General features: G+C 54.5%; 43 protein-coding genes, 1 tRNA gene and 2 pseudogenes. 25 read left to right on the top strand and 21 right to left on the bottom strand.

The annotated features are described in order from the left end of the window. Positions 1-502 precede the first annotated feature (502 nt). From D8U71_RS07245 to D8U71_RS28795, 3 genes and pseudogenes are all read right to left on the bottom strand, one after another. Positions 503-1,030: an SH3 domain-containing protein gene (locus D8U71_RS07245; RefSeq protein ID WP_130887497.1), complete on the bottom strand. Its 528-nt coding sequence runs from the start codon at positions 1,028-1,030 to the stop codon at positions 503-505. Between the two features lie 533 nt (positions 1,031-1,563). Further along, positions 1,564-1,773 (bottom strand): hypothetical protein, encoded by a 210-nt coding sequence (locus D8U71_RS28585; RefSeq protein ID WP_125926595.1) that lies wholly within the window; start codon positions 1,771-1,773, stop codon positions 1,564-1,566. Positions 1,774-1,822: 49 nt separating this feature from the next. After that, positions 1,823-2,386: pseudogene (locus tag D8U71_RS28795) on the bottom strand (NAD-dependent dehydratase); the annotation flags it as partial. Positions 2,387-2,678: 292 nt separating this feature from the next. On the opposite strand from D8U71_RS28795, the gene D8U71_RS07225 reads away from it, so the two are divergent. From D8U71_RS07225 to D8U71_RS07205, 5 genes are all read left to right on the top strand, one after another. Next, positions 2,679-3,200 carry an isochorismatase family protein gene (locus D8U71_RS07225; protein ID WP_130887496.1) on the top strand — a complete coding sequence of 174 codons (522 nt, stop codon included), beginning with the start codon at positions 2,679-2,681 and terminating at the stop codon, positions 3,198-3,200. A 235-nt stretch (positions 3,201-3,435) separates the two neighbouring features. Beyond that, entirely contained in the window at positions 3,436-3,624 is a 189-nt protein-coding gene (locus tag D8U71_RS07220; protein WP_125926596.1) for a hypothetical protein, read from the top strand. Positions 3,625-3,862: 238 nt separating this feature from the next. Continuing rightward, entirely contained in the window at positions 3,863-5,143 is a 1,281-nt protein-coding gene (locus tag D8U71_RS07215) for a hypothetical protein (RefSeq protein ID WP_130887495.1), read from the top strand. A gap of 210 nt (positions 5,144-5,353) precedes the next feature. After that, positions 5,354-5,941: a hypothetical protein gene (locus D8U71_RS07210; RefSeq protein WP_130887494.1), complete on the top strand. Its 588-nt coding sequence runs from the start codon at positions 5,354-5,356 to the stop codon at positions 5,939-5,941. A 67-nt stretch (positions 5,942-6,008) separates the two neighbouring features. After that, complete coding sequence (locus D8U71_RS07205) at positions 6,009-6,200, top strand: MbcA/ParS/Xre antitoxin family protein (protein WP_130887493.1); 192 nt, start codon at positions 6,009-6,011, stop codon at positions 6,198-6,200. A gap of 598 nt (positions 6,201-6,798) precedes the next feature. On the opposite strand, the gene D8U71_RS07195 is transcribed toward D8U71_RS07205, so the two are convergent. Together D8U71_RS07195 and D8U71_RS28580 are read right to left on the bottom strand one after the other, a co-directional pair. After that, on the bottom strand, positions 6,799-7,695 hold the full coding sequence (locus D8U71_RS07195; protein WP_130887492.1) for a bacteriophage abortive infection AbiH family protein: 897 nt from the start codon (positions 7,693-7,695) through the stop codon (positions 6,799-6,801). Beyond that, positions 7,692-8,189: a hypothetical protein gene (locus tag D8U71_RS28580; protein ID WP_241664211.1), complete on the bottom strand. Its 498-nt coding sequence runs from the start codon at positions 8,187-8,189 to the stop codon at positions 7,692-7,694. The genes D8U71_RS07195 and D8U71_RS28580 overlap by 4 nt, the downstream gene beginning before the upstream one ends. 893 nt (positions 8,190-9,082) lie before the next feature. On the opposite strand from D8U71_RS28580, the gene D8U71_RS28750 reads away from it, so the two are divergent. Next, a complete protein-coding gene (locus D8U71_RS28750) occupies positions 9,083-9,274 on the top strand; it encodes an MbcA/ParS/Xre antitoxin family protein (protein WP_130887491.1) in 192 nt (63 codons plus the stop codon). 156 nt (positions 9,275-9,430) lie between these two features. Here the strand turns inward: D8U71_RS28750 and D8U71_RS07180 are convergent, their stop codons facing one another. From D8U71_RS07180 to D8U71_RS07120, 13 genes and pseudogenes are all read right to left on the bottom strand, one after another. After that, complete coding sequence (locus D8U71_RS07180) at positions 9,431-9,892, bottom strand: hypothetical protein (RefSeq protein ID WP_130887490.1); 462 nt, start codon at positions 9,890-9,892, stop codon at positions 9,431-9,433. A 335-nt stretch (positions 9,893-10,227) separates the two neighbouring features. Next, positions 10,228-10,836: a hypothetical protein gene (locus D8U71_RS07175; protein WP_130887489.1), complete on the bottom strand. Its 609-nt coding sequence runs from the start codon at positions 10,834-10,836 to the stop codon at positions 10,228-10,230. Between the two features lie 119 nt (positions 10,837-10,955). Next, positions 10,956-12,641, bottom strand: a complete 1,686-nt coding sequence (locus D8U71_RS07170; RefSeq protein WP_130887488.1) for a hypothetical protein — start codon at positions 12,639-12,641, stop codon at positions 10,956-10,958. After that, positions 12,638-13,540 carry a hypothetical protein gene (locus D8U71_RS07165; protein WP_130887487.1) on the bottom strand — a complete coding sequence of 301 codons (903 nt, stop codon included), beginning with the start codon at positions 13,538-13,540 and terminating at the stop codon, positions 12,638-12,640. Before D8U71_RS07165 ends, D8U71_RS07170 begins: the two co-directional genes overlap by 4 nt. A 488-nt stretch (positions 13,541-14,028) precedes the next feature. Then, complete coding sequence (locus tag D8U71_RS07160; RefSeq protein ID WP_177434884.1) at positions 14,029-15,096, bottom strand: endonuclease/exonuclease/phosphatase family protein; 1,068 nt, start codon at positions 15,094-15,096, stop codon at positions 14,029-14,031. 29 nt (positions 15,097-15,125) lie between these two features. Beyond that, entirely contained in the window at positions 15,126-15,689 is a 564-nt protein-coding gene (locus D8U71_RS07155) for a hypothetical protein (protein ID WP_130887485.1), read from the bottom strand. Beyond that, a complete protein-coding gene (locus tag D8U71_RS07150) occupies positions 15,686-16,720 on the bottom strand; it encodes a hypothetical protein (protein ID WP_130887484.1) in 1,035 nt (344 codons plus the stop codon). The genes D8U71_RS07155 and D8U71_RS07150 overlap by 4 nt, the downstream gene beginning before the upstream one ends. 141 nt (positions 16,721-16,861) lie before the next feature. Further along, complete coding sequence (locus D8U71_RS07145; protein WP_130887483.1) at positions 16,862-17,647, bottom strand: hypothetical protein; 786 nt, start codon at positions 17,645-17,647, stop codon at positions 16,862-16,864. A 7-nt stretch (positions 17,648-17,654) separates the two neighbouring features. Then, the gene (locus D8U71_RS07140; protein ID WP_130887482.1) at positions 17,655-19,817 is read right to left on the bottom strand and encodes a hypothetical protein; all 2,163 of its coding nucleotides are present in this window, start codon (positions 19,815-19,817) and stop codon (positions 17,655-17,657) included. Then, positions 19,810-20,955, bottom strand: a complete 1,146-nt coding sequence (locus D8U71_RS07135) for a tyrosine-type recombinase/integrase (protein WP_130887481.1) — start codon at positions 20,953-20,955, stop codon at positions 19,810-19,812. Before D8U71_RS07135 ends, D8U71_RS07140 begins: the two co-directional genes overlap by 8 nt. A 129-nt stretch (positions 20,956-21,084) precedes the next feature. Beyond that, positions 21,085-21,453 (bottom strand): annotated as a pseudogene (locus D8U71_RS07130) (endonuclease); the annotation flags it as partial. Between the two features lie 4 nt (positions 21,454-21,457). After that, on the bottom strand, positions 21,458-21,727 hold the full coding sequence (locus D8U71_RS07125) for a DUF1654 domain-containing protein (protein WP_016774035.1): 270 nt from the start codon (positions 21,725-21,727) through the stop codon (positions 21,458-21,460). A 197-nt stretch (positions 21,728-21,924) separates the two neighbouring features. Beyond that, entirely contained in the window at positions 21,925-23,013 is a 1,089-nt protein-coding gene (locus tag D8U71_RS07120) for an asparaginase (RefSeq protein WP_041478548.1), read from the bottom strand. 336 nt (positions 23,014-23,349) lie between these two features. Between D8U71_RS07120 and D8U71_RS07115 the strand changes: the two genes are divergently transcribed. From D8U71_RS07115 to D8U71_RS07080, 8 genes are all read left to right on the top strand, one after another. Continuing rightward, entirely contained in the window at positions 23,350-23,799 is a 450-nt protein-coding gene (locus tag D8U71_RS07115) for a hypothetical protein (RefSeq protein WP_016774037.1), read from the top strand. Positions 23,800-23,997: 198 nt separating this feature from the next. Further along, positions 23,998-24,954 (top strand): sugar ABC transporter substrate-binding protein, encoded by a 957-nt coding sequence (locus D8U71_RS07110; protein ID WP_125926680.1) that lies wholly within the window; start codon positions 23,998-24,000, stop codon positions 24,952-24,954. 55 nt (positions 24,955-25,009) lie between these two features. Beyond that, positions 25,010-26,563 (top strand): sugar ABC transporter ATP-binding protein, encoded by a 1,554-nt coding sequence (locus D8U71_RS07105; protein ID WP_110598884.1) that lies wholly within the window; start codon positions 25,010-25,012, stop codon positions 26,561-26,563. Next, the gene (locus D8U71_RS07100; protein ID WP_016774040.1) at positions 26,560-27,537 is read left to right on the top strand and encodes an ABC transporter permease; all 978 of its coding nucleotides are present in this window, start codon (positions 26,560-26,562) and stop codon (positions 27,535-27,537) included. The genes D8U71_RS07105 and D8U71_RS07100 overlap by 4 nt, the downstream gene beginning before the upstream one ends. A gap of 3 nt (positions 27,538-27,540) precedes the next feature. Continuing rightward, entirely contained in the window at positions 27,541-28,560 is a 1,020-nt protein-coding gene (locus tag D8U71_RS07095) for a LacI family DNA-binding transcriptional regulator (RefSeq protein WP_110598886.1), read from the top strand. A 24-nt stretch (positions 28,561-28,584) separates the two neighbouring features. Next, a complete protein-coding gene (rbsK, locus tag D8U71_RS07090) occupies positions 28,585-29,502 on the top strand; it encodes a ribokinase (protein ID WP_125926679.1) in 918 nt (305 codons plus the stop codon). Further along, positions 29,499-29,903 carry a D-ribose pyranase gene (gene rbsD, locus D8U71_RS07085; RefSeq protein WP_071171733.1) on the top strand — a complete coding sequence of 135 codons (405 nt, stop codon included), beginning with the start codon at positions 29,499-29,501 and terminating at the stop codon, positions 29,901-29,903. The genes rbsK and rbsD overlap by 4 nt, the downstream gene beginning before the upstream one ends. Positions 29,904-29,934: 31 nt before the next feature. Further along, entirely contained in the window at positions 29,935-30,963 is a 1,029-nt protein-coding gene (locus tag D8U71_RS07080; RefSeq protein ID WP_016774044.1) for a nucleoside hydrolase, read from the top strand. Positions 30,964-30,997: 34 nt separating this feature from the next. Here D8U71_RS07080 and D8U71_RS07075 read toward each other — a convergent pair whose 3' ends face one another. Next, entirely contained in the window at positions 30,998-31,198 is a 201-nt protein-coding gene (locus D8U71_RS07075) for a hypothetical protein (RefSeq protein ID WP_016774045.1), read from the bottom strand. 131 nt (positions 31,199-31,329) lie between these two features. On the opposite strand from D8U71_RS07075, the gene D8U71_RS07070 reads away from it, so the two are divergent. Together D8U71_RS07070 and D8U71_RS07065 are read left to right on the top strand one after the other, a co-directional pair. Continuing rightward, a complete protein-coding gene (locus D8U71_RS07070; protein ID WP_016774046.1) occupies positions 31,330-31,632 on the top strand; it encodes a hypothetical protein in 303 nt (100 codons plus the stop codon). A 166-nt stretch (positions 31,633-31,798) separates the two neighbouring features. After that, entirely contained in the window at positions 31,799-32,116 is a 318-nt protein-coding gene (locus D8U71_RS07065) for an I78 family peptidase inhibitor (RefSeq protein WP_016774047.1), read from the top strand. Between the two features lie 65 nt (positions 32,117-32,181). On the opposite strand, the gene D8U71_RS07060 is transcribed toward D8U71_RS07065, so the two are convergent. Then, positions 32,182-32,394 (bottom strand): cold-shock protein, encoded by a 213-nt coding sequence (locus D8U71_RS07060; protein WP_003179963.1) that lies wholly within the window; start codon positions 32,392-32,394, stop codon positions 32,182-32,184. A 290-nt stretch (positions 32,395-32,684) separates the two neighbouring features. After that, positions 32,685-32,987 carry a hypothetical protein gene (locus tag D8U71_RS07055; RefSeq protein ID WP_016774048.1) on the bottom strand — a complete coding sequence of 101 codons (303 nt, stop codon included), beginning with the start codon at positions 32,985-32,987 and terminating at the stop codon, positions 32,685-32,687. Positions 32,988-33,357: 370 nt separating this feature from the next. Here D8U71_RS07055 and thrS point away from each other — a divergent pair, with 370 nt between their 5' ends. From thrS to D8U71_RS07010, 9 genes are all read left to right on the top strand, one after another. Further along, entirely contained in the window at positions 33,358-35,280 is a 1,923-nt protein-coding gene (gene thrS / locus D8U71_RS07050; protein WP_024012407.1) for a threonine--tRNA ligase, read from the top strand. Continuing rightward, positions 35,280-35,831, top strand: coding sequence for a translation initiation factor IF-3 (gene infC / locus D8U71_RS07045; RefSeq protein WP_169432615.1), 552 nt, complete (start codon positions 35,280-35,282; stop codon positions 35,829-35,831). Before thrS ends, infC begins: the two co-directional genes overlap by 1 nt. 60 nt (positions 35,832-35,891) lie before the next feature. After that, positions 35,892-36,086 (top strand): 50S ribosomal protein L35, encoded by a 195-nt coding sequence (gene rpmI / locus D8U71_RS07040; RefSeq protein WP_002553160.1) that lies wholly within the window; start codon positions 35,892-35,894, stop codon positions 36,084-36,086. A 27-nt stretch (positions 36,087-36,113) separates the two neighbouring features. After that, positions 36,114-36,470 carry a 50S ribosomal protein L20 gene (gene rplT / locus D8U71_RS07035; protein ID WP_002553161.1) on the top strand — a complete coding sequence of 119 codons (357 nt, stop codon included), beginning with the start codon at positions 36,114-36,116 and terminating at the stop codon, positions 36,468-36,470. A gap of 109 nt (positions 36,471-36,579) precedes the next feature. After that, positions 36,580-37,596 carry a phenylalanine--tRNA ligase subunit alpha gene (pheS, locus tag D8U71_RS07030; protein WP_003226365.1) on the top strand — a complete coding sequence of 339 codons (1,017 nt, stop codon included), beginning with the start codon at positions 36,580-36,582 and terminating at the stop codon, positions 37,594-37,596. 26 nt (positions 37,597-37,622) lie between these two features. Then, positions 37,623-40,001 (top strand): phenylalanine--tRNA ligase subunit beta, encoded by a 2,379-nt coding sequence (pheT, locus tag D8U71_RS07025; protein WP_125926676.1) that lies wholly within the window; start codon positions 37,623-37,625, stop codon positions 39,999-40,001. A 3-nt stretch (positions 40,002-40,004) separates the two neighbouring features. Then, positions 40,005-40,307, top strand: coding sequence for an integration host factor subunit alpha (ihfA, locus tag D8U71_RS07020; protein WP_002553164.1), 303 nt, complete (start codon positions 40,005-40,007; stop codon positions 40,305-40,307). Further along, the gene (locus D8U71_RS07015; RefSeq protein WP_003179985.1) at positions 40,288-40,644 is read left to right on the top strand and encodes a MerR family transcriptional regulator; all 357 of its coding nucleotides are present in this window, start codon (positions 40,288-40,290) and stop codon (positions 40,642-40,644) included. Before ihfA ends, D8U71_RS07015 begins: the two co-directional genes overlap by 20 nt. Positions 40,645-40,733: 89 nt before the next feature. Then, a tRNA-Pro gene (locus D8U71_RS07010) sits at positions 40,734-40,810 on the top strand. Positions 40,811-41,319 lie beyond the last annotated feature (509 nt).

Here is a 41,319-nt window from a genome sequence, read left to right as displayed (position 1 = left end):
CCAAAGCCCACCCACGCCTGAGTGCTTCAGAAACCGTCTGTCTGACGCACACCCATCATGTCGAAATAAATGAAACGTCCTTCATCACGACGCCTTCCTACAAATAGGCCTGCCACGGCATTGCAGGCTGCTCATGTGACTCCTCCTGTTGCCCGTACACTGTGCGGGCTTTTTTAACCCCTCCGCACGAGTCGCTCATCCTTACGGACTTGTAGGAAAGAAGGTGGTGCGCAGATGAGGCCTGCAACTGATCCGAAACAAAAGACGAAAAGGTGCACCCATCCCGATATCAGGAAGGGGTATTACCTAGGGTTGTTAAGCGATGTTTATGTCTGTGTTATGTGCGGAGAACAGCGACCAGCAGAGCAATGGGATGACTTTGAGCTCCGCTCCAAACCGCCTCGTGGATTGTCTCCAAAATAGTTGGAGTGACGCTCAGCAAGACAGCACTGGCCAATTTCGACATCACACCACACGTTGGATGGAGCAAAGATTTCGGCATTCAACCGCCGTAACGCTTTTTCCCTCCTGATGTGATGCAGTATCTGCCACCTCGTGGGCCTATACAGACGTTGCCAGACGAGCAGGGACAGGATGAACTGAATTCACGGCTAGGTTTATACGCAGGTTGTGGTGCGGGCGATACGGGTCTTGGCTGGGCTTTGGCGAAGCAGTTCGATCCGCTGCAAAGGTTTTTGGATGATAGCCATCGCGCAGGCTGGCCGTCGATGCTTATCCGAACCCAATCATTTGCTTTTTCGTAGATCTGAACCTTTGCTCCAAGCTGCAGCTTGGATATTACCTTTCCACTAGGTTGATCCCTGACGTTGAGTTTGTCCGCGCTCACGTATAGCTCGATTGGCGGGGGCGGTGTAGGGGATGCAATAGCTGTAGTTGAGGCGAGTGAGGTCGGCGTGGTGACGGCACTCGGCTGGGCTTGGGTTGAAGGGTTTTCCTTTTTGCCTATCGCCCAAAGCACGACGAACAAAATAAGAAGCGGGAAAAACCATGACTCGGATTTCTTGCGCATATCCTTTGCTCACATTCGGAACTTACGCTCTGGTGCCTGCTTGGCCAACTCAGCTTGCAGGCTACTGAGAGCTTAGCCACACTTCCAGCCTTTGCAGGCGACCTAGCTCGTATGGTCTCTGTTTTCCTGAGCTCAAAACCGCGATGAGTTGCTGTCGGTCAGGGTGGGTAGGGAACCACTTGGAGACTTCAATGTTGCAAAACTCAGTATCGCTGAGAGCCCATCTGACGATCATGTCCGCTGGGGCTCGGTAGTGATCGCCATGAACAATTTTCTACCGTCTACAGACCAGCCACGCTTTGCGAGCTCTTCGGTTACGTCGATGATTCCGGCGCCGTCAAAAAAAGTCGGCGGTATCTGGGTGGTGAATACCGGCTAGAGACACCTTAGGCACTCCTGCCTCTGGGTCGAAGTGGGATAGAAAATGCCACCCACCAGTAGTGCTTTCAGGGTAAGGGAAGTTGATGGCTGCTTATGCAGTTATGTAATGCTCAAACGGAACGCATTTGAGATCAAGATCGAAAAGCTCTGACTCATGGGAGCTGTTTAAGCCGGGCTAAACCCTGCTTAATGTGCCCCGCATTCTCGCCAATCGTCCATAACGCACCTCGAACGTTACCCCCAACCTCAACGCTCCCCTGGGCTTCGACATGAAGCGTTAACTCCATCAATGCGGCCTCTAGGGCGAGCTGATTCTGATACATCCTTTCCAGCACGTCGGACAACGAGTATTCCCCTGCCATTTTCCTTCTCCTCTCCTTGGATTCTTCTGAGAAAATCTGCTGGAACTACCTAGGGTATCAAGTGCATCTCGCGTAGTTTGTCGAACACGTCGAAAAAAGCTTGAGTACTCGACTGGTCGGAAGCGAAACCCATTGCACGGTTTTTGGACATGTCCGTGACCACTTCGATTGGTCGGCCGAGATCAGCATCGGTGTGCCATGGAGACACCAGGCGACCTATATCTGCTTCCTTCAAGCCGTGTTCCACGACTAATACGTCCTGATCGCCTGCTGTCTGCTTCTCAGGGATGAAAGTGAAGCGGCATAATCACCAGCAGGCAAGTCGAAATATATGGAAATTCGGCCCCGCATCCATTTCCAGCGAAACATTTCGCCATTAGAGACGTTCAATGCCTAGTTGGCTGCAGCCGGCGTGGTAGCCGTCTACAGATTTTGTTTTGCCAACTGCTGGGTACGCGTCATAACGGTGAGGCTGTCCCACTACACGCCTGATCCGGGAAACACAAAACGGCGATGGCTGTTTGCAAATGGGGGCATAGACGGCGAGGGCGGTTGCCTTGTTCGTCATGCTGCCCACGGCAACTCCAGTGACGGTATACGAGCAATGAACGCTCGGGGAGAGTACAACCCATCGCAATACCCACCTGTCAGGCAAATCGTTCTGATCGAAGAGTCAGCCAGACGTATCTATCCCAAGATCCAGCTTGTCAGTTCGTTACGATATTGCTAGTTTCGATCAATGACTACCTATCTGCTCACCTCGACTACAACCACCACGACCGCTGAAAGCGGAGCGTGCGAGGTTTCGTGAGCCAATAGCAGACGAACTTCAAAGGCCCGCCAGTGATGGACAGGGCCTTTTTTTACGCCTTGTGTCGCTGGCTCAAACGCAAGGAGATGCACCCATGAACGTCCTACTGATACTCGATATCCAGGTCGGGCTAGTCCACGGCCCAGACAAGCCATGGCGCTGCAAAGAGTTGCTGGAGACAGTGAATAGTCTGATGGAAAAAGCCCGCAGCGCTGGTGCCCCGATTTTTCTAGCACGCCACGTCGGGCCCGTTGGCACACCAATAGAACCAGGTAGCCCCTTAACTTCGCTTGTGCCAGAACTGAAGCTTTCTGGGGCAGAAGTGGTATTTGAAAAACGGCGACCCAACGCCTTCGAAATGACTGAACTGGCGGGGAGTTTGCGCTCTCACGGGGCTAGCGGTGTGGTAATCACTGGAATGAAAACTCAATACTGCGTCGACAGCACATGCCGAGCTGCTCGTGATCTTGGCTTCGACGTTGTACTTATCGGCGACGGCCATACCTGTTCAGACACGGCAGTTATGAAGGCTGAGGACATCGTTGCTCACCACAATGCAACTCCTGATGGGCCGTTCTGCCATGTAGTTCGTGCTGACGAGTGGAGCTTCCATTAAGCCCGGAAATATTGGAGCGGAGTGGGGCGCCGTAAGCACTGGCACCATATGTCACTTCGTACAGTCATAACAGGTTGTCGATAGAACGCTACTGTAAGGCGGTAACTGTCGCCACCAATGGAGACGAAGGGCCGGCACTGCTCCACACTGCATCTCGGAAGCGGCGCATGTGTCGGCTGGCGTGACACGAAGAAGTGGGCTATCTATTTCTGACTCACACTGGCAGGAGGCCGACATGAGGTTTCAGAGCGATATCGATGCGCTAGCGGCGATCGAGGAAGACGCAAAGGCGATGCTAAAACGGATAGGGCTGCCCGACGATGCACACAAGCTTGAGGTGGTCATTGTCCTCCGACAGATCGTCGACCTAGCCACCTACATGGACTCGGCTGATCGATTCATTGAGGCGCCGATCAATGCTTGATGAGGTGTAGCGGCAAGCCCAGACGTTAGCACGATTCGTTTACGGCTGTTCCGTCTGTAGGTTCATATGTAAGAAGGCATTCTCGGGCACAACGCCGGGCTAATCGGAGCACCACCATTTCCTTTAAGATCGACGCTTCATTTCACATCGTTTATCCGTCGGAAGTAGGTAACCAGCTGTGTAGTCGCGACGGGTTAGCTACGATCATTTATTTGTCAGTCGGTAGAAAGTGACCAGGATGGAAGGCACCGTTGATACGTTGGACGAGGTCGTTACGAGAGAGTCCCTGTTCGAGCAGGCTTGGACGATGCCAATGACCAAAATTAGCTTGCGCTACGGAGTCTCCTCCAGCTATCTCACGAAGGTCTACATCAGCCTGAATATTCCTAGGCCGCCTGTTGGCTACTGGGCGCAAGTCGCGGTAGGAAAAGCTAAGGCTCGCCCAGTCTTACCTGACGCTCAACCTGGCGAACCGACGGTATGGAACCGAAATGAAGCACCGATTCTGGTTCAGCGATCATCAGCGATAAAACGAAAGAGAATGAGCCGGACGCCCCCGCTCAATTCTGATGCGCACCCTCGAAGGCACCCACTTTTACTGAGCATTGAAGATCACTTCAAAAAGGTGCGGGAAAGCGAGAACGGCTACGATAGGCCTACCAAACGCGCGATGGCGGATATAATTGTGAGCCGCAGTGGACTCGCTCATGCAGTCAACTTCGCAAACCAGTTGTTCCTAGCGTTTATGAAAAAAGGTCTCACCGTTACCTTTACCGATCCTGCCGAGCGCATGAACCGCGAACCAGTTGATCATAGGAACAACCCCTCATCGAGATATGTCTATCCCTCGCTTTGGCAGCCTCAACGTCCAACTGTGGTTCATGTTGGAAGCGTCGTTTTTGGTTTGTCCATTTACGAAATCAGCGAATACGTTGAAGTCAAAAGCGTAGACAAAAGATTAGTCCGGCTGGGTTCACGTCCAGAGAGAAAACGCGTTGCCCCGTATCGAAACGAATGGGTAATGCGTGCCGACATGCCCAGCGGTCGACTGTGCCTTCAGGTTTACTCTCCTTACTACCGGGCGGAGTGGGTTCAGCGCTGGAAGGAAGACAAGCCTGGCGATCTGATCAATAAAATCCCAAGCATCGTGAAGCTTCTAATCGCAGAAGCTCCAGGGCTTGCCGAGAAAGTGAAGCTCCAACGGGAGAAAGCCGAGCTCGAATGGCAAAAGCACCAGCTGCAATTAGCTGAATGGAAAAGAAAGGAAGAGGAAAAACGGCACCTCAAGGCCATTCAGGACAGCCGTGAGCAACTCGAATCCGTAATTCAGACGTGGGCAAAGATGAACAGTGTTCGCGCATTCTTCGCCGATATCGAAAAATCAGCGCAGTGCCTCGATGGTGTGGCGAGAGAGGCTGTCATGGAGCGGCTGGCCAATGCGAAGGAATTGATCGGCGACCTTGATGCGTTAAAACACTTCGCTGACTGGAAACCACCACTGCTTCAGGGCGGTGAGTAGCCGTCGTCAGCCTTGCTGATATAGGTTCACGCAAGAAGAAATCGTGCGACTGCTATCAGCCACGCTGGAACTGTCAAAGGGCGGCGCAGCCACAGCCATCAGGAAAATCCAAGCCACCGGGACGGTTGAGGTGTTCGGGGCAAAACACTCAAAGTACACGATGCCGTCCGTGCTCTGGGCCTGCGCCATCTGGAGCTGATAGGTGAGCCGGTGATCACCACTGCACTGGTAGCGTTGAAGGATCTGCTGATCGAGAGCATGGAGAAGAACCTTGATACGTCACGGTTTGCGCTTCTCACTCGGATATTCATCAGGCTCAACGACGTGATGACCCTGATTGGATTGGCAGGGGAGGAGCTGTTCTACGAGATGGGGCTGTCGGTCGACATCACTTCAACCTTGAAGCAGGTGCTTGATGAAGGTGGTCTGAATCCCCACCAGGCTTTCTGGGCGCTTGATGGGCTTGTGTTTTCGTTGATGCGAGAAGGTCGCTTCGACGAAGTGGCTGAGTCTCTGCTCACAATGGAGCAGCTCCTGACCGAACATGGATTTCGGTTCCGTGAGCAGGTCGCTTGGGCGATGAGAAAAATTCTGTTCGCTGCCGACCAAGGCCGCGAGGACGAGGTGAGGCAGGCGGTGGAGTACGCCACGCCAAAAATTCCGTACGCTGACAACCAGCGGGTTTTTGACTACAACCACTCGATCGCTCTTTGGAAGTTGAAGCGGCACAAACAAGCTGAAGCGCTATGCAAGAAAGTGATTGATGAGTACTTCGAGATTCTCGGGCTGGCTGCATGACCTTCCATGATTACAGAACAGACTAGGCTTGCACGGTGATGGCGAGCTCGATAGTGCAGGGTGGCGTATGCAAAATTCAGATGCGGTGTGGCAAAAAGCTGAGCAGGTTTTTGGCGACAGGGCCAAAGCCTCAGCATGGCTGTCGACGCCTAGTCAGTTATTCGGTGGCGAGGCACCTATCGACTTCGTGAAAGATCAGGAAGGCTTGGAATGGGTGATCGAGGTGCTGACTCAGATCGAGCATGGGTTCGCTTGTTGAAAGCTATATTCACTGCAGGTGGGGAAGGGCTGATCACTCGCTAGTTTGAGTGCTACTTAGCTCAGGTCGGGTGCTTAGCACTGGCCTCTATTAGGACGCACAGTAGTTCTCCAAGGCCGTCAGTTAGGCTTCAGTTTGGGGGATCTCTATGAAGGTGTTCGTGAGCTCCGTAGTCGGAGGGTTTGAGCAGTACCGGGCTGCAGCTAGGAAGGCGATCACACTGCTGGGGCACACGCCAGAATGTGCGTGGGATTCGGTGCGCGTCCTTGGATACCACCACCAAGACAAACTCTGTCGATCACGACCCATGTAAGCCTTTTTTTTGATGTGTAAACCGTGTTAGTTAACAGGTCAAAAATTTAGTTTACAAGCCGAGGTCGAGGGCGACTAGATGGAGAAGGAAGACCAACCGAATGCTAATTTTTCTTCGTCAGTACTGTGCATGCCAGAGGTTGAGACTGTATCAATTATCAATGCAGCTCGGGGGCAGGCGCCTGGGCAGGTCATACTCCGAGCCGAACTGATGCGCCTGATGCCAGGCGCAAGTCGGGCAGGGCTTGGCTATCAATAAATGTCCGCGAGCGTTAATGCAGGCTGGCTACAGTTGCGACCATAGCTTGAAGTCTATGGATTCGCTGGGCACACCGAAATCGATGAGACACGCTGCTTTGCTCGTGTTCTCATTGAGCGACCTGACCGCCACCGTCCAACGCGGGCTAGCCTGCAAGGCTTCAACGAGCGCCAGGAAATACGCCTCATCCACCTTTGAAAGGGAATGGCCGAGGACGACGACCTGAGTGATCGATTTCAGTCCTTCGAAGTAAGGCTTTTGCTGCTCGATGATCTTGGCGCTCGGTTTGAAAGTCCTCTCGAAATAGTCATCCAGAATACCCATCGCCTCCGCAAACCGGGTATCAGTGTTCTCATCCACCCCGTCTTGGAGCGACGAGCGATCAGCGACTGCCCGTGCGTGACCAAGCACCAGATCAGAGCTTTCGTCTTCGCCCTCACCATGGATGTGCAGAATGTTCTCTGGAGCAATGTCGTACAGCTTCGTCAGCGTTCTGGTGTAGTTGAATGTCAGGTAGGCCGCATCCTTGTCCAGGGACGTTAGCAGCTGGGGAACCTGGTCGCGGTCAGGCATCGGGATGGATCGGATCCAGTCCGCGAAGTGTTGCTGCAACCCAGCAGACAAACCGGTCGCCACCTTCTCCACTTCGTACTGAAAGTCGTGATGGCCGGCGTCGCTCCAATCCTCAGCCGAATAGGGAACGAGGAAGCCCTCCAGTTCGGTGACAATGTTCTCGGTGTCCAGATCGGCAAGCGAAAGCTCAAGCTCTGCCCAGTCCTCGTCGATGGCAATGTAGTTTTCGACCCAGTCGTACACCTCCCGATCCACCTGTTCCAAGTAGTCCTTGAATCGCCAGTACTGGGTGGGAAGGCCATGGTAAAGATCAAAGCCGTTGCCAATGATGTATAGGGTCTGACTGGTCATGAGAATTCCCGATGCATGCGCACGCTGGCTCCGAGAGCGCCGTCTGTGCCGTGAGAGATCATTGATCGATTTTGGAAACCTGGGCCTTCAGAACTAGGTTCGAGGTCAATCTGCGCTTGGTGAGGGTTTTGAAGCGTCCCTCTCTGGGCGATTTCTCGGGTGCCGGTACTGGAGTGCTTCCACATGCCCAAGACGACGATCTCATCGTCCTTCTCAATGCCTTTAATCCAAGCCGGATCTTTGGCCCAAATGCTGACCTCAAGGCCGATGCCATTTTCAGAGTCGTCGGTGTCGGCCCGGAATGTGTTCATTTGCAGATTGATGACGTTCTTGGATTTTTCACCCCTGATTTCAGTCCTGACGCTGCTCACGGCGCCCTGAATCGCGATGGGGTGTTGAACGGCGTTGTGCGACACCGCGTAATACGCCTCTGCGTGACGCTCTGTCTCGAAGTAGAATTGATTCCAGGCAACCTTCACGTTGCCTTCAAACACCAGCTCTAGGTGCTGTTCGATGTCTTGGTCATTGTGATCTCCTCATCCACTCCGAAGCGACAGTTCGCGGCGTGAGCGCCCTTAGGCTAGAGACGAAAATAGCCTTGGACGAAAACCGGCTTGTCATACATTTCTTTGGTGTAGGGAGGATTGTGAGCTACTGGAGTGCCGCATTGGCACTGTAGAGGTTCGGCGCCAGTTCCCTTTGCGTACGTGCCAGCCTCCCAGCGAACGCCATCCTGGTCGAAGGCGTGATCCATTTTGATGCCCATACAAACCCCCAAACGTTAAAGATTAATCACTAAACGCCTTTCATCTCGGGATGACGCCACGGTCGTCTTGATGTTGGATCCGTAGCAGGCATTGCAAGTTTGTACCGACCTCGCGCACCCTTGTGTTCGTATGTCTGGCGATGCGCCATCAGTCTACCTGTTGGTCGAGGCCGTGCAAGCATCAGGTTGGAGTGCCGGACTGTCAGGCTATCGAGGCTGAGCGCATATCCCGGGTCGTCGAGCCTCTCAGCGACGCCGTAGTGACTTGGCAATGTGTCTCAATGCCATGCTTGCAGCAGAGGCGTCGAGTTCGGAACGTTTCTGAAGGGCGTGGACTATGAAGGGGTTGCTGTGGGTATGGCGCTGGGAATGCTTGATAATCCCTTTTAATAGCCACAAATGGTGTTCATGATATTTGGGTGGGTATGCTCGCCTTTGGTCGGCTTTTCCACAGCGATGAGTCACGTGCTCCACGTCCGAAGCATTTGAAGTGCTTTCTGGTGTTGTTGAGAGCTTAGTGAACTAGGATCGAGCGGAGCCTGCTCGGATGACTACCAGCATCGACAGCAGCCAAAACACTGTGCCTTATGGTGATCTGCCCGGTGTTAAGAGGAGAGCGTCATGGAATTCGCAGAGCCGCTTCGCCATCATGCGGAACGAGTATTAGGGTGCAAAGTGAAGGCTGCGGTGTGGATGATGCATCCGAGAGCTGCATTTGAAGGCCTCAGTGCGCTGGAGTACGCCCAGAGCGACATAACGTATAAGCATGACATAGAAGAGCTAGAGCGAATCGAGCATGGGTTCACATGCTGATTTAATCGCCAGATGAATGAATGTGCTACAGCGTTGTAGCATCTGCATTTGGCTGTCGGTGCAATCATCAATCAGGCCAAGCTAACTTAGACGGTTACGGTAGAGTCCGAGTTCAGCGATGCGAACTCGGACTGTGTTTTGCACGAGATGGCTGATTTACTTGAGCTTGCTGCGCAGCCAACTCATAACATCGATCAAGATTTTCAGCCTGCGGTAGAAGTTGTCCGTGTCGACTAGGAAACCCAGTTGCTTGCGAAGCTGCGCTATCTCGCTCATCACAGCTCTGTGCATATCTGTACCAGCCTGGCCTGCGGCAACCATCTCCTGCTCAACCTCGCACAGCCGGTTATGCCAGGCAATATCGACTGCGTGACGCTTGAAATAGCGGCGGTTGAATACCGAATGCTTGCCGAGCAAAAACAGGTAGGCCCCAAAGCCTGCCAGAAAGACCTGCAGCGTGGTGATCTCAAGCCCCTGAGTGTTCAGAAACTGGGCGATTTGTGGCGTTTGCCAGCAGCCAACCGCGAACAACAGCGGCCATAGGGCAATCGCGAACAGCGCTTCATTCGTGTGTGGATAGTGGTTCAGTTGAATAGGGATGAAACGTAGGCGGGTCATGGCAACTCCTGTAGGTGGGCTGTTCTGGCCTGAGGGGCCAGAACTCACTCAAGCTTCCGGTTTTGCCTGGGCTCGCTGCAACTCAAGTGGATGCATTTGGTGTCCATTAGTGCATTTGGTACCCACCTGCAAGAAAGGCGGCGCACTCAACACGTTGTTAGAGCGACATTTCCCTCTTTGTGAGGCAGCCCTCAGTGCCAGTGTCGTAGGTTGCTCAAGAGTGCCTCGATCAGGGGGGCTTTGGAACAATTTACTCGTTGATTGGCGTGCTCGATGAGCGCAGACGGCCTCGGCAGAGCAGAAGCCGAGCGTTGGAGATTGCTGCCTAAATAGAGTCATTTGAAGTGCTGTGGATACATTATTTTGTTCAGTAAGTTATCCACTGCGATGTAGAAAAAATCCTCATAAGATACTCGTCCCCCGTTTTTCAAGCCAAAGCTGTGTTCACTTAGTATCTTCTGAAAACACCGAGTCAGGTTTATCAAGTCCTCTATACTTACAGGGTAATCTTCGTCAAGCTTCTCTCTGTTCAGGAAATATTTTTTATCGGAATGTGCCAGGAATTTATCTCGACGCACGGTGATCCGTTCTATGGTCGCTTGGTTCTCAGCAATGAACTCTCTTTGTTTTTTTATTTGCTCCTTAGGAATGCTCCCGTTTTTCCATTTAATGGTCAGGCGGTTGCTTTCGCTAAAGTCAATAAATTTGATGATGTTCCGGTCTGACCGTTTTCCGTCTAGTAGCTTGGCCATAATCAGGAGAGTGTCGACCTCTAGTGACTGTATTACATAAGCAAATATGCCGGCCTTGTCGATGAATACTTCATTGTTCTCTTGGTACTTTTTGTTCAGAGAGTGATAAAGCGCTAATTTCGGAACCAAGTCATCAAATACAATTTGCTGAAATCCGTTCAGCAGGCTTTCGTACATCTCTTGCACATCCATGGATTTGCCTTAATTTTCTAGTGGTTATGCTGAGGGGCGCGGCGCGTCCACCTCGCGATCAAGGTATAAGTCGGGCCTGTCCCCCGATGGGGTGAACTGTTGGGATAGGTCGAGCAATATTATGGCGACTTCTGCACTCCGGCGAGTTTCGCCAGGTACCAAGTTGGAACTGGATGGCGGTGCAACCTTGCCGATATCGCAATTAATACTTCCCAGGGAGTTCCGTGCCAAGCGAAATCTTCGGGGGAAGCGGCTTGCTTAGGTACCTTCAGGGATACCTCCATTTCTTCAGCAGGTGACTGCTGGAAGCCAGAAAGGCTTCGTGATATCCCAACACTATTCACGTAGGTGTCGGAACATATCAGTGTCTCCAGCGCCTTTTGTGGGAACCAGCGCTCCTTGGTCACGCCTTTTAGTCGAGGAACAATCTCTTCAGACAGCTGGTTGAGGCACTCCTGATCATCCAGAACGGCGGCCATGGTTCCTAGCATCGGCACCAACGTCGTGGTTTGGAAGAATCGTGCCCTGTCAGTGTCCTTTCCGTAGTAAAGCGCCATTGCGTCTTCTAGGTCATCAGTGTCTACAGGCATGATCCTTTTCTGCCGAAGAGCCGTGTCGAAGCGATCTATGCATTCCTGAAGCATAAAGCGTACGCTGGTGGTATCACCGGTTGCCAGGATCGCCCCCATAGCAAGCGAGAGATCGATGGCCTGTCCGTCATAGACCGGCAGGAAGCAGCCGTTATGTTCGTTAATGAGAGACACTAGGCAACTGTGTATGGCTACGACTCTTGTCCGATCGACTTTCAGTGCAAGAAACAGAAGGAGCATGGTGCCTAGCCGGCCAAGTTCATCGCAAATCAATTCCATGTAAAGCACGTGATCTGGGCGATACCGGAGGACATTCCGACGGTTGAGTAGTGAAGGCATCACTCGCTCGTAGTACCGCAGTAGTGCATCGGCGTGGAGTTGGGCAAGGGTTTCGAACCTCTTGGTGAACTGAGCCTCATTCTGCAGCCCCAACTTGACCGATTCACCCCATAGTCGCAGTAAGAGATATTCACCTGCGAGAACTCCTGGCTTTTGGTTGCCTTCACTCTCGGCCCATACCAACAGCACTGCCCATCCTATTGCTGCTGCAGCCGCGCGTTTATAAAAGCGGTTCCGACGAGAATTGCCGGATACGTCTTGGTCATCTTCCTTGGCGCTCAAGCAATCATCGACGAACCGCACGAATCTGGAGAATGACGAGAGCGTGTCTTCTAGGCCTGCCAGTGCTGCTCGGAGGTCAGATTTACCTTTTTCAAGCAGCAGCGCATCGTCAAATAGGTACTTCTCAATGAGCGGGCTCAGCTGATCCATACCCCAAAAATCCAGCGAGCACAGGGGGGCCATCTCGGTTACCTGGGTCGACAGGGCGGCATAATCCGACTGGGCGTCCTGTTTCAGAATACCGTTGGAGACAAGGACGATCCGTTTCTTGAAACCGCGCAACACTTCGGGCAATCGGTTCCGGAGGTACTCGGTCGACGCCTGGAGGATGGATGGAAGGATCGCTTGCTGACTGCCGTAGAAGTCACTTCGGCCTACGTTCCCGAACTTGATCACAAAAAGAAAGACTTCGGTGCCACCCTCTTCATTTTCCTTAGTGGACATCACGTCAACCCCACCCTGGTTCACACCAACTTGGGCGCGGCTCAGCACCGAGTGGCCCATCGCTTGAAGAAGATCCGGGAGGAGGGCGTCTAACTCGTCGCGTTCGCGAAGCCCTGAGAGGTAATGGGACAGGACAAGTTGGATACTCATTGGCAAGCCTCGTTCCACAGATTCGCCACCATGTGTCCATAAAGGAGGGGATCGGCGATCCAGGTCTGGGGTAGTTCCACACTCATCTCGTGAGTGAACATGGGGATCATGGTCTCTACCGCTTGCTGATCGTTCAGGTATTCCACGGCAACCTGGTTGGAGTATTTGAAATGCTCCGAGAGCATGAACATGTCGGCCAGGAAGGACTCGCCTTGCGCACGTCCGGTGATCGCTCGACTTTCGCTCCGGCGAAGGTAGCGGAAGCTTCGGCGCATTTCCGATGACATTTGGAGCTCAATCAGGTGTGGCAAGGCTTCCAGCGCATCAAGTTCACTGGCAAGCCTCTCCGCTAGTTGCTGAGCAACCTGCGAGTCAGAAAACGGTGACGACTCTGCATGCAGGAGGCGTTTACAGGTTGCCGGATGCTCCGTAGCTAGGAAATTGGTCACTTTGGCTGTGGTGTTCGCAATCAGCTGGCTCGGAGGTAGGTCTTCGCTCATGCTCAGCGCCCATCCGAGTGAGACCGCTACAGGAACATCCAGCGCACACAACCTACGGGCTACGGTGGTGGTGCATTCTTCGGCGGTCTCGGATAGCGCAAATTTCAGCAACTCAGGGTGTTGCAGGTAACGGATGCTGATCTCATGGGCCAATGCCTTGCCGAGCTTGAAATGACCCTTTTTACCAATCCATTCACAGGCTGCTAATAAGAACAGGTCTTTGGCCACGATCCGCTGAAGGACGCCCTTTGTTTCTTGGTGTAGTGACTCTGCGTCCACGCCCGAACTTTCCGCTTCCCGCCAGAGGGTGTAGAAATCTTCCAATATGGCCGGGCCGTCCTGCTTGGCGTCGCCATTGTGAAGGCGCAGGTAAAAGTCGTTGAACCTCATCATGTCCATTAAAATTGGCTCCGGGGCGTCGCGGGGTGGCTATTGGCAGGCTGTTGGTTGGCTACGTAGGTGAGCGGGGTGCTGCCAGGGAGGGCAGGTAAAAGTGCGCTACTAAGATAGTATTAGAATGGTGAGTATGTCTGCTATTTGAGGATGGCGTGGCGGATGTTATGAGTCTGATGGTAGTTAGAGTGCGGTGCTTGGCGCCATCATCAATCAGACAAAGCTAATTAGACGCTTGGCCCTCGGCTCTAGGATCTGGCCGGCCTGAAGCTTGCGATCGCGGGCCGACAGTTGTCTGCCGACCGCTCTCCAAAGATATCGTTGTCGGTCTTCATTCGTCCTTGGAGGAGCGGTGGCCAGGGGCAGCAAACCAGCGTGACACGAAGCTCCTTTGTCCTGATCAACCTCCCGCTCGGCCTTAAAAATTAAGCTGCCTCAAGGACGCTGGTATTTACCAAAGCTCTTTGATCGCGGCCGTCCGCACCGCCGGTGCATCAAGTTTTCTTGCAGTTACCCGCCAAGCGAAAATGCTGATTAACCGCATCCGCTTCACTATCGAAAGACACGCGGTTTTTTTCTGAAACCGCATCATAGGACGGGCAATCCGGGCGGTGGTAAACCAAGGTTTTTCGGTTTCCAATAATGGCGACATTGACTGACCGTTTGTTTTGCCCTGCTTGAGCTGACGTGGTTTTGGTCTGTACTTGGTTGGCAGTTATTGACGTCGAGCCTGTGCCACTTTTGCTGAGGTCGGCACTCAGAAAAATCGGTGCATGATCAGATACGCTGCGTCGACCTTGAACATGGCTCAAGCTCAAATGTTTGGGATAGTCAAACACCTGCACCGAATTGACCTTCATTGTAGAGTCCTTGCTGACAAAAATGTTGTCATAGAGATTGGCGAATTTTCCGTCCGTGGTGGAAAGGGTGGTTGCACCATTCAGTACAAGTGGTCTTGCGCTTGAGTCCAATTTGTCCCAGGCAGGGGAGGTAGGCGGGGTGTTGAAATCTCCCATCAGCATGATCTGGCTGTTGCCTGGGTGGGTATCTTTCAGCCACGACCAGTAATTAGAGAGCGCCACTATCTCTGAGGCACGGTCAGCCTGGCTTTTGCCATAGAGAATGTGGACAGTGGCAACAACGAAATACGAATTGTCAGTGAGCGATTTAAACCGAGCAGAGTAAGGCTCTCGTTCAAATGTATCCTTGCGATCGAGGTAGGTTACAGCACCGTCCTCATACGCGATGGCCTCATCCTTCCACACGAAGCCGTACATTTCTTTGTAGGTAGATCGGCCTACAGCGTGCGAAGCCATGAAGCTCCACTGCTTGCCGGTTTGTTTGGTCAGTTCCTTGGCCAATGCGGCAAGCGCCTCTTCACTCATCAATTCCTGTACGGCAAGAAAATCGACTTTCTTTGCAACCTTCGCTATTGCGACAAAATCCTTCGTGTCCCGGATGCTGAGATGTTCGAGGTTCCAGGTACCTATGTTCGTGGCCGCGAGGGCGTTGGTGCAGCAAAGTAAAAGACAAACAGCGATGTGGGGGAAAAACTTAAGCATGGGAACTCTATGGCAAAATTTGGTAGTCATCAGTTTTTGATGGCCTTCATCATCTGGCGAAGCTGCTTGCTTAGTTCACCATTGCGAAACTGGAGCTCGGCGTTCTCAGCTTTCAGATATTCGATGGTGCTTACGAGGCTTCTATGGCTATCGACCATCTGATTATCAATGGCCGCAGTGAGCGCCTCAGAAAGACGAAGATTGGTTAGGCGTTCGATTTCAGCTACTTGCGAGCGAAGCTCGTTCTGTATGACCGCCTTCGTGCGCTTTATTCTCGGGCGGTATTGGGTGGCTGAAAGGCTTTTCCACAGTTCTTCAAGTTCGGCATTCTTTTGGAGGATCAACTCATTGAGTTCAGGCTGACGGCGTTTGTTCAGCAAGCTGTCATGGACACCACTGTCTCTGGCAATGTTGCGAGCTACGATTCTTCTTTCTTTGATACTGAGTTTTTCGCCCGCCTCCATGGACGCCTTGATGCGATCAAAAGCCTTACATACGTGCAAGTAAAGGTTCCGCTTTGTGGTGGAAGTCACCCATGCAGGTTCTTCAAGGGCTTCAGGAACATTGGAATACTGACCAAGGCTGAATTTCATGTCGTTACCTTCTCTTCCAGTCGGCGCTCGATTTTCCGAACGACTTCTCCACTCATATTCCCGAGAGCCTTGAGAGGATGATTTTCTGCAATGAATTGGTGTGAGATCGCTGTGCGCTCAAGCTCCCGCTTCTGCAGGTTATTGTTCATACTGTGAGGGCATCCGGCGCAGACTTCCGGCGTGCTGCGTTGATCTACGTGCGGCGTACCAGTCTTAGGGTCATGGCACTTCGCGATATGCTGCTCATTAGCGCGCAGCGCGCAATAGCCCCATTCGAATGCGGTAAACCGCTCAAATTCATTAGCCAAGGCACTGAGGCGCTCATCGAATTCATCTCCTGTGAGCACGGAAATTTCTGCCATTTCTTTATCAATGCGTTTGGCCGCTGGCCCATAGAAGCGATCGTCCAATTTGCCATGTGCAATCCGGCCCATCACCTCTTTGGCGTAGTCGCGCTCCATGCTGATACGAACAGACTCGCTCAGTTTCTCGCGGGTATAGCGCCTCGTATGGAAAGAGCCATATGAATGGCGGAAATGCTCCCGGATCTTTTCCATGACATTCCCATCAAATCTGCGCAGTGCAAACTCTGCAAAGGTATGACGGGCTTGGTGAGGCGAGACCTCACTATGAATCTTGCCAGCATCGGGGTACTTTTCTGCGACATGAGTCTTATAGAAAGACTTGAACCAACCCCTCAATGCGAATAGACCGTAGCCTGCGTCTGCCAACCATTGCTCATCGCTGAATTTGCCAGTGCCACGGGCGACAAGAAAAGCTTCTGACCTGTAAGCTCTATGGAGTAACGGCAGGTTGAACTTCTCCGTATCCACCGCCGACAGGTTTTTCATGAGTGTCGCTGCTTCTGCGGCAAGTCCGTGTAACGATCTTGGGTGCGCGAGCCCTGATTCTGTTTTGTAGTTTTCGGATGTAAACCACCAAGAACCGTCCGGTTCTTGCTCGTAATCTGCAAGTCGCATTCCGTTGATTTCCGAAATGCGAAATCCACTCAATAATGTGATGACGGTCAAGGCTGCCTTAGTAAGCTCACAACAAAAATCACTGAGCGCGCCTTGGTTTTTCCATGGCAAAGATGCGTGGTGCCCTATGGTTGCTGCATCGATTGCGTTACCAAGCTTTATCGCAGACGGCGCCCAGTCTCGTTCAAAACGTCACAATACGTATCCCGGCGTCTGTATCCTTCTGTAAAGGGCGAGGCGATCCTTTTCACCAAACCAGCTTGTGATTTTCGTCTTTTCGCTACGCCATTGAGTAAAAAATATAGATGCGACTTTTGCTTCATCTGATTCTATCTGGGTGATCGCTTCAGCGAGCATCAACGAAGCACAAGTCATAGGGATTGAGCCGTAGCTCCCGCCTTTACTCCATACCGCGTATTCTAATTCCAGATGTTTAAGCAAGGGCTCCATTGTGCTTTTTTTGAAAGCTCCGGTCATTCGGTGCACGACACCGTCTACGAGCTTTCTGGAATGGAGCATGGTATAAGTTTGTTCTAGGATCTTACAGAACATTGTAATTGTGGAAGGGCCAAGAATGAGGTCGCCGTCCTCATTATTCTCCTTTTTTACCATGAAAGCGCGGAGCATTGTTTGTATCTCAAGCCTGGACAGAGATTGAAGTGCTCGGTCTGGAAAATTTGTCTCCCAGTACTCACAAAAGTCGCGTAGGTAAGCAATTTCTTGGCGTGCACTTGAAAGGCTACTTACAATGATGCGTCCTCTGTCGTCTGCATAGCCCCGAGATATATCCCCTTTTATGAAATACATTTGTGCATACAGCCTTTTTTGCAGGGAGCATTTCCAAGCAAAATTTACTATGTAAAAAAGGCCCGTAGTGGGATCCTGAATCTGGAAAGAATCATCGCCAAGTTTATTCGCGATGGTTGGCGACTCAGGCGACATGGTAAACAGCGCAGATGGGCTTGGATTGATTTGCATGGCCTGTTTACCTTACGACAGGAGCGGGGAAGGTGTAATTCTCAAGTATGTCCTTGCCCTGAATAATAGTTTTCTGGTCAAACTTTTCAAGTGCGTCCTCTATGTACGCTGCTTGCATTGCAATTGAGAAGGCTTTTAATTCATCTTCGACGGAAAAGTGCTTTAGCTGGTTAATGCATTCGTTGCGGTAGCTCATAAGGAGCGCGGCTGTAATGCCGTTGGTGATGATGAATTTTTTACTTTCTTTCTCAAGCTGTCCAAATGGAGAAATAGTGAAGCCTGCTCTTTGAGCAGATAATAACAGCTCGTCAAACTCTTCCAGTTCGCTAGTGTCGGATTTTGCCTGCGACCAACCGAGCATCAGCTTTAGATCTGCCACACTAATCATTACTTCATCACGAATAGCTGCTTGCACCTTGCGCGCGTCCTCTACCATGAGGTGGCCAACGTTAGATGCAAACAACGCTCTTTTTTTCAAGCGATACTTTGTCTCGCTCGCGTGCATATATACAACTTCTTTTACGCTTGGAGAGTGCGCGGTCGCATCGGCTCCAACAACCTCTTGTGAGTATTTTTCAAACGCTTCATTACCTGGATTGCCGCCGTCAGTGTCTATGATGGCGCGCGATTGGGCAATGGCGGTAACGCTAATCGTTTGACGTTTTACTGGAGTAGGGTTTTGGCCCGTGATACCAATTTCCGCATTTTCACGTCTACGCTTTTTATTGTTCCAAATCGGGCGATTATTCATGGCAACACGGCGGATTATGTCTGCGATGGTTTCTATCTTACGATCCGCATCATATAGAGTCTGGTATTGGAGTGTATTTTGAAAGGCGGCCATTACCAATGGCCGATACAACACGCTGTCTACACTCTGAAGGTTACCAGTGACGGGTAAGTTGAACAGCAGATCACCAGTCTCAGGAAAGCGTTTGTAGAAGCTATTTTTCAGATCCTCAAAATCAGCATATGCGCGATATTGCAGAGACTTTGAGTAATGCATCGGTACCTCGCGAATTGGTTGCTCGCTTCGGTTTTTAGTGTAAATGGGGGAAGCAACGCTTGGGGTTATTCTTAGATCCCCTTGTCGCATACCCAAAATTCCGGATAATTGAACCCTGTCAGTAGCCAGCAGCCAAGCAAACGCCACCTCTTCGCTAGGTGTGTGCTTTAAGAGGTATAGGTAATCAATATTATGAAAGTAAAGTTTGTGATCGCTATCTTCCGGGTAAATATCCAATGCCCCCGAGTCACGAAGGCCTGCGCGAATTAGGCGGTTTGCCTCATCAATCGTCAAAGGCGAGGAGCTTTCGATCTGGGCGTAAGCAAAGTCAGCACTGTTGTGGAGGAGTCGCTCCTTCAATCGCAGGTTTTCGCTTTTGAGTATGGCCCCTGCGAGTGCTTTGTAAACAGTACTACGATCTGTCTTGCTGGTGCTATATCTAAGCTGTTCGTAATCTCCTTTACACTTTTCAAGCAGGTTAGCGACTTGTTGCTTCACACCTTCATCGCGGAGTAACTCTAAGCGCTGCTCATTCATTTCCTTGAGAAATTGACAGCAAAAACGTATCGTCGATCTCACAATCTTCAGTTCGTCTTTTTCGGGCTGATTAGTGATTTGCCCTAAACTCGGAGTTGCCTGGCCAGACCGATTGGCAACGGATGGGATGAGCGCCAAAGCTTCTCGAACAGCTGCAGCCGCGTCGGCTAGTGCGGGCTTCCCATATGCTTCGTTGAGAAAGCCGTCGAATGCCGTCCGATATACTGACATATAAACGCATACGGTATTGAGCTTAGACTTCTTTTCAGTGCGTAGATAGCGCGTGAAGTCTTCCATTACCGCCGCTGGTAATAATTGCGCGTGCGGATATTCTGTGATTGCCCAGTCTGCAAGAGCGTTGAACCGTAAAATCCTTGTATAGGCATCAATTAGCGAATTGTTTTTACATTCTGCACTGTTGAAATATCGTAATAGAGCGCGAAAGATTGGGCATTTATGAAATTGCACTGGTATTTCGACGCGGCGCTGCTCGACTTTGCTACCCTTATTGACTTGCATCGAAACAATGGCGAAAGTATCTGATGGGCTGAAATTGTGGATAGAGGTTGGTGCAAGCGTGGACAAGCTCGCAGGGGCGTCCGCAACAGCATCAGTAGTATCAGTCATCATGATCATCGTTCAAAGCACGCCTAATTTTTTCACGACGGTGAAGTTTTCCGTCGAAAATCACATATTCTTTAGTGGTGGCTTCATCTTCATGCCCCATTTGCTCGGGAACATATTGCCACGGGTCGTATCCGTGTTTGTAACAGAAATCAACTAGGTTGGTGGCATAGGTGTGTCTTAATGCATGGAAGGTTAAATTGAGAAAGCTGGACTTTGTCACGAAGTGTAAGTGCGGATTTTTCTCATGAAGTTTGGCTATTATTTGAGCAATATTGATTGCGACTGCGGCGCGTGCTGCCTTGAATGTATTAGTTGCATGCCCCTCGAACATGGCTGTTCCACGACGGGTGCATATCAACGGCCCGTCCGAAATAGACTTCCGCCTTCCTTCCAAAAAGTTTTTTATTTTTTTGAAAGCTTTGGGCGGGATGTCGACTTGTCGGAGCTTCTCGCCCTTTCCAGTAATCGGTACTGTTATTGTTTGGTCATTGGCCTTTTCGGCCTGAGCTATACGTTTTCTTAAATCACTCGTTTGTAGATTTCTGGAATCGGTCACCTCGGCAGAGCGTAGGCCGCAGTAGTAACCAAGATGCAGGACTAACTCGTCTCGTTCTTTTTCAAATGCGGATTGGGACTTGATGCCGCCCAGTAGCGTCTCGAAGATGTCTCTCTCGACGTACCTGTTGTACAAATCAAATTTGACTCGCTTTTTCCCCTCACCCTGTTTCTTTTGCTCATCCGAAATGTAGTGGTAGGTGAAGGATACGGGAGTATCAAGCATGCCAATCTGCCAGGCATGAGCGTAGAACAATTTGAGCGTAGAGATGTGGCGATTGATCGACTTGCTGGAACACGACCTAGCCATTTTTAGATGACCGTACAGATAGCCCGACATGTCTGCGTCTGTGAGCAGCCTCCAGTCCTGAGCGTGTCCTTGCAGTGCTTCGAAGAAGCTTCGAAGATCATGGGCGCAGGAGCGAACGGAATTTGGCTGCTGGCCTTCTTGGGCGAGGTGTATCAGGAAGAGAGTGGGCGCTGGAACGATGCTCTGTTCTGCGAGTTGGCCGTCTTCGAGGATGGCGTAGGTGCTGAGGGGGCCGCCTGACCAGTTGATCTCCTTCACATATTTAACTTTCACCGCTTAGCGTCCCGATCTCGTGAAGCACCATTCGCTTCATAAAGCCAAGCTAATCAGTAGGTTATCTTGCTGTCAATGTGCCAGGGGAAAGGATGTCAACGTTTCTTATAAACGGGACTCTCTCGGATAAACCTCGCCAATGCTCGGCACCAGATTGTGCAAGTCAGCTTCGGCCTTTTGATAAACAGGATCGTAACGCGTGCAATTCTTGCGTCCGCCTTGCTGCCAGCACTGCCGCTGATGGCCGATCTGCCAGGCCGGCACGATGTGCTCCCATTCGATTCTCGATGCACGCTTGGCGTTCTTGCGAGGCACATAGCCGCAAGCCTTCAGGTCGACCTTGTTGCCGGTGTACTTGCAGCCGCAGTAAAACTCCGTGGACTGCGGTGCATAAAGTTTCCACGCGGCTTTCTTGGCTTCGGAAAATGTACGTGGGGCGCCAGCCTGGGCGCCCATGGCGAAAAACAACAACAGCAAAGCAACACAGCGGACACTCATTGAGTCAATCTTCCTTCGGCACAACCCAAAAAATCTGCACGCCACCGTCATCGCGATAAGCGAGGGTAACGTTGTCGTTCTCGTCGATTTCCTCGAGCAAGCGCTCCCAGTCATCCATCGGCTCATCCGGCAGACGGAAAATCAGTGCGGCTTTGGCTTTTTGTGCGGTGGGGGAATTGATGATTTTCTGAACGCGCATACCCATGCGTTCGTAAGCGTCAGGAGCAGCAGGAGAGGTGGCCACGAGGTTATCCTTATTAAGCTGTACGTGCATACAGTATTTAACTGTAAGCGATTTCGCAACTGCTTAAAATTCAAGAAAATCCTCTGACAGCGGGTTTCCGGTTTTGGTGTAGGGCTTGTCGAGATTTTTGTGGGAAAAGTATTGGAAGGGTGTAAGCGGGGCACCACCTGCCAAGCTGGCAGGTGATGCGCAATTGCCCGATCGAGACGTGATCAGGCGATGTTCAATTAGTATTCCCAGAACATCCGTTGCAGCTCTTTACTGTCGTTGGTCTTGGTCAGCGCGACCATCGCCAGGATGCGGGCTTTTTGCGGGTTCAGATCGTGAGCGACAACCCAGTCGTATTTGTCGTCAGGCTGTTCGGCGTTACGCAGGACAAAGCCGCCAGCGTTGACGTGGGACGAGCGAATGATCTGCACGCCATCCTTGCGCAGGGCTTGCAGGGATGGAACCACGCGAGAGGATACCGAACCGTTGCCAGTGCCGGCGTGGATGATGGCTTTGGCGCCGGCTTGCGCCAATGCCTTGTAGGCGGTATCGCTGACGTTGCCGTAGGAATAGGCAATTTCTACGTCAGGCAGGCTCTTGATGTTTTTGATGTCGAATTCCGAATCCATGGTGTGCCGCTTGGCCGGCAGGCGGAACCAGTAGGATTTGCCTTCGACCACCATGCCCAGTGGACCCCAGGCGCTCTTGAATGCTTCGGTCTTGATGTTGATCATTTTGCTGACGTCGCGACCGGACTGGATCTCGTCGTTCATGGTCACCAGCACACCTTTGCCGCGCGCTTCTTTGCTGCTCGCCACGGCGACGGCGTTGTACAGGTTGAGCATGCCGTCTGCCGACATGGCAGTGCCCGGACGCATCGAACCGACGACGATGATCGGCTTGTCGGTTTTCTCGACCAGGTTCAGGAAGTAAGCGGTTTCTTCGAGGGTGTCGGTGCCGTGGGTGATAACGATGCCGTCCACGTCCTTGCTGTCAGCCAGTTCGGAAACGCGACGACCCAATTGCAGCAGGTTGTCGTTGGTGATGCTTTCCGAAGCGATCTGCATGACTTGTTCGCCACGCACGTTAGCCAGTTTGCTCAACTCGGGAATGCCAGCAATCAGTTGTTCGATACCGACTTTTGCTGCCTGATAAGTGGCGCTGTTGGCAGCACTGGCGCCGGCGCCAGCGATGGTGCCGCCTGTGGCAAGGACGACGACGTTGGCCAGTTTCGTCTGGGTTTCGGCTTCTTTTGCCTGAAGGGCAGTAGGTAAGAGCAGGAGGAGGGCCAATGCGCCCGGAATCAAGGTATTGAAAGCAGATTTCATTATTTTTCTCTCTAGTCGTGAGACGGTGCTGATGCAGGTTCATCTAGATGCGCCCCAAGCCGATCTGAATGCTTGAGGTGCAAGGACGGGAGCAGGATTCATACCATGCGTAATGTGCTGGCGGAAAATGTTTAACCCAATGATTTAAATCAATATTTGTCGGTGGCTGGAGCATCGTTGAGGACCCACCCATCCGGGATTCCGAACGACAGCGGGATTCTTGTTCGGCTCGCCGATAGGCAATCTCTGAAAAGCCAGGCGGGTGACAAATCCCTGCTAAAGAAATGTGCTCCCAGGCCGATGCGTCCTCAAGGAAACCAAATCTTAGGAGTTCACATGTCACTGACGGTCGGTTTTGCCAATCCCGCTGCAGTCACCATCGGCGGTAAAACTGCAGCCACGATCAACACCCTGAACGACGCGACCAATGAGGCTTCGGCGCAGGCGCTGGGTACCGAGAAGACTGAGAAGAATCAGGTCAGAACCGGTGGTGGTCCTGTGCAGGAAAACAGTGAAACCGAGGCTGACAGCAATCTCAGCATCACCGTCAAGACACTGCTCAAGCGGATGAAGGAATTGCAAAAGCAACTTCAGGAGCAGCAGCAGCAACTGGCTGCGGCTCAGGCCGCAAGCTATCCGACTCCCGAAGCGAAATCCCAGGCAGTGATGTCGATTCAGGGCCAGATCGCGCAAACCAGCGCCGCACTGGCGGAAGTGGCGGGTGCGTTGGTCAAGGAGATGTCGAAAAGCGCTCCCAGCGGCGGCTTGGTCAATACGACTGCCTGAAGCGCCAAATTGCCAATTCGGCGATTCGACCTACAACAAAAGACGATTTCTGATTGTTGACAAATGTCGGCGGGATTCTCATAGTTCGGTCTACGCAAACGTTTGCGCGGCTTGGAAGGGCATTTTCTCCCGGAGCCGTGACGTAGCTTACGTCAGCGCAAACGTTGCTCACAATAATCATAAGATCGGAGTGAACCCATGAAGCTGCCATTCGCCGCACGTCTTCTTGCTGTCGCTATGCTGGCTGCCACAGCCGCCGCACTACCTGTCTCCTCGGCGTTCGCCGAATCTGCAGTAAAACCCAAAGTCGCGCTGGTCATGAAATCCTTGGCAAACGAATTCTTCCTGACCATGGAAGACGGCGCCAAAGCCTACCAGAAAGAACACTCCGCCGATTTCGATCTGATCTCCAACGGTATCAAAGACGAAACCGACACCGCTGGCCAGACTCGCATCGTCGAACAGATGATCCTGGCCAAGGTGAATGCACTGGTGATCGCGCCTTCTGACTCCAAAGCCATGGTGCCGGTTATCAAGAAGGCCGTAGACGCCGGTATCACGGTGATCAACATCGACAACCAGCTCGATCCCGCCGTAGTCAAAAGTAAAAACATCAACGTGCCTTTCGTAGGCCCGGACAACCGCAAAGGTGCACGTCTGGTTGGCGAATACCTGGCCAAGCAACTGAAGGCGGGCGACGAGGTCGGCATCATCGAAGGCGTGTCCACTACCACCAACGCACAGGCGCGCACGGCCGGTTTCAAGGACGCGATGGAAGCCGCGCAGATCAAAGTGGTCTCGCTGCAATCCGGTGATTGGGAAATCGACAAGGGCAACAAGGTTGCCGCTTCGATCCTCAGTGAATACCCGGATGTCAAAGCACTGCTGGCCGGTAACGACAGCATGGCGGTCGGCGCCGTTTCCGCAGTCCGTGCCGCTGGTAAGGCTGGGCAGGTGAAAGTCGTCGGTTACGACAACATCAATGCGATCAAGCCAATGCTCAAGGACGGCCGCGTGCTGGCCACTGCTGACCAGTTTGCAGCCAAGCAGGCCGTGTTCGGCATCGAAACCGCACTGAAGATCATCAAAGGCGAGAAAGTCGACAGCGGTGCCAACGGCGTGATCGAAACACCGGTCGAACTGGTCACCCAGTAAGTCATCTGGCGACACAACGGCGCTCGTCCGTCCGGGCGAGCGCATGGAGATTTCTATGTCAGTTTCCGCCCCGAACGCTGTCCTCTCGGTCAGCGGTATCGGCAAGACCTATGCGCAACCGGTGCTCACCGGCATCGATCTGACGCTGATGCGCGGTGAAGTACTGGCGCTGACCGGCGAAAACGGTGCCGGCAAAAGTACCCTGTCGAAGATCATTGGTGGTCTGGTCACGCCAACCACCGGCCAGATGCAATTCCACGGCAAGGACTATCGTCCGGGCAGCCGTACCCAGGCTGAAGAGCTTGGCGTGCGCATGGTCATGCAAGAACTCAATCTGTTGCCGACGCTGTCGGTGGCGGAAAACCTGTTTCTGGATAATCTGCCGAGCAGCGCTGGCTGGATCAGCCGCAAGCAGTTGCGCAAGGCGGCGATCGAAGCCATGGCGCAAGTCGGCCTCGATGCGATCGATCCGGACACGCTGGTCGGCGAACTCGGTATCGGCCATCAGCAGATGGTCGAAATCGCGCGCAACCTGATTGGCGATTGCCACGTGCTGATCCTCGATGAGCCGACCGCGATGCTCACGGCGCGCGAAGTCGAAATGCTCTTCGAGCAGATCACCCGATTGCAGGCTCGCGGCGTTTCCATCATCTATATCTCTCATCGTCTCGAAGAACTGGCGCGGGTGGCGCAGCGTATTGCTGTGCTGCGTGACGGCAATCTGGTCTGCGTCGAGCCGATGGCCAACTACAACAGCGAGCAACTGGTCACCTTGATGGTCGGTCGCGAACTGGGCGAACACATCGACATGGGGCCGCGCAAGATCGGCGCTCCGGCGTTGACGGTCAAAGGGCTGACGCGTTCGGACAAAGTCCGCGACGTCTCCTTCGAAGTGCGTGCCGGGGAGATCTTCGGTATTTCCGGATTGATCGGGGCAGGGCGCACGGAATTGCTGCGGCTGATATTCGGTGCCGATGCTGCCGACAGCGGCACCATCGCGCTCGGCTCCCCGGCCAAGGTCGTGAGTGTCCGCTCGCCAGTCGATGCCGTACGCAATGGCATCGCGTTGATCACCGAGGATCGCAAGGGCGAAGGGCTGCTGCTCAGTCAGTCGATCAGCGCCAACATCGCCTTGGGCAACATGCCGGAAATCTCCAGTGGTGGTTTCGTCAACAACGGCGACGAAATCTCCCTGGCGCAGCGTCAGATCGAAGTCATGCGTATCCGCAGCTCGAGCCCGACGCAGCTGGTCTCGGAACTGTCCGGCGGCAATCAGCAGAAGGTCGTGATCGGCCGCTGGCTGGAGCGCGACTGTTCCGTGCTGCTGTTCGACGAGCCCACTCGTGGGATCGATGTCGGTGCCAAGTTCGATATTTACGGTTTGCTCGGAGAGTTGACCCGCCAGGGCAAGGCGTTGGTCGTGGTGTCCAGTGACTTGCGTGAGTTGATGCTGATCTGCGACCGGATCGGCGTGCTCTCGGCGGGACGTCTGATCGACACCTTCGAGCGCGACAGCTGGACCCAGGATGATTTGCTTGCCGCCGCTTTCGCCGGCTACCAGAAACGTGATGCGTTGCTCAATGAAGCAGCGCCTAGGGATCTCCCATGAAAACTGCATCTTCTGCCAGTAAACGTAGTGGCAATTTCTTTGGCCTGGGTACTTATCTGGGCCTGGCCGGTGCCTTGCTGGCGATGATTGCGCTGTTCTCGGTCCTGAGCAGCCATTTTCTCTCGTACAACACTTTCAGCACCCTGGCCAACCAGATTCCCGACCTGATGGTGCTGGCGGTAGGCATGACCTTTGTGCTGATCATCGGCGGCATCGATTTGTCCGTCGGCTCGGTCCTCGCGCTGGCCGCGTCGACGGTCAGCGTTGCGATTCTCGGCTGGGGCTGGAGCGTTTTGCCAGCGGCGCTGCTCGGCATGGCGGTGGCGGCTCTGGCCGGCACCATCACTGGCTCGATCACCGTGGCCTGGCGGATTCCGTCGTTCATCGTCTCCCTCGGCGTGCTGGAAATGGCCCGCGGTGTGGCGTATCAGATGACCGGGTCGCGGACTGCGTACATCGGCGATGCGTTCGCCTGGCTGTCGAATCCGATCGCGTTCGGTATTTCACCCTCGTTCATCATCGCTTTGCTGGTGATCTTCATCGCGCAGGCAGTTTTGACCCGCACTGTTTTCGGCCGCTACCTGATCGGCATCGGCACCAACGAAGAAGCCGTGCGGCTGGCCGGGATCAATCCCAAGCCCTACAAGATTCTGGTGTTCAGCCTGATGGGGCTGCTGGCGGGCATTGCCGCTCTGTTTCAGATTTCGCGTCTGGAGGCGGCTGACCCGAACGCAGGTTCGGGCCTGGAACTGCAAGTGATCGCGGCGGTGGTTATCGGCGGTACCAGCCTGATGGGCGGGCGCGGTTCGGTGATCAGCACTTTCTTTGGTGTGTTGATCATTTCCGTTCTGGCAGCCGGTCTCGCGCAGATTGGTGCGACGGAGCCGACCAAGCGCATCATCACCGGCGCGGTAATCGTTATCGCTGTGGTGCTCGACACCTATCGCAGTCAACGCGCCAGTCGCCGGGGCTGAACCATGGCAACGATCAAGGATGTAGCGGCGCTCGCGGGCATTTCCTACACGACCGTGTCGCACGTGGTGAACAACACCCGCCCGGTCAGTCAGGAAGTGCGGCGCAAAGTCGAGGCGGCGATCAAGAGCCTCGACTACGTTCCCAGTGCCGTGGCGCGCTCGCTGAAAGCCAAGACCACCGCGACCATCGGTTTGCTGGTACCTAATAGTCTCAACCCGTACTTCGCTGAATTGGCGCGCGGAATCGAGGATTACTGCGAGCGCAACGGCTATTGCGTGATCCTCTGTAACTCCGACGACAACCCGGACAAGCAGCGCAGTTATTTGCGTGTGTTGCTGGAAAAGCGCATCGACGGTTTGATCGTCGCCTCCGCTGGCGGTGACAGTGGTCTGGCGCAAGGACTGGCGGGCGTGAAGACGCCGATGGTCATCGTCGACCGGGGCCTGGAAGGTGTAAATGCCGATCTGGTGCGCATCGACCACGAATACGGCGCTTATCTGGCAACCCGTCACCTGCTCGAGTTGGGGCATCGCGACATCGCTACGATCGGCGGTCCGGCCAGTACCAGCGTGGCGCAAATGCGTCAGGCCGGTTACTGCCGAGCGCTGCAAGAGGCGGGAATCGAGGTGCGCGAAGAGCGCATGCTGGAAAGCGACTTCACCAGCACCGGCGGTTACAACGCCGCTGCCCGGCTGCTTGAAAGCCATCCGCCCAGTGCGATTTTTGCCGGCAACGACATGATTGGTATCGGTGTGCTGCGCGCAGCGGCCGAACGTAACGTGCGAGTGCCGGCCGAGCTGTCGGTGATCGGCTTCGATGACATTCAGATGAGTCGTTATGTCTATCCGGCGCTGACCACGGTCGGCCAGTCGATCCTGCAACTGGGCGAGATGGCCGCCGAAGTGCTGTTGCGCAGAATTGCTGCGCCGGAATCGGGCACCGATCAACGCATAGTGACCCCGAGTATTGTCCTGCGCGAATCGACCGCGCCGCTGTCCGGCGTGTTCACCGAATATCGCTGAAACCGAATTGATGAGTAGTGATGTATGCCAGCAAATGTAGTGGTAATAGGCAGCCTGAACATGGACCTGGTCACCCGGGCGCCACGGCTGCCGCGCGGCGGTGAAACGCTGATCGGTCATTCCTTTGCCACTGTGTCGGGCGGCAAGGGCGCCAATCAGGCGGTTGCCGCTGCTCGTCTGGGCGCGCAGGTGGCGATGATCGGTTGCGTCGGAAATGACGACTACGGTGTGCGATTGCGCGATGCCTTGCTCGCCGAGCACATCGACTGCCAGGCTGTCAGCGTCGTAGAGGATTCCAGTGGCGTGGCGCTGATTGTGGTGGATGACGACAGCCAGAACGCCATCGTGATTGTCGCCGGAGCCAACGGCGCAATGACGGAAGCGGTAATTGACCGTTTTGATGCGGTTTTGCAAGCCGCCGATGTGGTGATCTGTCAGCTCGAGATTCCCGATGCGACGGTCGGGCATGCGCTCAAGCGTGCACGTGAACTGGGCAAGACCGTCATCCTCAATCCGGCGCCGGCGAGCCGTCCTTTGCCGGCAGACTGGTTCGCGGCGATCGACTATCTGATTCCTAACGAGAGCGAAGCCGCCGCGTTGAGCGGGCTCGCTGTCGACTCGTTGCAGTCGGCAGAAACGGCTGCCACTCAATTGATTGCCATGGGCGCCGGTAAAGTCATTGTCACGTTGGGCGCGCAGGGTTCGTTGTTCGCCAATGGCAAGGGCTTCGAACACTTCCCCGCGCCGACCGTGAAGGCGGTCGATACCACGGCCGCAGGCGACACCTTTGTCGGCGGTTTCGCCGCAGCGCTGGCCGATGGCAAATCCGAGGACGAGGCGATCCGCTACGGTCAGATCGCCGCTGCACTGTCGGTTACCCGCGCCGGTGCACAACCGTCGATTCCAACCATGTCCGAAGTACAGGCGTTCAGACCCGCATGAAAAAGACTCCATTACTCAACGTCGCGCTGTCGCGACTGATCGCTTCGCTTGGCCACGGTGACATGGTCGTGATCGGCGACGCCGGTTTGCCCGTGCCGCCGGGTGTCGAGCTGATTGATCTGGCGCTGACCCATGGCATCCCTGATTTCGTCAGCACGCTGAAAGTCGTACTCAGCGAGATGCAGGTGGAAAGCCATGTGTTGGCCAGAGAGATCTTCGATAAGCAGCCCTCGGCGCTGGCCGATCTGGACGCGATGAACGAAGAGGGCGCGCTGGGCCGTAGGGATCTGCTCACTCACGAGCAGTTCAAGGTACTGAGCCGACAAGCCAGGGCGATCATTCGTACAGGAGAATGTCAGCCGTACTGCAACATCGTTCTGGTCGCCGGAGTTACATTCTGATTTCCGATTTCACCTGCACAAGGAATGCGCTATGCAACGCTATGCTGAAAAACTCCATCAACTGCTTCGGGGTCTGCTGCTTTTGTCCGTGATAACTGCGACCGGCGCTCAGGCGGCGGAAAAGATCGACCTGATCATCGACACCGATCCGGGCGCTGACGACGTGGTCGCCTTGCTCTTTGCCCTCGCTTCGCCGGATGAGTTGAATATCCGAGCCTTGACCACCGTCGCTGGCAACGTGCGCCTGGACAAGACTTCGCGTAACGCGCGGCTGGCTCGCGAATGGGCAGGGCGCGAAGACGTGCCGGTTTACGCTGGCGCACCGAAGCCACTGATGCGCACGCCGATCTACGCCGAGAACATTCATGGCAAGGAAGGCTTGTCGGGCGTCACGGTTCACGAACCGAAGAAAGGCCTGGCGAAAGGTAATGCGGTCAATTATCTGATCGACACTCTTAAATCGGCCAAACCGCACAGCATCACCATCGCCATGCTCGGCCCGCAGACCAACCTGGCTCTGGCGTTGATCCAGGAACCGGAGATCGTTCAGGGCATCAAGGAAGTGGTGATCATGGGCGGGGCGCATTTCAACGGTGGCAACATCACCCCTGTGGCTGAATTCAACCTGTTCGCCGATCCGCAGGCTGCCGAGGTGGTGCTCAAGAGCGGGGTGAAACTCACCTATCTGCCGCTGGACGTGACCCACAAGATCTTGACCAGTGACGCGCGCCTGAAGCAGATCGCCGCGCTGAACAACAATGCGAGCAAGATCGTCGGCGACATTCTCAACGAATACATCAAGGGCGATATGGAGCACTACGGCATTCCCGGCGGCCCGGTGCATGACGCCACCGTTGTGGCGTATCTGCTCAAGCCCGAGTTGTTTACCGGTCGGGCGGTCAACGTCGTCGTGGATAGCCGTGAAGGACCGACATTCGGCCAGACCATCGTTGACTGGTATGACGGCCTGAAAGCGCCGAAGAATGCATTCTGGGTCGAAAATGGCGACGCCCAGGGATTCTTTGATCTGCTGACCGAGCGCCTGAAACGCCTGAAATAAGTCGTCGACCCGCAGGCAGTTTGCCTGCGGGTTTTCACTGCGGCTGTTCGGCCTGGCCGATCGGATAGCGTTCAAATACCTGATTGATAAAATGCTGCGCCGCTTCTATCCCCAACTCCTTGACCAGTAAATCGATGCCGATCAGCGCCAGTTCTTCCGTCGTGCCGGGGCTGTAAGAGCTGTGTCCTTCGGCCCATTTGGCGTTGATGGCGGCGTCGATGCTTACACTGGTCATGAGGAGGCTCGAAAGGTCGGGGTGTCTGTTTTTCGAGTTAACCATTTTGCGCGGCGTTTGGCACTGCGACTTAGGCATGAGCGGAGCGCTATGCGACACTTGGTCTTTTCCGGCTTACCAAGGACCCTGTTGTGCAGATCGATCTGAATAGCCCTGACGGCCTCACACTCGATGCCGTGCGCCAATTGCTCGCCTCAGCCAGTGACGACGTACACAACCAATTGCGCGTGACCAAAGACGGCATCGCCTATCTGTCCACCGTGACCGGTGGGCAGGATATCGACGGTCTGCTGTTTCGCCTGGAAACCTGGGCAAAGGGCTCCGGCTATGTGGGCAACGTCGCAGCCAGCGATGAAGTCTGGGTGATGCAGATTTTCAACGCGCTCAAGGACAACTGGCCGAATCCGCCGTATGACTACATCGACGTTTATTGAGGTCGTTAATATTCAGTCACGATTGTTTGCTGAGTCGCCGCGCGCAGCTCAGGCAAACTCGGCATTTTTCCGCTCGTGGGGCAGGGCATGGCTTGAGCCTTGAAACCAAACGCCGCATTGGCGGTCGCACGATCTCTGCTTAAACATTTGAAAACAAGGAGGCTTCATGCCTTTGAAGTTCGCGACACTGGGTGCACTGATGGCCGCTGCGCTGTTGGCTGGTTGCAGCACAACCTCCAGCGAGTCGGCAAAGGAACCCGTGGCTGCTGAATCGGGGAACAGCCGCTGCGAAGCATCGGCAGCGCAATTCGCCATCGGCAAGAAGGCATCCCCTGAATTGCTGGATCAGGCACGTGCCAAGGCTGGGGCGCAAAATGCGCGCTTCCTCAAGCCAAACGACATGATCACCCTGGAATACCGCTCCGATCGCCTGAACCTGAACACCGACAACAACCTGGTAGTTACTCGCGTCAACTGCGGCTGAGTCCTTTTGTGTCAGGCATAAAAAACCCCGTCACCAGGACGGGGTTTTTTTAGTGCGCCGAGAAATTACTCTGGGCGAACCTGTGCAGCTTGCATACCCTTTTGGCCTTTCTCAGCCACGAAAGAGACGGTCTGGCCTTCTTTCAGGCTTTTGAAACCGTCGGATTCGATAGCTTTGAAGTGTACGAACAGGTCGTCACCGCCACCTTGAGGAGTGATGAAGCCGAAGCCTTTTTCATCGTTGAACCATTTAACGGTGCCGGTTTGGCGATTAGACATGGTGTATCTCCAAGAAACATATATTTTCAGTAGTACTGTGCTGCTCAGGCCAACTGGGCACACCCGGGTATCATAGTCGAAATGTTCGCTTTGGGAGCCCCCCGGACGTGCTGTTTGCCAATCAGTCGTGTTTTCTTTACCACCCGTTTCTGCTGAAAGCCCCGGTTTGGAAGGCTTTCAGCGAAACGTAAAGACGATAAAAAAACCTGTAAAACCTGCATAAATCGTCTGAAAAGGCTCATTTCCAGCACTTTTTTCCGCCTTTCAGCCGATATTAATACCCGGTTTTCTTATTTTTTCGGGGCGGTATTTGCCTTGCATTTGGCGATCTGGCCAAGGGCTTTCTGTTGCAATTCAGGAGTCGCCTTGTTGTCCATCAGCGCCTGAATGTCGCTGGCCGGATAGGACTTGATGGCGTCAGCTCCGCAAGCGCAGTGGGATTTCGCCGCAGCAGCACCGATTTGCTGGGTCGCAGCCTGAGTGCACTGGGCCATGTACTTTTCGCGCTCGCCTTTCGGCCAGTCGGCATGGGCGCTCAGTGGCAGCAGCAGGACGACGGGGGCGACGACGGCGAATAAGCTTTTCAGACGCATGCGAGGATGCTCCTTGTGGGTCAATGTCTTGTTATCTGAGGGCGCAAGGGCCGATCAAGTTCAGCACTCTGGCATAAAATCGGACATTTCGCCTTCTGCCAAATCAGGGCGTGAGCGACCGCTCATCTGTGCTAGCATGCCGGGCTCAAGCGTTCTCAGGCTTCGGATGACCTTCAGTCCCGAAGCGGTCGGCGTGCGAATTTTTCCGATTTGAATCCCAGTCACTCTGGTTCGGTTTTCCGGTTGGCCGCAAGGCTCCTGCCGCTGTAAGGCAGGCGTTCGTCATTGAATGGCCTGGATCGGATCTTGTACTGGCTCATCCCAACCCACGTGACCTTTGGTAGGGGTCACCACTAGGAGAGGAGGCGCCATGCCAACTATTACTCTTCCCGACGGCAGTCAACGTTCATTCGATCACCCGGTTTCCGTAGCCGAGGTCGCCGCATCCATTGGTGCAGGTCTGGCCAAGGCCACGCTCGCCGGCAAGGTCAATGGCCAACTGGTCGACGCCAGCGACATCATCAGCAGCGACGCGACCCTGCAAATCATTACGCCAAAGGATGAAGAGGGGCTGGAGATCATTCGCCACTCTTGCGCGCACCTGGTTGGCCACGCGGTCAAACAGCTGTACCCGACCGCGAAGATGGTAATCGGCCCGGTCATCGACGAAGGCTTCTATTACGACATCGCCTACGAGCGTCCTTTCACGCCGGAAGACATGGCGGCCATCGAACAGCGCATGCAGCAGCTGATCGAGAAGGATTACGACGTCATCAAGAAAGTCACTCCGCGCGCCGAAGTGATCGAAGTGTTCAAGGCCCGTGGCGAAGACTACAAGCTGCGCCTGGTCGAAGACATGCCGAACGAGCAGGCCATGGGTCTGTACTATCACGAAGAATACGTTGACATGTGCCGCGGTCCGCACGTGCCGAACACGCGTTTCCTGAAATCCTTCAAGCTGACCAAACTGTCGGGCGCCTACTGGCGTGGCGACGCCAAGAACGAGCAATTGCAGCGCGTCTACGGCACCGCCTGGGCCGACAAGAAGCAACTGGCGGCATACATCCAGCGCATCGAAGAAGCCGAGAAGCGCGATCACCGCAAGATCGGCAAGCGCCTGGGCCTGTTCCACACTCAGGAAGAGTCGCCGGGCATGGTGTTCTGGCACCCGAACGGCTGGACTCTGTACCAGGTGCTCGAGCAGTACATGCGCAAGATCCAGCGCGACAACGGCTACCTTGAGATCAAGACTCCTCAAGTCGTCGACCGCAGCCTGTGGGAGAAATCCGGGCACTGGGCCAACTACGCCGACAACATGTTCACCACTCAGTCGGAAAACCGCGACTACGCCATCAAGCCGATGAACTGCCCGTGCCACGTGCAGGTGTTCAATCAGGGCCTGAAAAGCTACCGCGAGTTGCCGATGCGTCTGGCCGAGTTCGGTGCCTGTCACCGTAACGAGCCATCGGGTGCGTTGCACGGCATCATGCGTGTGAGAGCGTTCACCCAGGACGACGCGCACATTTTCTGCACCGAAGAGCAGATGCAGGCCGAGTCCGCTGCGTTCATCAAGCTGACCATGGACGTCTATCGCGATTTCGGCTTTACCGAAGTCGAGATGAAGCTGTCCACTCGTCCGGAAAAACGTGTCGGCTCCGATGAGCTGTGGGATCGCGCTGAAGCAGCATTGGCTGCGGCCCTTGATTCTGCTGGCCTGCCGTACGATCTGCAGCCGGGCGAGGGTGCTTTCTACGGGCCGAAGATCGAGTTTTCGCTGAAAGATTGTCTCGGTCGCGTCTGGCAGTGTGGTACCTTGCAGCTCGATTTTAACCTGCCTGTCCGTTTGGGCGCTGAATACGTCTCCGAAGACAACAGCCGCAAACACCCAGTGATGTTGCACCGCGCGATCCTCGGTTCGTTCGAGCGTTTCGTCGGGATTCTGATCGAGCACTACGAAGGTGCCTTCCCTGCGTGGCTCGCGCCAACCCAGGCGGTGATCATGAATATCACTGATAAACAGGCAGATTTTGTTGCAGAGGTTGAAAAAACTCTCAACGAAAGCGGATTTCGTGCCAAGTCCGACTTGAGAAATGAAAAGATCGGCTTTAAAATCCGCGAGCATACTTTGCTCAAGGTTCCCTATCTTTTGGTTATCGGAGATAAGGAAGTCGAGATGCAGACTGTCGCTGTGCGTACTCGTGAAGGTGCTGACCTGGGCTCGATGCCCGTCGCCCAGTTCGCTGAGTTTCTCGCGCAAGCGGTTTCCCGGCGTGGTCGCCCAGATTCGGAGTAATTATTATTAAGCGTGAAATGAGACAAGATAAACGAGCTGCACCGAAAGCCCCGATCAACGAGAATATCTCGGCACGCGAGGTTCGGTTAATTGGCGCTGATGGCGAGCAGATTGGCATCGTCTCGATTGATGAAGCGCTTCGTATCGCTGAAGAAGCAAAGCTTGATCTGGTGGAAATCTCCGCAGATGCAGTCCCGCCTGTTTGCCGGGTGATGGACTACGGCAAATCGATCTTCGAGAAGAAGAAGCAGATTGCCGCGGCGAAGAAAAACCAGAAGCAGATTCAGGTTAAAGAAATCAAGTTTCGTCCAGGGACGGAGGAAGGGGATTACCAGGTAAAACTGCGCAACCTGGTACGTTTCCTGAGTGACGGGGACAGGGCCAAGGTATCCTTGCGATTCCGCGGCCGTGAGATGGCCCACCAGGAGCTGGGGATGGAACTCCTCAAGCGGGTTGAACAAGACCTGCTCGAGTACGGTTCGGTCGAACAGCATCCTAAGATGGAAGGACGCCAGCTGATCATGGTCATCGCCCCGAAAAAGAAGAAGTAATCAACAGGGCACGGCAGGCCTTCTGATTATGTTTATCAACTGAATGCGGAGTATCCGAACATGCCAAAAATGAAAACCAAAAGTGGTGCTGCCAAGCGGTTTCTGAAAACTGCTAACGGCATCAAGCACAAGCACGCTTTCAAGAGCCACATCCTGACTAAAATGTCGACCAAGCGTAAGCGTCAACTGCGCGGTAGCAGCTTGCTGCATCCGTCTGACGTGGCAAAAGTCGAGCGCATGCTGCGCCTTCGTTAATTTAGTCAAGAATAGAGGAAGTAACTCATGGCTCGTGTAAAGCGTGGCGTCATTGCCCGTAAGCGTCACAAAAAAATTCTGAAACTTGCTAAAGGCTACTACGGCGCACGCTCCCGCGTATTCCGTGTTGCCAAGCAAGCGGTAATCAAGGCAGGCCAGTACGCCTACCGTGACCGTCGTCAGAAAAAACGTCAGTTCCGCGCTCTGTGGATCGCTCGTATCAACGCTGGTGCTCGTGTTAACGGTCTGTCCTACAGCCGTTTCATCGCTGGCCTGAAAAAAGCGTCCATCGAGATCGACCGTAAGGTTCTGGCTGATCTGGCAGTGAACGAAAAAGCGGCGTTTGCTGCGATTGTCGAGAAAGCTAAAGCCACCTTGGCTTAAGTACCCCCGACAGTCACCCGGCCTCACCTCTGTGGGGCCAGGTGTTAAACGTCATAAATAGGGGAAGAGCCTTCAAGCTCTTCCCCTATTTTGTATCTGGAGTCTGTACATGGAAAACCTGGATGCGCTGGTCTCTCAAGCACTAGAGGCTGTGCAAAGCGCTGAAGATATCAATGCCCTGGAGCAAATCCGGGTTCAATACCTTGGCAAGAAGGGCGAATTGACTCAGGTGATGAAGACCCTGGGGAATCTGCCGGCCGAAGAGCGTCCGCAAGTCGGTGCGCTGATCAACGTTGCCAAGGAACGTGTTACAGGCGTTCTCAATGCGCGCATGGCATTGTTTGAAGAAGCCGAGCTGGCTGCCAAACTGTCTGCCGAATCCATCGACGTGACATTGCCGGGCCGTGGCCAGACCTCTGGCGGTCTGCACCCGGTCACCCGGACTCTGGAGCGCGTTGAGCAGTTCTTCACCCGCATTGGCTACGGCATTGCCGAAGGCCCAGAGGTCGAAGACGACTACCATAACTTTGAAGCGCTCAACATCCCAGGCCATCACCCGGCCCGGTCGATGCATGACACCTTCTATTTCAATGCCAACATGTTGCTGCGCACCCATACCTCGCCGGTACAGGTCCGCACCATGGAATCGAAGCAGCCGCCGATCCGCATCGTCTGCCCGGGCCGCGTCTATCGCAGCGACTCCGATATCACCCATTCGCCGATGTTCCACCAGGTCGAAGGCCTGCTGGTTGATCGCGATATCAATTTTGCCGATCTCAAAGGCACCATCGAAGAATTCCTGCGGGTGTTCTTCGAGAAAGAACTGGCCGTGCGTTTCCGTCCTTCGTACTTCCCGTTCACCGAGCCATCCGCTGAAGTCGATATGGAATGCGTGATGTGCAGTGGCAAAGGCTGCCGCGTCTGCAAGCAGACCGGCTGGCTGGAAGTGATGGGCTGCGGCATGGTTCACCCGAACGTGCTGCGCATGTCCGGCATCGACCCGGAAGAGTTCTCCGGCTTTGCCTTCGGCATGGGCGTCGAGCGTCTGGCCATGCTCCGTTACGGCGTGAACGACTTGCGTCTGTTCTTCGACAACGACTTGCGGTTCCTCGCGCAATTTCGCTAGTCGTAACGAATTCTTAGGAGAGCAGGATGAAATTCAGTGAACAATGGCTGCGTGGCTGGGTCAGCCCGCAGGTAGATCGCGACGAGCTGGTTGCCCGTCTGTCGATGGCCGGTCTTGAGGTCGATAGCGTTACGCCGGCCGCCGGCGTATTCAGTGGTGTGGTGGTGGGTGAGGTGCTGAGCACCGAGCAGCATCCGGACGCCGACAAGTTGCGCGTATGCCAGGTCAGCAATGGCGCGGAAACCTTCCAGGTCGTGTGCGGAGCGCCAAACGTGCGCCCGGGCCTGAAGATTCCGTTCGCCATGATTGGCGCAGAGCTGCCGGGCGACTTCAAGATCAAGAAGGCCAAGCTGCGTGGCGTCGAGTCCAACGGCATGCTGTGCTCGCAGGCAGAGCTGCAGGTCGGTGAGGGCAACGACGGTCTGATGGAGCTGCCGGCCGATGCGCCGGTGGGCGAAGATTTCCGTGTGTATCTGGATCTGGAAGACGCCAGCATCGAGGTCGACCTGACCCCGAACCGTGGCGACTGCCTGTCCCTGGCCGGTCTGGCCCGTGAAGTCGGCGCGCTGTACGCCGTGCCGGTAACCCGTCCTGTGGTGGCTGCGGTTGCAGCGGTACACGACGAAGTCCGTTCGGTCGAGGTGCTGGCCCCAGCGGCCTGCCCGCGTTATCTGGGCCGGGTCATCCGTAATGTCGACCTGTCGAAGCCAACTCCGCTGTGGATGGTTGAACGTCTGCGTCGCGCCGACGTGCGCAGCATCGACGCTGCCGTCGACATCACCAACTACGTGATGCTCGAGCTCGGCCAACCGCTGCACGCTTTCGATCTCGCCGAAATCAATGGCGGCATTCGTGTGCGCATGGCTGAAGAGGGCGAGAAGCTGGTTCTGCTTGATGGTCAGGAAGTCAGCCTGCGTAGCGATACGCTGGTCATCGCTGACCACACTCGTGCACTGGCGATCGCCGGTGTCATGGGCGGCGAGCACAGCGGTGTTTCCGCGACCACCCGTGATGTGTTCCTCGAATCTGCGTTCTTTGATCAGATTGCGGTTGCCGGCAAGGCACGTTCTTACGGCTTGCATACCGACGCTTCGCATCGCTACGAGCGTGGCGTTGACTGGCAGCTGGCCCGTGAAGCCATGGAGCGCGCCACTGGCCTGCTGCTGGAAATCACTGGCGGCGAAGCTGGTCCGATCATCGAGACCGTCAGCGAGCAACATCTGCCATCGATTGCACCGATCACTCTGCGCGCGCAGCGCATCACTCAGATGCTCGGCATGGAGATGGATTCGGCACAGGTCGAGCGTCTGCTCAGTGCCTTGGGCCTGAGCATTACCGCTGATGGCGAAGGCCAATGGCGCGTTGAAGTGCCAAGCCATCGCTTCGATATCAGCCTGGAAGTCGACCTGATCGAAGAGCTGGCTCGCCTGTACGGTTACAACCGTCTGCCGGTTCGCTACCCGCAAGCGCGTCTGGCGCCACAGGCCAAGGCCGAAGCGCGTAGTGATCTGCCTGAGCTGCGTCGTCTGCTGGTTGCTCGTGGTTATCAGGAAGCGATCACTTACAGCTTCATCGATCCGCGTCAGTTCGAACTGTTCAATCCAGGTGTCGAGCCGCTGTTGCTGGCCAATCCGATCTCCAACGATATGGCCGCCATGCGCTCGTCGTTGTGGCCAGGTCTGGTCAAGGCGTTGCAGCACAACCTCAACCGTCAGCAGGATCGCGTGCGTCTGTTCGAGAGCGGCCTGCGCTTCGTTGGTCAGCTTGAAGGCTTGAAGCAAGAGCCGATGCTGTCCGGGGTAGTTTGCGGGAGTCGCTTGCCGGAAGGCTGGGCGCAGGGTCGGGATACCGTCGACTTCTTCGACGTGAAGGCTGACGTGGAAGCGGTGCTGGGTTTCGCCGGTGCCCTCGATTCGTTCACCTTTGCTCCGGGCAAGCACCCGGCGCTGCATCCGGGTCAGACCGCGCGCATCGAGCGTGAAGGTCGCGAGGTAGGCTATATCGGTGCAATTCACCCTGAGCTGTCGAAGGCGCTGGGGCTGGATCGTCCGGTGTTCGTCTTCGAGCTGGTTCTGGCGGAAGTGGCGCTCGGTAAAATGCCGAAATTCCACGAGTTGTCTCGCTTTCCTGAAGTGCGTCGTGACCTTGCCCTGATCGCGCACAAAGACGTCGCGGCCTCGGCTGTACTGGACGTAATCCGTGAAAATGCAGGCGAATGGCTCACAGAGCTCAGGCTGTTTGACGTGTATCAGGGTAAAGGTATTGATCCTGATAGAAAAAGCCTTGCAGTTGGCTTGACCTGGCAGCATCCATCGCGCACTCTTAATGACGATGAGGTGAATTCGACGACGCAAAATATCCTCACCTCGCTCGAACAAAGGTTGAACGCCACGTTAAGGAAGTGACGTATGGGGGCTTTGACGAAAGCTGAGATGGCGGAACGTCTGTATGAAGAGCTGGGCCTGAACAAGCGGGAAGCCAAGGAATTGGTAGAACTGTTTTTCGAGGAAATCAGGCACGCTCTTGAAGACAACGAGCAGGTCAAATTGTCCGGTTTCGGCAATTTCGACCTTCGGGACAAACGCCAGCGGCCTGGCCGCAACCCGAAAACGGGGGAAGAAATCCCGATCACGGCTCGCCGTGTGGTCACCTTTCGTCCAGGGCAGAAGTTGAAGGCCCGAGTTGAGGCTTATGCTGGAACCAAGTCATAACGACGAACTACCCGTCATCCCGGGCAAACGCTACTTCACCATTGGTGAAGTCAGCGAGCTGTGTGCCGTAAAGCCACACGTGCTGCGCTACTGGGAGCAGGAGTTTCCTCAGCTCAACCCCGTCAAACGCCGCGGGAACCGCCGGTATTATCAGCGCCAGGACGTGCTGATGATCCGGCAGATCCGCGCGCTCCTTTACGATCAGGGTTTCACCATCGGCGGCGCGCGTCTGCGTCTGTCCGGCGACGAAGCCAAAGACGATACCACCCAGTACAAACAGATGATTCGGCAGATGATTGCCGAATTGGAAGATGTCCTGGTGGTGCTCAAGAAATAAAAAGCAGCGTTTGAATACTTCCAGTTTTCAAAAGCTTGCGATATATTCTTGAGCGCTCTTCGAGGTGAAGAGCGAGATGCAACATCAGTCGGGGCGTAGCGCAGTCCGGTAGCGCACTAGCATGGGGTGCTAGGGGTCGAGTGTTCGAATCACTCCGTCCCGACCATATTTTTCAATGACTTAGGCCAATGTTCACAGCATTGGCCTTTTTCATGTGTTTGAGATGCGCGGGGCTGCTCGATCACGCCTGCGACTCGCACTACCAAGTGTTTGGGTTGGTCAGAATGTCCGCTCGTCGAGCAAATAGCACTCTCTGTGCGCCGATCTCCTCTCACTTATTAAGCGCAGCCCCTGCGCCACTGACGGGAGAGAATGATGATCGACGACAACAATGGCCCTGAAGCCCCATACCCGGGTCCAAGCGAGCAAACCCCTGATTCTGGCGAGGGTCATGACTCCGGCCTGGAGCAAGCTGACTCTGAGCCAAAGCAAGGTACCGACGAACGACCAGAGGACTGGAATCCGCCACCCGGCAATCCTGGTTCAGATCAAGATGCCCAGACCGGTCGCGATAACGGCGGCGCAAAATAGGCGCATGGAATTCATATCGTGTACGAGACCCGGCCATCGTCAGACTGTGTGAAAACCTAGCAATCTGCGCAGCGCTCAAAGAAA

The sequence above is a fragment of the Pseudomonas sp. Sample_21 genome, from assembly GCF_004307525.1.
GTDB lineage: Bacteria > Pseudomonadota > Gammaproteobacteria > Pseudomonadales > Pseudomonadaceae > Aquipseudomonas > Aquipseudomonas atacamensis.
This window is presented reverse-complemented; position numbering and strand designations above follow the sequence as displayed.

What these genes read in the sequence shown, in the direction of transcription:
- rbsD (WP_071171733.1), top strand. Translation starts at nt 29,499, where the DNA reads ATGAAAAAGACTCCATTACTCAACGTCGCGCTGTCGCGACTGATCGCT.
- D8U71_RS07175 (WP_130887489.1), bottom strand. Translation starts at nt 10,836, where the DNA reads ATGGATGTGCAAGAGATGTACGAAAGCCTGCTGAACGGATTTCAGCAA.
- D8U71_RS07170 (WP_130887488.1), bottom strand. Translation starts at nt 12,641, where the DNA reads ATGAGTATCCAACTTGTCCTGTCCCATTACCTCTCAGGGCTTCGCGAA.
- D8U71_RS07140 (WP_130887482.1), bottom strand. Translation starts at nt 19,817, where the DNA reads ATGACTGATACTACTGATGCTGTTGCGGACGCCCCTGCGAGCTTGTCC.
- D8U71_RS28750 (WP_130887491.1), top strand. Translation starts at nt 9,083, where the DNA reads ATGGAATTCGCAGAGCCGCTTCGCCATCATGCGGAACGAGTATTAGGG.
- D8U71_RS07120 (WP_041478548.1), bottom strand. Translation starts at nt 23,013, where the DNA reads ATGAAATCTGCTTTCAATACCTTGATTCCGGGCGCATTGGCCCTCCTC.
- ihfA (WP_002553164.1), top strand. Translation starts at nt 40,005, where the DNA reads ATGGGGGCTTTGACGAAAGCTGAGATGGCGGAACGTCTGTATGAAGAG.
- rbsK (WP_125926679.1), top strand. Translation starts at nt 28,585, where the DNA reads ATGCCAGCAAATGTAGTGGTAATAGGCAGCCTGAACATGGACCTGGTC.
- D8U71_RS07155 (WP_130887485.1), bottom strand. Translation starts at nt 15,689, where the DNA reads ATGAAATTCAGCCTTGGTCAGTATTCCAATGTTCCTGAAGCCCTTGAA.
- rpmI (WP_002553160.1), top strand. Translation starts at nt 35,892, where the DNA reads ATGCCAAAAATGAAAACCAAAAGTGGTGCTGCCAAGCGGTTTCTGAAA.
- D8U71_RS07055 (WP_016774048.1), bottom strand. Translation starts at nt 32,987, where the DNA reads ATGCGTCTGAAAAGCTTATTCGCCGTCGTCGCCCCCGTCGTCCTGCTG.
- D8U71_RS07180 (WP_130887490.1), bottom strand. Translation starts at nt 9,892, where the DNA reads ATGACCCGCCTACGTTTCATCCCTATTCAACTGAACCACTATCCACAC.
- pheS (WP_003226365.1), top strand. Translation starts at nt 36,580, where the DNA reads ATGGAAAACCTGGATGCGCTGGTCTCTCAAGCACTAGAGGCTGTGCAA.
- D8U71_RS07105 (WP_110598884.1), top strand. Translation starts at nt 25,010, where the DNA reads ATGTCAGTTTCCGCCCCGAACGCTGTCCTCTCGGTCAGCGGTATCGGC.
- D8U71_RS07095 (WP_110598886.1), top strand. Translation starts at nt 27,541, where the DNA reads ATGGCAACGATCAAGGATGTAGCGGCGCTCGCGGGCATTTCCTACACG.
- D8U71_RS07015 (WP_003179985.1), top strand. Translation starts at nt 40,288, where the DNA reads ATGCTGGAACCAAGTCATAACGACGAACTACCCGTCATCCCGGGCAAA.
- D8U71_RS07165 (WP_130887487.1), bottom strand. Translation starts at nt 13,540, where the DNA reads ATGGACATGATGAGGTTCAACGACTTTTACCTGCGCCTTCACAATGGC.
- D8U71_RS07220 (WP_125926596.1), top strand. Translation starts at nt 3,436, where the DNA reads ATGAGGTTTCAGAGCGATATCGATGCGCTAGCGGCGATCGAGGAAGAC.
- D8U71_RS07160 (WP_177434884.1), bottom strand. Translation starts at nt 15,096, where the DNA reads ATGCTTAAGTTTTTCCCCCACATCGCTGTTTGTCTTTTACTTTGCTGC.
- D8U71_RS07125 (WP_016774035.1), bottom strand. Translation starts at nt 21,727, where the DNA reads ATGCACGTACAGCTTAATAAGGATAACCTCGTGGCCACCTCTCCTGCT.
- D8U71_RS07080 (WP_016774044.1), top strand. Translation starts at nt 29,935, where the DNA reads ATGCAACGCTATGCTGAAAAACTCCATCAACTGCTTCGGGGTCTGCTG.
- D8U71_RS28585 (WP_125926595.1), bottom strand. Translation starts at nt 1,773, where the DNA reads ATGGCAGGGGAATACTCGTTGTCCGACGTGCTGGAAAGGATGTATCAG.
- D8U71_RS07115 (WP_016774037.1), top strand. Translation starts at nt 23,350, where the DNA reads ATGTCACTGACGGTCGGTTTTGCCAATCCCGCTGCAGTCACCATCGGC.
- D8U71_RS07145 (WP_130887483.1), bottom strand. Translation starts at nt 17,647, where the DNA reads ATGCAAATCAATCCAAGCCCATCTGCGCTGTTTACCATGTCGCCTGAG.
- pheT (WP_125926676.1), top strand. Translation starts at nt 37,623, where the DNA reads ATGAAATTCAGTGAACAATGGCTGCGTGGCTGGGTCAGCCCGCAGGTA.
- D8U71_RS07100 (WP_016774040.1), top strand. Translation starts at nt 26,560, where the DNA reads ATGAAAACTGCATCTTCTGCCAGTAAACGTAGTGGCAATTTCTTTGGC.
- D8U71_RS07110 (WP_125926680.1), top strand. Translation starts at nt 23,998, where the DNA reads ATGAAGCTGCCATTCGCCGCACGTCTTCTTGCTGTCGCTATGCTGGCT.
- thrS (WP_024012407.1), top strand. Translation starts at nt 33,358, where the DNA reads ATGCCAACTATTACTCTTCCCGACGGCAGTCAACGTTCATTCGATCAC.
- D8U71_RS07215 (WP_130887495.1), top strand. Translation starts at nt 3,863, where the DNA reads ATGGAAGGCACCGTTGATACGTTGGACGAGGTCGTTACGAGAGAGTCC.
- D8U71_RS07065 (WP_016774047.1), top strand. Translation starts at nt 31,799, where the DNA reads ATGCCTTTGAAGTTCGCGACACTGGGTGCACTGATGGCCGCTGCGCTG.
- D8U71_RS07075 (WP_016774045.1), bottom strand. Translation starts at nt 31,198, where the DNA reads ATGACCAGTGTAAGCATCGACGCCGCCATCAACGCCAAATGGGCCGAA.
- D8U71_RS07195 (WP_130887492.1), bottom strand. Translation starts at nt 7,695, where the DNA reads ATGACCAGTCAGACCCTATACATCATTGGCAACGGCTTTGATCTTTAC.
- D8U71_RS07225 (WP_130887496.1), top strand. Translation starts at nt 2,679, where the DNA reads ATGAACGTCCTACTGATACTCGATATCCAGGTCGGGCTAGTCCACGGC.
- D8U71_RS07205 (WP_130887493.1), top strand. Translation starts at nt 6,009, where the DNA reads ATGCAAAATTCAGATGCGGTGTGGCAAAAAGCTGAGCAGGTTTTTGGC.
- D8U71_RS07060 (WP_003179963.1), bottom strand. Translation starts at nt 32,394, where the DNA reads ATGTCTAATCGCCAAACCGGCACCGTTAAATGGTTCAACGATGAAAAA.
- D8U71_RS07245 (WP_130887497.1), bottom strand. Translation starts at nt 1,030, where the DNA reads ATGCGCAAGAAATCCGAGTCATGGTTTTTCCCGCTTCTTATTTTGTTC.
- rplT (WP_002553161.1), top strand. Translation starts at nt 36,114, where the DNA reads ATGGCTCGTGTAAAGCGTGGCGTCATTGCCCGTAAGCGTCACAAAAAA.